The 44,199-nt window shown below is 61.1% G+C and carries 34 protein-coding genes and 1 riboswitch; of the genes, 23 read left to right on the top strand and 11 right to left on the bottom strand.

Annotated elements, in window-relative coordinates; genetic code table 11:
* The first annotated feature begins 909 nt into the window (after positions 1-909).
* Positions 910-2,088 (top strand): mannonate dehydratase, encoded by a 1,179-nt coding sequence (uxuA, locus tag DWW03_RS06035; RefSeq protein WP_118406489.1) that lies wholly within the window; start codon positions 910-912, stop codon positions 2,086-2,088.
* A 72-nt stretch (positions 2,089-2,160) separates the two neighbouring features.
* Here uxuA and DWW03_RS06030 read toward each other — a convergent pair whose 3' ends face one another.
* On the bottom strand, positions 2,161-2,820 hold the full coding sequence (locus tag DWW03_RS06030; protein ID WP_118406488.1) for a hypothetical protein: 660 nt from the start codon (positions 2,818-2,820) through the stop codon (positions 2,161-2,163).
* Between the two features lie 85 nt (positions 2,821-2,905).
* Between DWW03_RS06030 and DWW03_RS06025 the strand changes: the two genes are divergently transcribed.
* On the top strand, positions 2,906-3,289 hold the full coding sequence (locus DWW03_RS06025; protein WP_015546547.1) for an MmcQ/YjbR family DNA-binding protein: 384 nt from the start codon (positions 2,906-2,908) through the stop codon (positions 3,287-3,289).
* Between the two features lie 31 nt (positions 3,290-3,320).
* The gene (locus DWW03_RS06020; RefSeq protein WP_044054731.1) at positions 3,321-3,959 is read left to right on the top strand and encodes a DUF1080 domain-containing protein; all 639 of its coding nucleotides are present in this window, start codon (positions 3,321-3,323) and stop codon (positions 3,957-3,959) included.
* Between the two features lie 996 nt (positions 3,960-4,955).
* Here the strand turns inward: DWW03_RS06020 and pnuC are convergent.
* The 6 genes from pnuC to DWW03_RS05990 form a co-directional block, all read right to left on the bottom strand.
* On the bottom strand, positions 4,956-5,570 hold the full coding sequence (gene pnuC / locus DWW03_RS06015) for a nicotinamide riboside transporter PnuC (protein WP_015546549.1): 615 nt from the start codon (positions 5,568-5,570) through the stop codon (positions 4,956-4,958).
* 189 nt (positions 5,571-5,759) lie between these two features.
* On the bottom strand, positions 5,760-8,048 hold the full coding sequence (locus DWW03_RS06010; protein ID WP_118406487.1) for a TonB-dependent receptor: 2,289 nt from the start codon (positions 8,046-8,048) through the stop codon (positions 5,760-5,762).
* Between the two features lie 41 nt (positions 8,049-8,089).
* A riboswitch (TPP riboswitch) is annotated at positions 8,090-8,184 on the bottom strand.
* A 184-nt stretch (positions 8,185-8,368) separates the two neighbouring features.
* Positions 8,369-9,424, bottom strand: coding sequence for an aldose epimerase family protein (locus DWW03_RS06005; RefSeq protein ID WP_118406486.1), 1,056 nt, complete (start codon positions 9,422-9,424; stop codon positions 8,369-8,371).
* 146 nt (positions 9,425-9,570) lie between these two features.
* Positions 9,571-11,106 (bottom strand): glutamate--tRNA ligase, encoded by a 1,536-nt coding sequence (gene gltX, locus DWW03_RS06000; protein WP_022062594.1) that lies wholly within the window; start codon positions 11,104-11,106, stop codon positions 9,571-9,573.
* Positions 11,107-11,147: 41 nt separating this feature from the next.
* On the bottom strand, positions 11,148-12,248 hold the full coding sequence (ychF, locus tag DWW03_RS05995; RefSeq protein ID WP_022062595.1) for a redox-regulated ATPase YchF: 1,101 nt from the start codon (positions 12,246-12,248) through the stop codon (positions 11,148-11,150).
* A 235-nt stretch (positions 12,249-12,483) separates the two neighbouring features.
* Positions 12,484-13,401, bottom strand: coding sequence for an endonuclease/exonuclease/phosphatase family protein (locus DWW03_RS05990; protein ID WP_118406485.1), 918 nt, complete (start codon positions 13,399-13,401; stop codon positions 12,484-12,486).
* Positions 13,402-13,562: 161 nt separating this feature from the next.
* Between DWW03_RS05990 and DWW03_RS05985 the strand changes: the two genes are divergently transcribed.
* The 14 genes from DWW03_RS05985 (at position 13,563) to DWW03_RS05920 (ending at position 33,498) form a co-directional block, all read left to right on the top strand.
* Positions 13,563-14,147 (top strand): RNA polymerase sigma factor, encoded by a 585-nt coding sequence (locus DWW03_RS05985; protein WP_229028713.1) that lies wholly within the window; start codon positions 13,563-13,565, stop codon positions 14,145-14,147.
* 115 nt (positions 14,148-14,262) lie between these two features.
* Positions 14,263-15,486: a FecR family protein gene (locus DWW03_RS05980; RefSeq protein WP_022062597.1), complete on the top strand. Its 1,224-nt coding sequence runs from the start codon at positions 14,263-14,265 to the stop codon at positions 15,484-15,486.
* 43 nt (positions 15,487-15,529) lie between these two features.
* Positions 15,530-18,991: a TonB-dependent receptor gene (locus tag DWW03_RS05975; protein WP_259301978.1), complete on the top strand. Its 3,462-nt coding sequence runs from the start codon at positions 15,530-15,532 to the stop codon at positions 18,989-18,991.
* A gap of 12 nt (positions 18,992-19,003) precedes the next feature.
* Positions 19,004-20,890, top strand: a complete 1,887-nt coding sequence (locus DWW03_RS05970) for a RagB/SusD family nutrient uptake outer membrane protein (protein ID WP_118406483.1) — start codon at positions 19,004-19,006, stop codon at positions 20,888-20,890.
* Positions 20,891-20,909: 19 nt separating this feature from the next.
* The gene (locus DWW03_RS05965; RefSeq protein ID WP_118406482.1) at positions 20,910-21,392 is read left to right on the top strand and encodes a DUF1735 domain-containing protein; all 483 of its coding nucleotides are present in this window, start codon (positions 20,910-20,912) and stop codon (positions 21,390-21,392) included.
* Between the two features lie 51 nt (positions 21,393-21,443).
* On the top strand, positions 21,444-22,925 hold the full coding sequence (locus tag DWW03_RS05960; protein ID WP_181989607.1) for a calcineurin-like phosphoesterase C-terminal domain-containing protein: 1,482 nt from the start codon (positions 21,444-21,446) through the stop codon (positions 22,923-22,925).
* 39 nt (positions 22,926-22,964) lie between these two features.
* Positions 22,965-24,572, top strand: coding sequence for a BACON domain-containing protein (locus DWW03_RS05955; protein WP_022061879.1), 1,608 nt, complete (start codon positions 22,965-22,967; stop codon positions 24,570-24,572).
* Between the two features lie 108 nt (positions 24,573-24,680).
* Positions 24,681-26,897 (top strand): glycoside hydrolase family 3 N-terminal domain-containing protein, encoded by a 2,217-nt coding sequence (locus DWW03_RS05950; RefSeq protein WP_118406480.1) that lies wholly within the window; start codon positions 24,681-24,683, stop codon positions 26,895-26,897.
* Positions 26,898-27,106: 209 nt separating this feature from the next.
* The gene (locus tag DWW03_RS05945; RefSeq protein ID WP_229095989.1) at positions 27,107-28,525 is read left to right on the top strand and encodes a hypothetical protein; all 1,419 of its coding nucleotides are present in this window, start codon (positions 27,107-27,109) and stop codon (positions 28,523-28,525) included.
* Positions 28,526-28,529: 4 nt separating this feature from the next.
* A complete protein-coding gene (rsmI, locus tag DWW03_RS05940; RefSeq protein ID WP_015546560.1) occupies positions 28,530-29,234 on the top strand; it encodes a 16S rRNA (cytidine(1402)-2'-O)-methyltransferase in 705 nt (234 codons plus the stop codon).
* A gap of 20 nt (positions 29,235-29,254) precedes the next feature.
* Positions 29,255-30,640 carry a TIGR00341 family protein gene (locus DWW03_RS05935; protein WP_015546561.1) on the top strand — a complete coding sequence of 462 codons (1,386 nt, stop codon included), beginning with the start codon at positions 29,255-29,257 and terminating at the stop codon, positions 30,638-30,640.
* Positions 30,641-30,654: 14 nt separating this feature from the next.
* On the top strand, positions 30,655-31,575 hold the full coding sequence (locus DWW03_RS05930; protein WP_022061511.1) for a lysophospholipid acyltransferase family protein: 921 nt from the start codon (positions 30,655-30,657) through the stop codon (positions 31,573-31,575).
* Positions 31,562-32,578 (top strand): glycosyltransferase family 2 protein, encoded by a 1,017-nt coding sequence (locus tag DWW03_RS05925; protein WP_118406479.1) that lies wholly within the window; start codon positions 31,562-31,564, stop codon positions 32,576-32,578. Before DWW03_RS05930 ends, DWW03_RS05925 begins: the two co-directional genes overlap by 14 nt.
* 83 nt (positions 32,579-32,661) lie before the next feature.
* On the top strand, positions 32,662-33,498 hold the full coding sequence (locus DWW03_RS05920; RefSeq protein WP_022061509.1) for a hypothetical protein: 837 nt from the start codon (positions 32,662-32,664) through the stop codon (positions 33,496-33,498).
* 6 nt (positions 33,499-33,504) lie between these two features.
* On the opposite strand, the gene DWW03_RS05915 is transcribed toward DWW03_RS05920, so the two are convergent.
* From DWW03_RS05915 to DWW03_RS05905, 3 genes are all read right to left on the bottom strand, one after another.
* Positions 33,505-34,719, bottom strand: a complete 1,215-nt coding sequence (locus tag DWW03_RS05915) for a sensor histidine kinase (RefSeq protein WP_181989606.1) — start codon at positions 34,717-34,719, stop codon at positions 33,505-33,507.
* Between the two features lie 129 nt (positions 34,720-34,848).
* Positions 34,849-36,525 carry a glutamine--tRNA ligase/YqeY domain fusion protein gene (locus DWW03_RS05910; RefSeq protein ID WP_022061507.1) on the bottom strand — a complete coding sequence of 559 codons (1,677 nt, stop codon included), beginning with the start codon at positions 36,523-36,525 and terminating at the stop codon, positions 34,849-34,851.
* 1 nt (position 36,526) lies between these two features.
* Positions 36,527-37,630 (bottom strand): hypothetical protein, encoded by a 1,104-nt coding sequence (locus DWW03_RS05905; RefSeq protein ID WP_022061506.1) that lies wholly within the window; start codon positions 37,628-37,630, stop codon positions 36,527-36,529.
* Positions 37,631-37,720: 90 nt separating this feature from the next.
* Between DWW03_RS05905 and DWW03_RS05900 the strand changes: the two genes are divergently transcribed.
* Positions 37,721-38,257 carry a TrmH family RNA methyltransferase gene (locus DWW03_RS05900; RefSeq protein ID WP_022061505.1) on the top strand — a complete coding sequence of 179 codons (537 nt, stop codon included), beginning with the start codon at positions 37,721-37,723 and terminating at the stop codon, positions 38,255-38,257.
* Positions 38,258-38,291: 34 nt separating this feature from the next.
* Entirely contained in the window at positions 38,292-39,107 is an 816-nt protein-coding gene (gene panB, locus DWW03_RS05895; RefSeq protein WP_022061504.1) for a 3-methyl-2-oxobutanoate hydroxymethyltransferase, read from the top strand.
* A gap of 76 nt (positions 39,108-39,183) precedes the next feature.
* Here panB and DWW03_RS05890 read toward each other — a convergent pair whose 3' ends face one another.
* Positions 39,184-40,350 (bottom strand): TlpA disulfide reductase family protein, encoded by a 1,167-nt coding sequence (locus tag DWW03_RS05890; RefSeq protein ID WP_229095990.1) that lies wholly within the window; start codon positions 40,348-40,350, stop codon positions 39,184-39,186.
* Between the two features lie 161 nt (positions 40,351-40,511).
* On the opposite strand from DWW03_RS05890, the gene guaB reads away from it, so the two are divergent.
* From guaB to DWW03_RS16840, 4 genes are all read left to right on the top strand, one after another.
* Positions 40,512-41,990, top strand: a complete 1,479-nt coding sequence (guaB, locus tag DWW03_RS05885; protein WP_118406478.1) for an IMP dehydrogenase — start codon at positions 40,512-40,514, stop codon at positions 41,988-41,990.
* On the top strand, positions 41,991-42,161 hold the full coding sequence (locus DWW03_RS16560; RefSeq protein ID WP_015546571.1) for a hypothetical protein: 171 nt from the start codon (positions 41,991-41,993) through the stop codon (positions 42,159-42,161).
* 13 nt (positions 42,162-42,174) lie between these two features.
* Positions 42,175-43,701, top strand: coding sequence for a glutamine-hydrolyzing GMP synthase (gene guaA / locus DWW03_RS05880; protein ID WP_015546572.1), 1,527 nt, complete (start codon positions 42,175-42,177; stop codon positions 43,699-43,701).
* Positions 43,702-43,800: 99 nt separating this feature from the next.
* Positions 43,801-43,932 carry a hypothetical protein gene (locus tag DWW03_RS16840; protein ID WP_256168911.1) on the top strand — a complete coding sequence of 44 codons (132 nt, stop codon included), beginning with the start codon at positions 43,801-43,803 and terminating at the stop codon, positions 43,930-43,932.
* Positions 43,933-44,199 lie beyond the last annotated feature (267 nt).

The following is a 44,199-nucleotide window of genomic DNA, read 5'->3' as shown; positions in this document are numbered from 1 at the left end:
GGCTCCGGCATCGGGCCGGGATCGTTCGCGGCAATTCCGTCTTTTCGGCCGGGTAAAGAAGCGAACACGCGAACATGCGAACATGCGAACAGGGGCGAACATCTCTTGTTCGCGTGTTCGCGGAGAATCCCGGCATCACCCCGGGAAGCGGTTTTAAACCGCCGCATTCTCGCTTGCAGCGGAGAAAGAACAACCGACAGCCCGCGTGCCCGGAGCGGGAGGCTGCATATTCTTGTTCTTGCTGCGCCCGCTCAACGCGGGCCGGAGGTTGTTCCCGCGAAAGCGGCATGCGGATGGGTTTGGTACTTTTAACTTCGCTACGCTCGTTTTCCTCCTTCTGGCACGGCATAGCCCGCAAGCGGTCTCCGCTCGTGCTGCGTGCGTCGGTTGCCATCAAAAGTACAGAGAAAGCCGCGACGATGTCGCGGGGGGTTTGTACCTTTTTTCCGCAAAAAGTACCGATCGCAGTCTGCGACTGGAGTTGTTTGCCGCTTTTTGGTCGGCTGTTAACCGCGGTCTTCGCCCGCGGGGTACTTTGTACTTTTTGGCCGCAAAAAGTACCAAAAACTCCCCGGCAGATGCCTGCGCCTACTTCGTCCCGTCTAACGCTGGCTCCGGGCGACTATTCGCGGGGGCGCACGTGCCCCGTCCCCTTCGCTCGCGCTTTTAGCCGGGCCTTCGTTTCACGGCTCCGGCATCGGGCCGGGATCGTTCGCGGCAATTCCGTCTTTTCGGCCGGGAAAAGAAGCGAACACGCGAACATGCGAACAGGGGCGAACATCTCTTGTTCGCTTGTTCGCGGAGAATCCCGGCATCGCCCCTGGAAGCGGTTTTAAACCGCCGCATTCTCGCTTGCAGCGGAGAAAGCACCGTATGTGAAAAATTTGAAAACCTAAAAACAATACATCCATGTATCTTTGCAAACAATCCTGGCGCTGGTACGGTCCGAACGACCCCGTAAGCCTTCAGGACATCCGTCAGGCCGGGGCCACCGACATCGTGACCGCCCTCCATCACATTCCCAACGGCGAGGTGTGGACCGTCGGGGAGATCGAAAAACGCCGAAAGACGGTCGCCGACGCGGGCCTTCGCTGGTCGGTCGTGGAGAGCGTCCCCGTCCACGAGCATATCAAGACCCGCACGGGCGATTTCGAGCGCTATATCGAGAATTACAAACAGTCGGTCCGCAATCTGGCCGAATGCGGCGTTAAAGTAATTACCTACAACTTTATGCCCGTGCTGGACTGGACGCGCACGAACCTCGCCTACGAGTTGCCCGACGGGTCGCGCGCCCTGCGCTTCGAGCGTGCGGCGTTCGTGGCCTTCGATCTCTTCATCCTGAAGCGTCCCGGCGCGGAGAAGGACTATTCCGAGGCCGAGCGCGCCGCTGCCGAGGCCCGCTTCGGGCGGATGGACGCCGCGGAAAAAGAGCTGATCACCCGCAACGTGATCGCGGGCCTGCCCGGCTCGGAGGAGAGTTTCACGCTGGAGCAGTTCCAGCGGGAGCTGGACCGTTACAAGGATGTCACGGCCGAGACGCTGCGCGCGAACCTCGTGGCGTTCCTGCGCGAGGTGGCTCCCGTGGCCGACGAGGCGGGTGCGGTGCTGGCGATCCATCCCGACGATCCTCCGTTCCCGATCCTCGGTCTGCCCCGCATTCTCTCCACCGAATCCGACTTTCAGAAATTGGTCGAGGCGGTCCCCAACCCTTCGAACGGGCTGTGCCTCTGCACGGGTTCGTTCGGAGTGTCGGCCGCGAACGACCTGCCGGGAATGATGCTGCGGCAGGGCGACCGGGTGAATTTCGTCCACCTGCGCTCGACGCAGCGCGATGCCGAGGGCAACTTCTACGAGGCCAACCATTTGGAGGGCGACGTGCCGATGTACGACGTGATGAAAGCCCTGCTGGAGATTCAGCAGCGCCGACGCATCTCGATCCCGATGCGTCCGGACCACGGCCACCAGATGATCGACGACCTGAAGAAGAAGACCAATCCGGGATATTCGTGTCTGGGCCGCCTGCGCGGGCTGGCCGAACTGCGGGGACTGGAGCTGGGCATCGCCCGGTCGCTGTTTGCCGATAAATAGGGCAGTCTTGCGCATGACGAATCGGTGCGCCTCGTGAGGGGCGCACCGATTGTGTCAGAACGGGTTCCGAAGCTATTTTTTGGCCGGGGCCGCCGGGGTCTGCTGTCCGGCAGTGGTTTTCGGAGCCGCCGGGGTCTGCGCCGTGGCCGCCGGGGTCGCCGGAACGGTCTCGATCACGTCCACCTCGGTCACTACCCAGCTGAAAAGGTCGTTCGCACACTGGCTCTCCAGCCGGCGGATCTGCGACATGTCGCTCGTGTCGGCCAGAATGGCGTTGAAGAACTGGTCCATCGTGGCGTACGTCGCATTGACCTTCGCCGCGAAGCAGTTGTAAAAGGCTTTCTGCTGCTCGTGGTCAAGCCCTGCGGGCAGCACGCCCTGCGCTACGAGGTAGTTGTAGGGGTAGATGTGCCGCATGTTGCGGGCGTCGGCGTTCAGTTCGTCGACGATCGTCGAGACGACCACCATGTCCACCGTGTCGTCGACGCCCTGCATCTGGACGAACTCCATGTAGACGGGATAACTGTTTTCGAGCTGCCCGGCCACTTCGTCGGAGAAGAGCACGAACTCGGCGTCGTTCAGGTCGTCGAGGTACACCATCTGGCGGTAGCTGCGCAGCGCTTCGCGCATCGCCTTGCGCTGTTCGTGGTTCCATTGCCGCTGCTGCGAGCAGCCGAAAAATCCTGCCGCGAAGATTGCCAGCAGAGGTACACAGAGGAGAATTTTTTTCATTTTTTACCCTGATTTTGGTTTTACTTCATTTCGGAACGCAATAGATGTGCCAAAAAAATCATATCTTTGAGGAAAAGAACCCGTTATGGATGTTTTGAGTTTCCGCGACTACTGCCTGTCGCTGCCCCTCACGGAGGAATCGACGCCGTTCGACGAGACGACGCTGGTCTACAAGATCGGCGGGAAGATGTACGCCTGCGCGGATATGAACGATTTCGGGCAGGTGGCCGTGAAGTGCGACCCCGACGAGGCGGTCCGGCTGCGCGAGCGGTACGAGGAGATCGGCCCGGCCTACCATTTCAACAAGACGCACTGGAACGGCATCCGCACCGCGGGCGACCTGCCCGACGCCTTCATCCGCGAGCAGATACGCAACTCCTACCTGCTGGTCGTGCGGCGCAGCGTCACGCCCAGGAGCCTGCGCGAGGAGATTCTGCGTCATGTCGAAGAGCACGGGCTGCCGGAATGAACCTTCAACCTCCGAAAACGATACGATGACGATGAGAATGCGATTTCTTTTTGCGGCGCTGACCCTTGCGCTGGCAGCGGGTTCGTGCAGCCGCGAACCGCGGACCGAACTTTTCAACGGCCGGGACCTCGCCGGATGGGTGTGCGTCACCGACCCGGAGGGCGTCGGCGACGCCCGGGATGCCTTCTCCGTGCAGAACGGGAATATCCGCATAGCGGGCAGTCCGTTCGGGTACATGCGCACGGAGGAGACCTACGACGATTACCGGCTTCACGTCGAGTGGCGTTGGATCGGCGAGGCGACGAACAGCGGCATTTTCCAGCGCGTGCAGGCCGGCGACCGGCTTTGGCCCGAGGCTGTCGAGTGTCAGTTGCAGGCGGGGCGCGCGGGCGACCTGCTGGGGCTGGGCGGCGCGAAGATCGCCGGGGCGGAGAGCAACGGAAGGGTCTTCATCAAGCCGCGCAGCGGCGGGGAGTGCGAGCGGCCCGCAGGCGAATGGAACTGTGCCGAGATCGTCTGCGTGGGCGATCATATCGCGGTCTGTGTCAACGGCGTTTTGCAGAACGAGTGCACCGGATCGGTCCGCAGCGGGTATATCGCGCTTCAGAGCGAGGGCGGTCCCGTGGAGTTCCGCAACATCTGGCTGACCCGCTTGAGACGCGGGATTTAGGTTGCGGCTGGCGGCTTCGGCTTGCTCTCGTCACGAACACGCGAACATGCGAACAAGGGGTGTTCGCCCTTGTTCGCATGTTCGTATGTTCGCGTGTTCGTGCAGAATCCCGGCATCGCCCCTGGAAGCGGTTTTAAACCGCCGCATTATCGCTTGCAGCGGAACGAGGACAACCGCGGTCTTCGCCCGCAAGACTTCTTTGTACCTTTTTTCCGCAAAAAGTACTGATCGCAGTCTTCGACTGGCGAGTCGTTCGCCGCGAAACGCGGCGAGAAAAGTCCGCATTCTCGCTTGCAGCGGAGAAAGAACAACCGACAGCCCGCGTGCCCGGAGCGGGAGGCTGCATAGTCTTGTTCTTGCTGCGCCCGCTCAACGCGGGCCGGAGGTTGTTCCCGCGAAAGCGACATGCGGATGGTTTTGGTACTTTTAACTTCGCTACGCTCGTTTTCCTCCTTCTGGCATGGCATAGCCCGCAAGCGGTCTCTGCTCGTGCTGCGTGCGTCGGTTGCCATCAAAAGTACAGAGAAAGCCGCGACATCGTCGCGGGTGTTTTGTACCTTTTTTCCGCAAAAAGGTACCCAAAAACTCCCCGGCAGATGCCTTCGCCTACTTCGTCCCGTCTAACGTTGGCTCCGGGCGCCCGCCTAAAAGGCGGGTTTAAGGGGCGATGGGCCGCAGAAAGGATCATATCCGATACGACGCTCTCACTCTTAAAACCGGCGTCTTACGCCGGCGCTCGCGCTTTTAGCCGGGCCTTCGTTTCACGGCTCCGGCATCGGGCCGGAATCGTTCGCCGCGGAACGCGGCGGGAGGAGGTGCAAAATGGCCCCTTTCGCAACCTGAAACCCCGGTTCTTAACCGGGCGCAGAACCGGGCGGAGAGCGGGCCGAAGCTGCCAGTCGCAATGCAAATCCCGGTTCTTAACCGGGCGAACGCGCGAACATGCGAACAAGGGGTGTTCGCCCCTGTTCGCGCGTTCGCAGGTAAAACGGATTTTTAAGCCCGGGCCTGCCGCCGCCATCGGAGGTAACCCGCCACGGCCAGCGCCGAGTAGAGGGCGTAAAGCCCCGCGGTGTAGGGCAGGTCCTTATAGAGGTAAAGCCCGACGGTCACCAGATCCACGACCAGCCACACGAGCCATTGCTCCACCAGCTTGCGCGACAGCATCCACATCGCCACGACCGACAGCGCCGTGGTCCCCGCGTCCCAGAAGGGTACGGTGCTGTCCGTGAAGCGGGTCAGCAGCAGGTACAGCCCGATGTGCGCCGCGGCGTAGACCCCTGCGAGCGCCGGGACCGTCCGCAGGGGCGTGTGGCCGATGCGCAGCGCGGCGGCCCGCTTTGCGCCCTCCGCATCTTCAGGGCCGGTCAGCCCGGCGTCCGTTTTTCGGCCCCTCCTGCGCCACACGAGCCACCCGTACAGCCCCGCCAGCACGTAGTAAGCCTGCATCGAGCAGTCGGCATACAGCCCCGATTTGTAGTAGAGCGCCCCGTGGATCAGAGGCATGACAAGCCCCACGATCCACAGCCGGATGTCGGCGCGGTATTCGAGCCAGAGGTAGAGCAATCCCAACAGGACGCCGGCGATTTGCAGGAGGAGTTTTATGTCCATTGTTTCAACATTCGTATTGTCATTCCGAAGAGGACCGAAGGTCCGACGTGGGAATCTGCTGGAAGCGTTGTAAGGTCACGACTTTCGCCCGGATTGCCACGGCATCTGCGACGCCTCGCAATGCACGAAGTACAATTATTTAGTTTTCAGAGCTGAAATTCGGTTTCAGCGACGTTGAAATCGCGCGTTTTAAAATTTCACCGTGACGTTCGCCAGCACGTTCAGCGGCGCCTGCGGGAAGTAGTAGGCCTCGTCGATGCGTACGGGCGCGGGGCCGCTCCACGTGTCCATGTACGAATACCCGTAGCCGTTGCTCTCGTATTCCGCATTGAACAGGTTGTTGATCAGCAGGCCCAGCCGAACGCTGCGCGCCGAACGGGTGCGGAACGTATAGGCGAGGTTGAGGTTGGTCACGCAGTAGGCGTCCAGCGACAGGGCGTCGTTCTCGTTGTTGGTGAAATACTGCTTGCCGACGTGCTGGGTGTGGAACACGGCTTCGAATCCGCGGTGGTGGAAATTCAGGAAGGCGTTGGCGATGACGTCGGGCGAATAGGCGATGGTCATGTCGCCCAGCTCCTTGCCGTAGGTGGGGCTATCCTTCAGTGCGTCGACGTAGTTCTCGATGCGGTTCTGCGAGAAGGTGGCGTTGGCCCCCACGGTGAACCACCCGGTTGCGCGCCACGAGGCCGACAGCTCCACGCCCCGGCGGTAGCTGTCCGGGACGTTGGTGTTGAGGGCGTTGCTGTCGTCGTTCACCATGCCCGTCGGCACGAGCTGGTCCTTGTACTTCATGTAGTAGAGATTCACCCCCAGCGAGAGGCGCGGCGCCGTGTACTGGTAGCCCAGCTCCCAGTCGTAGAGCTTTTCCGACGAGGGGTAGGTGTCGTCGGCCGCGAATTTGTAGCGGTCGGTGAAGTCGCTGCGCGTGGGTTCCTTCTGGGCCACGGCGAACGAGAGGTAGAAGTTGTTGCGCTCGGCGAGCGTGTAGCTCACGCCGGCGCGGGGATTGAAGAAGTGGTACTGTTTGTCCACGTCGATGGGCTGCATCCCGACCTCCTCCGAAACGTAGTTGTCGTTGACGCCCCAGGCCTGATAGCTGACATAGCGGTACTGGAGGTCCGCAAAGAGCCTCAACCCTTTGGCCACGGACCAGTTGGCGCGAGCGAAGAGGTTGGCGTCGTGCTTGTCCACGTCGTTGTCGTACCAGCGGCCGCCGATCTGGCTGCCTTCCAGTCCGTCCACCCAGTCGAGCACGCCCCAGTGGGGGCAGGAGTAGTAGCTGTACGAACCGCCGAAGGCGAGGTCGAGCTTCCGCACCGAGTAGGCCGCCGAGGCGTTCAGACCTCCGAGGTGGTTGCGCATGATCTTCTCGCGGACGAGGTCGGCCTCCTTTCCGGCAGCGACGTCGGTCGGGATATTGAGGTATTCGGAGAGCGTGCGTGCGTCCTTGTACTGCTTGTAGAAGCCGTAGCCATAGGTGTAGAATCCCGTGGCGTTGAGGGTCCACTTCTCGTTGAAACGGTGGGAGAGCACCAGCTGGTTGTTGATTTGCAGGTAGTTGTCCGTCTGATCGTCGTAATAGTCTACCGTGGCGCGCTGCCGCTCGCCGTCCTTCATATAATAATAGGAGTGCGGTCCGTTCGAGGTGTAGTACATGCCCTCGGTGTGGAACCTCCGGCCGTTGAGACGCATCTCCTCTTTCGTCGCGCCCGTGTAGGTGAGTCCCGTTTTGGCCTTGCCGCCGAACGAAATCAGCTTGAGCATCGTGCTGCCGTTGTAGTAGCCGGCCTGGAACATGTAGGATTTGAGGTCCGTGGCTCCGCGGTCGATGTAGCCTTCCGAGCCGATGTGCGTCAGCCGCGCGTCGAGGGTCCAGTGGCCGCCCATCAGGCCCGAGGAGATGTGCACGGCCTGCTTGTTGGTGTTGTACGAGCCGTAGGAGAGCGACGCGTCGCCGCCGAACTCGGTTTGCAGGGCGTCGGTCGACATGTTGACCGCTCCGCCGAAGGCTCCCGTGCCGTTGGTCGAGATGCCGGCGCCGCGCTGCACCTGAATGCTTCCCACGGCCGAGACGAGGTCGGGGGTGTCGTACCAGTACATCGAGTGCGAGTCGGGGTTGTTCATCGCCACGCCGTTGATCGTGACGTTGAGACGCGTCGGGTCCGTGCCGCGCAGGCGCACGGCCGTGCCGCCGATGCCGATGCCCGTTTCGTTGGTGGCGATCATCGAGGGGGTCAGGGCCAGCAGCGTGGGGATGTCGGTTCCGTAGCTGTTGCGGGCGATCTCTTCGCGCCGGATGTCGGAGTAGGCCACGGGGGTGGTCGGGGTTGCGCGCGTGGCGGTCACCTCGACCTCCTGCAAGCGGTACATTCTGACCGAATCGCCGGCGTTTTGGTTGGCGGGCTGCTTCTCTTCAGCCCGCAACTGTGCGGCCGAGCAGAGCGCGGCGGCCGCAAGTGAAAGAAAAATCCTTTTCATCGTTAAACTTTTTGAGTTAATGGACTGAAAAGGGGTATGTGTTGTTGATTACGCTTCGTCCCGGTCTCGGCATTACCCGTCTCCGGTTCAATGGGTATAATCTCAGCCTGACAGTAAGGCACCCCTTTGAAATATCGGGTGCAAAGGTAAGTAATAAAAATTAAAAATTAAAAATTAAGAATTAAAAATTGTCGGAAAGGATACCCGTAAATTTCGATGTATCTGGTGCCGAAAATAAGTTCGGTCCTCCAATTTGTCGAAACGCACAGTGCGATTTTCCGCAGGTAATTTTTAATTCTTAATTTTTCATTTTTAATTCCTTAGAACGTTCCGAAGCGGAAAACGATCTTCTGGCAGTAGGTTTCGCCGGGGCGGAGCAGCGGCGAGGGGAATTCGGGATGGTTCACGGCGTCGGGGTAGTTCTGGCACTCCATCGCCACGCCGTCGTAGTCGGCATAGCGGCCGCCCGACTTGGTTTCGGGGCATCCGCTCGCGAGCCAGTTGCCCGTGTAGATCATCACGCTGGGCTGCGACGAGAGCACCGTCACCGAACGGCCCGACCGGGGTTCGCGCAGAGTGCCGACCTCGCCCAGGATGTTGGGCTTCCAGCCGTCGACGACGAAGGGATGGTCATAGCCCTTGAAGTCGCGGATGTGGTTGAACTCCGACGAGATGCCGGGGCGGAAAGAGCGGAATTCCCGAAAATCCTGCGGGGTTCCGGCTGCGTCCAGAAGCTTGCCCGTGGGGATCTGGCGTTCGTTCATTTCCAGAATCTTCGAGCTGTTCAGGCGCAGTTCGTGGTCGAGCACGGACCCGCTGCCTTCGCCCGCGAGGTTGAAATAGACATGGTTGGTGAGGTTCACCACGGTCGTCTTATCGGTCCGTGCGAGGTAGGTGATCTCCAGCGCATTGTCGTCGTCGAAATCGAATACGGCCTCGACGCACAGCTCGCCGGGATAGCCCTGGTCGCCGTCCTCCGAGACGAGCGACATCACCACGCGGTTGGTCTCCACGCGGCTCTCCCAGATGCGGTTGGCGAAGTTCTTCGTTCCGCCGTGCAGGTGGTTCACGCCGTTGTTGACCTCCAGCCGGTACTCCTTGCCCTCGACGGTCATCTGCCCGAAGGCGATGCGGTTGGCGCAGCGTCCCACGCTCTTTCCCGAGGCGGCTCCGTCGAAGAAGTAGCCTTCGGGGTGTTTGTATCCCAGCACCACGTCGGCCATGCGGCCCTCGCGGTCGGGCATCTTCACCGAGACGATCGCCGCGCCGTAGTTCGTGAGCTGCACTTCGGCTCCCGAGTCGTTGCGCAGCGTGTAGCGAATGATTGCCTCGCCCTCCGGGGTCATGCCCCAGACGTGTTGTTCGATTTGTACCATAGTTTAATATAAGTTCGACGGGGTTAGGTTGTTTTTAGATCGGAGCGATTTTGTCTATGAACCCCCATCGAACTTATATTACGGCGTTTTTAACGCCGGGGCTCATGTTGAAAATCCCTCTGAATCGCCCTTTTCAAAGGGCGACTTTACTCTATTGCGGGTTTTAGATTGGTCAGCAGATTGTCGATACGCTTCAGACACTCCTCTTTACCGATGAACGACGTTACGTCGTACATGCCCGGGCCTTTTCCGGCGCCCACGAGGGCCAGCCGCAGGGTGTTCATCACCTGGCCCATGCCGTAGCCCTTCTCCTCGATCCAGGCGTGGACGATGCGTTCGGTGTTCTCCAGCGAGAAGTCGTCGATTCCCGCCAGCACGTCGCGCAACTCCCGCAGAATGGCGGGATTCTGCCCCTTCCAGTACTTGCGCACCTGCTTTTCCTCATACTCCCGGGGAGCCTCGAAGAAGAACGACGTGAGGTCCCACAGATCGGTCGTGAACGTCGCGCGCTCCTTCATAATGCCCGCGGCTTTGCCGGCCACGGCGTCCGAAACCTCGATGCCGTGGCTGCGCAGGACGGGCTGGTAGAGGGCCGCCAGTTCGGCGTCGGTCTTGTGGTGCATGTACTGGGCGTTGAACCACCGGGCCTTGTCGGGCTGGAATCGGGCGCCCGATTTCGAGACGCGGTCGAGCGAGAAGCTGTCGATCAGCTCCTGCATCGAGAAGATCTCCTGCTCCGTGCCGGGGTTCCAGCCCAGCAGCGCCAGCATGTTGATGAACGCCTCGGGGAAATAGCCGTCCTCGCGGTAGCCGTGGGCGGTCTCACCCGTCGGAGAGGTCCAGAAGAGCGGAAATACCGGGAATCCCATCTTGTCGCCGTCGCGCTTCGAGAGCTTGCCGCCGCCCGTGGGTTTGAGCAGCAGGGGCAGGTGGGCGAACCGGGGCTGCACGTCCGTCCACCCGAAGGCTTTGTACAGGAGGTAGTGCAGCGGCAGCGACGGCAGCCACTCTTCGCCGCGGATGACGTGCGACACCTCCATCAGCCGGTCGTCGACGATATTCGCCAGGTGGTAGGTGGGCAGCGCGTCGGCCGATTTGTAGAGCACCTTGTCGTCCAGCGTCGAGGTGTTGACCTCCACGTGTCCGCGGATCAGGTCGTCCATCGCGACCGTTTCGTTTTCGGGCATCCGGAAGCGGATCACCCACTGGTCGCCGCGGTCGAGGCGCGCCTTCACCTCCTCGGCGGGCAGCGCCAGCGACGTGGCCAGCTTTTCGCGCACCGCATAATTATAGGCGAACGCCTCGCCGCGCGCCTCGGCCTCCCTGCGCAGGGCGTCCAATTCCTCGGCCGTGTCGAAGGCGTAGTAGGCCCAGCCCGCCTCGACGAGTTGCAGGGCGTATTTGAGGTAGATTTCGCGCCGCTCGCTCTGGCGGTAGGGGGCGTGAGGCCCTCCGACGCCCACGCCTTCGTCGATCTCGATGCCGCACCATTTGAGTGATTCCAGAATGTAATCCTCCGCTCCGGGGACGAACCGCTGCGAATCGGTGTCCTCGATGCGCAGGATCATCGTTCCCTTGTGCCGGCGGGCGAACAGGTAGTTGTACAGTGCCGTACGGACGCCGCCGATGTGCAGCGGCCCGGTGGGGCTGGGCGCGAAGCGCACCCGAACTGGTCTTTCCATAGCTGTATTCTTTAATTTTTTTACGATCCCGGGTTGCGGCGTCAGACGTTGAACAGGAAGTGCATGATGTCGCCGTCCTCGACGACATACTCCTTGCCTTCGATCGACAGTTTGCCCGCATCGCGGCACGCCTTCTCCGAACCCAAGGCGGTGTAGTCGTCGTACTTGATGACCTCGGCGCGGATGAACCCCTTTTCGAAATCGGTGTGGATGATGCCGGCCGTCTGCGGGGCTTTCATGCCGCGCAGGTAGGTCCAGGCGCGGGTCTCGTCGGCCCCGGTGGTGAAAAACGTTTCGAGGTTGAGCAATTTGTAGGCCGATTTGATCAGGCGCGCCACGCCCGACTCCTCCAGTCCCAGGTCTTCGAGGAACATCTGCCGCTCGTCGAAGTCTTCCAGTTCGGCGATGTCGGCCTCCGTGGCGGCGGCGATGACGAGCATTTCGGCCCGCTCGCCGGCGATGGCCTCCCGGACGGCCTCGGTGTAGGCGTTGCCCGTCGCGGCGCTCTTTTCGTCGACGTTGCAGACGTACAACACGGGCTTGTCGGTCAGCAGGTTGAGGTCGGCGACCAGTTTGCGGTCCTCCTTGTCGAGTTCCACGGTGCGGGCCGAAAGCCCCTGTTCCAGCACCGCCTTGTACTGCAAGAGCAACTCCACGGCGCGCTTGGCCTGCTTGTCGCCGCCCGAGGTGGCCTGCTTCTGGGTCTTGGAGAGCCGGTTCTCGACGGTTTCGAGATCCTTCAGCTGCAATTCGGTGTCGATGATGCCCTTGTCGCGCACGGGGTCTATCGAGCCGTCGACGTGGGTGATGTTGCCGTTGTCGAAGCACCGCAGGACGTGGATGATCGCATTCGTGTTGCGGATGTTGCCCAGAAATTTGTTGCCCAGACCTTCGCCCTTCGAGGCGCCCTTCACGAGGCCCGCGATGTCGACGATTTCGATCGTCGTCGGGACCACGCGCTTGGGGTTGTCGATCTCCGCGAGGCGGATCAGCCGCCGGTCGGGGACCGTGATCACGCCCACATTGGGCTCGATGGTGCAGAAAGGAAAGTTTGCCGCCTGTGCCTTTGCATTGGACAGACAGTTGAAAAGGGTCGATTTACCCACGTTCGGCAAGCCGACGATGCCGCATTGTAACGCCATTTATTCGTTTCGTTTATGTTGCTGTCAGACAAATTGCGCTTATCGTGAAACAAGCCCACAAAGATACGAATTTCTTTTCAATAATCGGAGACGCTCGCGGGTAAAAGCGGAAAGGGGGATGGTTTCCGGCTCTGGGCGCGGAAAAAAGCGCTTCTGTCCGTTCCGTTTATCCCTTGGCAAATAAAACCTCTTCGCCAGTTGGCGAAGAGGTTTTATTTGCCGGCAGCAAGGCTGGCTATTCGGCCAGCGACCATTCGATCACGACCGGGAAGTGGTCCGAGGGGTATTTCCGGTTGTAACTGTTGTTGACGATGCGCCACGAAACGACCTTCGTGTCCTTCGGCGTGACGAAGACGTGGTCGATGCGCGACGCAGCGGCGGGAGGCGTCGAGATGTATTTGTAGCCGTTGTAGGTGGGCCAGTCTCCGTTGGTCTTGGACGGACAGCGGACGTAGCTGTCGGCAAGGATGCCTGATCCGGCGATCGTTTTGTAGGCTTCGGTGTTTTGGTTCGAATTGAAGTCACCCGTGCAAAAGGCCGGTTTGCCGCCTGCGATCTCCCGGACCTTGGCCACCAGCAGTTTGGCGCTCTCGGCGCGGGCCGTGGTCCCTATGTGGTCGAAGTGCGAATTGAAATGGTAGAATTCCCGTCCGTTCGCGCGGATGCGGAAATGCACCCAGTTGCACATGCGGGGCGAATAGGAGTCCCAGCCTTTGGACCCGGGGGCGGAAGGCGTTTCGGAGTACCAGAACGATCCCATATCCAATACTTCGAATTTGTCCTTGCGGTAGAAAACGGGGTTGTAGTGGCGTCGTTGGGCCGTTTTGTCACCGATGACGTTTTCTCCGACCCAGGTGTATCCGTCGAGGAACGGCTCGATGTCCTTGATCTGGGTCAGATAAGGCTCCTGCGCTCCGAAGATGTCGAACTTCTCGCTCTGGAGTAGTTGGCGAAGCAAATCCCGGCGGGTCGTCCATTTGTTGTCTTGATCGGAAGAGTTGTCGTACTGGATGTTGTAGGTGGCGACGCGAATCGGATCGAGCCACTCTTTTCCAGGTGCAGGGGCGGGTGCGGGATCGTCGTTTCCCGAACTGCACAGCGAGAAGAGCGGCAGGCAGAGCAGGAACAGACTGAAATACGGTTTTCGTATCATTTTTCCGAAAGAGATTGGTTTCGAATTTAAGACGAACTGTTTCCGGTTTTGTCCCCGGGGGGGGCGAAAATTTGCTATTTCGCATTTTTTATTCGATTTTTACCGCTTGCAGGGGGACAAACCGGACGGTTTTCCGTTATATCGAATGACCGACCAAACCAATGAACCGAATGTTTCGGCAACGCAAGTACGACACCCGACGAATCGACCGGCAGTATGCCGAAGAGACCGACGTATATGTTATGTTGTATAACAGTTACGCCGATGCGCTCTATGCCTACGGCATGGGGTTCGGTTTCGACAACGAAACGGTCAAGGATGTCATCCACGACATATTCCTCGACATTATGACCCGCCAGGTCGACCTGGGCCGCATCGTCAACATCAAGGCCTACCTTTTCCGGATCGTTCACAACCGCCTGGTCGATCTGCACCGTTCGCGGGTGGACAAATGCGACCTTTCGGACCGGGAGCCGGGATTGCGGGTGTCGCTGACCTCGCTCGACGCGATGATCGAATCGGAGCACGTGCTGCGCATCCGCCAAACGATCGAGTCGCTGCTCAACCAGCTCTCGCCCAAGCAGCGCGAGGCGCTGCTGCTGCGCTTCGTCTACGAGATGGAGTATGACGACATCGCCGTCATACTCGACGCCACGCCCCACGCCGTCCGCAAGTTCGTGTCGAAGGGGCTGGGCAAACTTCGGAAGGGCAGGGAGTGCGGCAAAACGATGAAAATAGCCACTTGACACGGCGGACGCTGTTTTTTGCGGTTCGAGGGGGACAAAACGGCGGATTCGCCGTCATAGGGGAGAGCGCGGCGCCGCAGCCGCAGCATGCAGTTTGAAGATTACGTTGGAATCAATGATAAAACCGGACGATATTAAGAAGCACACGGCGGAGTTCTTCACCTCCGACCCGGACTTCGTTTTGTGGTGTCTCGATCCCGAGCGGGCGCAGGACGGCTATTGGTGCGGTTACACCGAACGCCATCCGCAGGACCTGGTCGAATTCGAGCGCGCCGTGAGCCTGGTGCGCCGTGTGGGCAAGACCCATCCCGCGCTGCCGTCCGTGGAGAAACAGTTGCTGCTCGACCGCATCCTGACCGACCATTACGCCCGGCGCCGTTTTGCAGCCCCTCCCCGCCGCCGCAACCGGACGGCGCTCTTCGCCGCCGCTTCCCTGCTGGTCGCCGGCGTCGTGGCGGCCCTGTTCTGGAGTGCGGATTTCACGGGTTCCGGGCTGCCTTCGGCCGAGGCCTATGAAAACATCACGCTCGTGACCCGCGAAGGCAGCCGCGAGGTGTACGACGACATCGCCCGTATCAGCCTTACGCCCAAGGGCGAAATCCTGATCGACGGCAAGGAGAACGAAGGGGCGGAGACCGATCGCAGGACGCCCCGGCAGGAGGTGCGCGTGCATACGAGTGAGTTGGTGGTCCCCAAGGGCAAGCGCGCACATCTGCAACTCTCCGACGGGACGCGGGTGTGGATCAATTCGGCGTCGGTGCTCCGTTTCCCGTCGGCGTTCGGGGACACGCGCGACGTCTTCGTCGAGGGCGAAGCCTATTTCGAGGTGGCGAAGGATGCGAACCGTCCCTTCATCGTGCACACCGACCATTTTGCGACCCGCGTGCTGGGCACGTCGTTCGACGTGACGACCGCGCCCCGGGCCGACGGTTCGTCGGCCGTGGTGCTGGTCGAAGGCTCCGTGGCCATCGACGTGGCCAACGGCGAATCGGTGACGCTGAATCCTTCGGAACGCTTCTCGATGAAGGACGGCAGCTATTCGGTCTACGAGGTCGATCCCTATAAATACATCAGTTGGAAGGACGGACTGTTGTTCTTCACCTCGAACACGCTGTTCGAAGTCCTGCAAAAGGTGGCTGCGTTCTACAAGATCGAAATAACCTGCTCCGGGGAGATCGGGAGCCGGAAGTGTACCGGCAAGCTGATCCTGTTCGACGACCTGGACGGCACGCTCGACGTGCTCTCCGACATTTTCCGGATCGCCTACGTCCGGGGGCCCGACGGCTCGGTGGCGGTGAGGCCTGCCCCCGACGATTGCGCCGACGCCGTATATCGCTGACAACCAATTCCAGTCTTAAATACTAACCTTAATACTGTTACTTATGAAGAAACTTTTCTTTGTGAGGAGTGGCTCGACATGCCGTATGCTGCGGATTCTTGCGGCGGTGATGCTGTTGCTTCCGGTGAATCTCCAGCCCGTCCGGGCCTCCCGGCAGGACGCCGGGGCCAAATCGTCGCTGACCGTGAAGATGAAGGACGCAACGCTGTCGAGCGTCTTTGCCGAGGTCGAGCGGACCAGCCGCTACGCCTTCATTTACACCGACGACGTGCGGCCGCTGCTCGACCGCCGGGTTTCGGTTTCGGTCAGGTCTGCGACCATCGACGAACTGCTGTCCGCGGTCCTCAAGGGAACGGAGCTGACCGGACGGGTGCGCGAAAGCCAGGTGATCATCTCGAAAGCGCCCGCTCGGAAAAACGCCGCCGTCACCCCCCCCCTCCCGGCTGCGAATTCCGGTAGGGAAATCGTCTTGCAGGGGACGGTGATCTCTTCGGCCGACAACAAGCCCATCGTCGGTGTTTCGGTCTATGTCGAGGGGACGACCGTCGGCGCCACCTCGGACATCAACGGCAACTACACCCTCAAGGTGCCGGCGGGAACGAAACACGTCACCTTCGCTTTTCTGGGCTACGACACCAAGAAGATCGCCGTCGCCGATGTCGAACTGTTCAAGCTCGTGACGCTGATCGAGGCGTCGAACGTCATGGACGACGTGGTGGTCGTGGCCTTCGGCACGCAGAAGAAGGAGAGTTTGGTGGGAGCCGTGCAGGTCGTGCGTCCCAGTACGCTCAAGGTGACGTCGAGCAACCTCTCGACCTCGTTCGCGGGCAAGATCGCCGGCGTCATCTCGACCCAGTCGTCGGGCGAACCCGGCGCCGACGGTGCGAATTTCTGGATTCGCGGCATCTCGACCTTCGGGGCTAACAAATCGCCGCTGCTGATTCTCGACGGCGTGGAGATCGTCTCGGAGATGCTCAACAACATTCCGCCCGAGGCGATCGAGTCGTTTTCGATCCTGCGCGACGCCACGGCCACGGCGCTCTACGGTTCGCGCGGCGCCAACGGCGTAATGATCATTACCACCAAAAACGGCCGCCAGTCGGAGAAGATGGCGATCAACGTTCGTCTCGAGTCGGGCATTTCGATGCCGACGCGCGTGCAGGACATCGCCGACGGCGTGACTTACATGGAGAACTACAACGAGGCGCTGCGCACCCGCACCCCGGCGGGCGAAACTTATGTGCAGCACTTTTCGGACGAGAAGATCACGGGCACGCGCAACCGGCTCAATCCCTACGTCTATCCCGACAATGACTGGTATTCGATGCTTTTCAAGGATTTTACGGTCAACGAGAACATGAATCTCAATGTGCGGGGCGGCGGCAAGGTGGTCGACTATTTCCTCAATGCTTCGATCTTCAACGAAAACGGTATCCTGAAGAAGCCCGCGGAGTCGAAATTCAACACCAACATCAATTCGCAGAAATACCTTTTCCAGGCCAACGTCGGCGCGCAGCTCACCCGAACGACCCGCGTGAGTCTGAAGATGAACACGCAACTGCTTTTCTGGCACCGTCCCGTCGAAGAGGTGAAAGACCTGTTCTACTATACGATGCGCGCCAATCCGGTCGCTTTTCCGGCCATCTATCCCAAAGGCTCCGTGGAGGATCTCGACGACCCGATTTTCGGAAATGCCCCTTCGTGGGACGGTGGTTCTACGGACATCAATCCTTATGCCCTGTTGAGCCGCGGATACGGACAGCGCCATACGCAGTACATCACCACGACCTTCTCGGTGGACCAGGACCTCGATTTCGTCACCAAGGGACTGAAAGTCCGGGGCATGGTCTCGTTCTACAACAAGACCTATGCGGCGACTTACCGTTCTTTTTCTCCCTATTATTACGAAATGACCGACTATACCGACAACGGCGACGGGACTTTCGACTACAACCTGCAAAGCATCGGCACGCCCGGATCGTCCTATCTGGGAACCTCCACGGGGCGGAACGGTTACCGTGAGATCTCGTTGCAGGGGCAGATCGAATATTCGCGCACGTTCGGCAAACACGACGTCAACGCCCTGTTCGTCTACCACCAGAAGGAGAAGGTCGACAATCAGCCCGCCAATGATGAGTACAAGGTGCTCCCTTACCGCGAGCAGGGTCTCGCCGGACGTTTTACCTATGGGTACGACAGTCGCTACCTGATGGAGTTCAACTTCGGCTACAACGGCTCGGAGAACTTCATATCGGGTCGTCGTTTCGGGTTTTTTCCCTCGATCGCCGGAGCGTGGGTCGTGTCGGGCGAACCGTTCTGGGACGGTATCCGCAGCAAGGTGAACCTGCTGAAAATCCGTGCTTCGTACGGCCTTTCGGGCAACGACTATCTGGCCGACAGCAGCAACAACATCGTCCGTTTCCCCTATCTCACGACGGTCAACATGAACAAGGCGCTCTACGTGTGGTTTTCGCCCAACTTCGTCAAGCAGACCGGACACGAGATCAAGACCGTGGGCAATCCCCTGGCCACGTGGGAGGAGAGCACCAAACTTAACGTAGGACTTGAACTGGGACTGTTCGACGCCCTGACGCTGAACGTCGACGTTTACAAGGAAAATCGTACCGGCATCTTCATGCAGCGGCGTTCGCTGCCCTCGACGATGGGCCTTTCGGGCGTCACGCCCTACGGCAATCTGGGTGAGGTGGAGAACCGCGGCGTCGATGTTTCGCTCGAATACAACAAGGCGTTCAACAAGGACCTGCTGGTCTCCGTGCGCGGAACGTTCACCTATGCGCACAACGAGGTGAAGGCCCGCGACGAGGCGAAATACCTGCCCAACAAATACAACTCCGTGCTGGGCAAACCCGTCAATTCGGTTTACGGACTGGTCGCCGACGGCCTTTTCGCCTCGCAGGAGGAGATCGACAACTCGCCCCGGCAGACCTTCATGCCCGATTATCTGCCGGGCGACATCAAATACCGCGACATGAACGGCGACGGCGTGATCGACGCCAACGACCGCACGTCGCTGGGTTATCCCACCGTGCCCGAGATCTTGTACGGCTTCGGCGCCTCGGTCAACTACAAACGCTGGGACTTCTCGTTCTTCTTCCAGGGCACGGCGCGCGTCTCGCTGCGCATGTACGACATGCACCCGTTCCGCGACAATCAGTATTCGGGCTTCAACATGACGCAGTACGTTGCCGACGACCACTGGTCGGAAGCCGATCCCAATCCCAATGCCGCCTATCCGCGCCTGGATTACCGCTACAACGCCAACAACACGCAGACCTCGTCGTTCTGGATCAAGAACGGCAGCTACCTGCGCCTGAAGAGCGTCGAACTGGGTTTCACGTACAAAAGCCTGCGCGCCTATCTGGCCGGCACGAATCTGTTCATCATTTCGCCCTTCAAATACTGGGACCCCGAAATGGGAAGCGGCAACGGCTTGAAATACCCGTTGCAGCGCGTGGTGAAACTCGGCCTTCAGTATAACTTCTAAAATTCGAGCGACATGAAAAAAATCATATCCATTTTGCTGTTTGCGTGCGCCGGAGCGCTTGCCGCGTGCGATTTCCTCGACGTGGTTCCCGAGGGGCAGGCGACGCAGGAGGACATCTTCAAAACCTCCAAGGAGGCCCGCAAGTACCTCAATACGCTCTACACCTACGCCCCCAACATCGCGGCCTACCGCTACATGCCCGACTTCTGCGCCGGCGACGACATTATCACCGCCACCAACGGCCAGACCCGTTATTTTCCCTACAAGAGCATGCTCTACAACGAGGAGAACGCCAGCCAGACCTACTACGGTCTGTGGGACGCGACGACCTCTTCCCCGTCCGGGCGCACGAACTACGACATGTACAAGGGCATCCGCTACTGTTACATTATGATCGACAATATCGACGCAGTCCCGGGCATCTCGCCGTCCGTGGCCGACGAGTTCAAGGGCGAAGCCTATTTTCTGATCGCCTATTACCACTGGGTGCTGCTGACTCACTACGGCCCGGTCATCCTCGTCAGGGGGCAGCTGGACATGGGGCTTCCCGAGGAGCAGGTCTATGTGGCCCGCAGTCCGTTCGACGAATGCGTGACGTTCATCGCCGAGACCTACGACCGCGCGGCCGATTTGCTGCACGGGTATCCGACGCGTCCCGATGCCGACCTGGGGCGCGCCACCTCGGTGGCGGCCAAGGCGATGAAGGCCCGGCTGCTGCTCTATGCCGCCAGTCCGCTCTGCAACGGCAACACGGAGTTCTACGCGCGTTTCCGCAACAACGACGGCACGCCGCTGATGAGCCAGACCTACAATCCCGAAAAGTGGAAGTGGGCGCTCGACGCCTGCCAGGAAGCGATCACGCTGGCCGAGGACAACGGGCACAGGCTCTACGAAAGCCCGAACGCGACTGCGGCTGCAACCGCTGCCGAGCGCGGCGAGATCAACTACCACGACTGCTTCGTCGAACCGCTCTGGAACACGGCCGAGTACCTTTGGGCGATGGGCGACCAGACCGGCATCGAGCACTTGCAGCGTTACGGAGGCGCGCGCCTGAAGCTGCCGTACAGTACCGACGGCTTCTGCATCAACATCGTTCCGACGTTCGAGTGCGTGGAGATGTACTACACGCACAACGGTCTGCCGTGGGACCGAGACCCCGAGACCATGCATATCGACCCCTATGCCTATAATGCCGAAAAGGAGACTGCCAACCTCCATGTCTACAAGGAGCCGCGCTTCTATGCGTCGGTGGGCTACGACCGCGGCAAGTACGCCATCAACGGCGAGGAGTTCATTCTCAAATGCCGCGCCGGCGAGATGCAGGGCAGCGTGCTCGACGCCTCGAAGGAGTACCAGAGCTGTACGGGCTACATTCTCAAGAAGTGGATTCACCGCCAGTCGGCCTTCAACTACGACACCAAGTCGTGGACCTACCGCAAGTACGCCTATCCTTACATCCGCCTTGCGGAACTCTATTTGAGCTATGCCGAGGCCGATTTCGAATACAACGGGTCGTTGAGCGACGCGAGCCTCAATTACCTGAATCTGGTCCGCCGCCGCTCGGGGCTGCCCGATTTCAAGGATTCGTGGGCCTTGGCCGGGGGCATTCCCACCGGCGACGAACTGCGCAAGGTGCTGCACCGGGAGCGTTCGATCGAACTGCTGATGGAGGGCATGCGCTACCACGACCTGCGCCGTTGGAAAGAGGCGGGCGAAGCGATGTCCCGGCGTCCCAAGGCGTGGAACCTCGACGGCAGGACGGCGGCCGATTTCTACCGGGTCTCCACGATGAAGGAGAGCGGCGTCCGCACGTTCGAATCCCCCAAGACCTACTGGATGGCCATTCCGTTGAGCGAAATCAATATCAACTACAACCTCGTGCAGAATCCCGGTTACTAACCTTAATAATCCGATTGCGATGAAGAATCTTGCGATATGCCTCCTGCTTCTGCTGGGAGCCGTAGGGTGCGGCGACGATTACGTCGTCTACGAGACGGTGGACACTATGGTCTGCATCCCGAAGAACGATTTCCAGGTCCTCGAATACGATGCCGCTTCGGGCCAAGCGTGCGTTTACGATCTCTATCTTTACAAGGGCGGTTACAATGACGACGGAATCACCGTGAAACTGGTGGTCGACCCCTCCGTGCTCGATGTCTATAACGTGGAAAGCGGACTCGAACTGAAGGTGATGCCCGACAGGTATTTCGCCTTCGACCCCGAAGTGCGCTTGTCGGGGGACAGGGTCATGGACCGCGCCGAAATCCGCTTCGATGCCGCTTCGATGCTTGCCGACGGCATTGATTCCTCCTATGTGCTGCCGCTTTCCGTCAGGGCCGATGATCAGGGCAAGGTGCGTCCCGAAAAGAACAGCGTAATCATCCGGGTCGTGATGAAATAACCGTGATGCGGAGGAGGTCCGGCCTCCTCCGCATCCTCAATGCAAAAAAATATGTCAAAATTCTACATGCGGCTTCTGTCGGTGTGCCTCGCCGCCCTTGTCCTGGCGGCCTGCTCCTCCTCGGAGGGCGGCGGTGACGACGGCCCGACCGCCGGACAGATCCCCGATAAGGCCGGAATGACGGTGAAGGGAATCGTGAAGGACAGCGCCGGCAATGGCATTGCCGGGGTGGTGGTGAGCGACGGCCTGGAGGTGACGGCGACCGACGAACGGGGGATTTACTATCTGGCCTCCGACCTCGCGCGGCGCAATTTCGTCTTTGTCTCCGTGCCTGCCGACTGCGAGATTCCCGCCACGCAGGGCTGTCCGCGGTTCTACCGCAAAATCGACCGCAAACAGGCCGTCAACCGGGCCGATTTTACGCTGACACGACGCAAGACTCCGTCCGACCGCCATTCGCTGATCGTTATGGCCGACATTCAGCTGGCTGCCGATAACACGTCGGTGGATTCCTATCTCGGTCATGTCGTTCCCGATGTGCTGAAAACCGTGCAGGGGCTTCCGACGGAGGTTTACGGAGTCAGCCTGGGCGACCTGGTCTGGAACGATATGTCGCTTTTCCCGAAGTACCGTCAGGGGCTGGAGACGCTTGGCTTCACGACCTTCAGCCTGCCGGGCAACCACGATCACGATCCGGCCGAGTTGACCGATTCGCTCGCCTTGCAGAGCTACGAACGCTATTTCGGTCCGGCGAACTACTCGGTGAACATCGGGAAAATCCATTATCTGTTCCTCGACAACATCCTTTTCGACCATGCGCCGACCGCCGAAGAGGAGTATACGATCGGTCTTACGGACGAAATTTGCCGTTGGATCGAAGCCGATTTGCGCTACGTTCCGGCGGGCAGCACGCTCGTCGTCTCGTCCCATTGCCCGATTCTCTATCACACGAAGAACACCGCAGCGCGCAACCACCGCAATTTCCAGCGTTTCCTCGATGCGATAAGCCCCTATAAGGTCCATGCCTTCGGGGGGCACAAGCACTACCATGACATTTACCGTTACGACGACGGACGCAAGGTCATGCACTGCATCGCCCGCACGCCGGGCGACCTGTTCATCAACGGCGACGTCAACTGCGACGGCACGCCGCGCGGCTATGCCGTGGTCGAGGTCGATGGCGAACGGCTCTCGTGGTATTACAAGCCGGCGGGCGGGAAGCGCGATATGCAGATGCGCCTCTATGCACCCGGACGCACCAATTCGGCCTGTGTCTATGCCAATGTCTGGGGTTATGACACGGCCTGGAGCGCCGTGGAGTGGATTCCCGCTTCGGGCGGGCAGGCGGTGGCGATGGAGCGGACGCAGCGCACCGATCCCTATTACGAGGAGGTGCTGGCGACGGGTGTGCGCGGAGGGACGCCGACCAATACGTGGCATATGTTCCGGGTCGATCCGGGCAGCGAGCGGGGCGGCATGGTGCGGGTCACCGACAGTTTCGGGCATACCTACGAATCGTCCGTGTCCTGGTAAATACGACATTCGAACAAAACCTTAAATACAACTTCAACGATGAAGAGACTTTTTCTTTTTCTGACCGTCGCGGCAGCCGTTTGCTGTGCGGCGTGCAGCGACGATCCCGAGGTCGCCGAATCCAACCTTTCACTGCTCGAGGATAACGTGACGTTCGATATGTTCGGAGGGCGCAGCGTCCTTGAAATCACGGCCGATTCGCCGTGGACGGTCTCCTGCGACGACGATTGGTGCCGCACCAACGTCGCCGAAGGTTCGCACACGAAGAAGATCGTTCTGACGGTCGACCAGAGTTTCCTGCCCGAGGAGCGCACGACCGCGGTGCGTTTTTACGCCGCGGGCGAAGAGAAGCACACCGTGACCGTGACGCAGGAGAAGTTCGAGCCGATCCTCGTGCTGGCGGAGAACGGCGCCGATATAACCGTCTACGGCGCCGGGAGCGAACCGGCCCTGAACCTGCGTGCATCCGTGGCATGGAAAATCGAGGGCGCGACCGACTGGTGCGCCGTGTCGCAGTCCGAAGGGACGAAAAGTTCGGTCGTGAAACTGTTGCTGACCGACGACGGCGAGGGCGTGCGTCCGCGCAGCGCGACGCTGACCGTCTCCTCCGAGATGGAGGGCGTCGAACCGCAGCAGGTGACCGTCGTGCAGCGGTCGACCGGAGCGAATACGGTCGTGGTCCGGGCGGGTGAAACCCGTGCGTTTCCGGCGCGGCGCACCGACGGCGCGTATGTGAAGGGCGTTGCGGCGGACTGGGTCTGGACCACCGACGCAGAGTTGCTTTCGGGGCTTGACTACGACGCTTCCCGGAATGAAATCACCTGCACTGCGGCCAAGTCGAAGCAGGGCAGCGGGCTGGTCGCGCTGTTCGACGCCGGAGGCGCGGTTGTCTGGTCGTGGCTGGTCTGGGTCGTGGACAAGATGCCTTCGGACGTGACCGTCGGCGGTATCGCCTGGCAGGACCGCAATGTCGGGGCCGAATACCATTCGGCCGACCCGAAGGCCTGTGTGCAGGATTTCCGCTCCTACGGACTGTTCTATCAGTGGGGCCGCAAGGAGCCGTTCATCGGCGCGAAGATCCTCTCGAAGAACAAATATTACGAGGGGCATGCGGAGTATCCCGATGCTTTCGGCGCGATGACGCGCGAGGTGGTTTTCAACGCCTCCCGCACCGCCGGCTGGCAGGTCAGCGGCGAGGAGATGACAGCCGCAACGGCAAACGGCAATCCGACGACGTTCTATACCCGGTCGTCCGCAGCGATGTCCGAAGGCTGGACCGAGGGCGGCAAGGGGCTGAACGATCCCTGCCCGGTGGGATACCGGGTGCCGACGGCGGCCGAATGGCAGTCGCTGCTTGCCTACGTGGACGGCAACGCCGCCAAGAACCAGGACTCGGGCGACACGTACAGCCGCTGGTATGCGCTCAATTCGGGCGGAACCCTCATCGGCCCGTCGACGATGTTCCGCAAGGGCGATAACGGCCGCATCCACTATCCGGGGCGTTCGGCAGCCTATTGTTCGTCGACGCTCGCCGGCGGCAAGCCGCTCCCGATGTACGACTGGAAGGCGGGCGACGCCACGGGCGAGGGGACCTATTACGAACGGAAGATGACCACAGCCTACGGCATGCGCTGCGTGAAGGAGTGACGCCGCTGCGATCGCGGGGGCTTCGGGCGGGAGTGAGTTTATTCCGTTCCGAAGCCCTTTTTTTGCGGTATTTTCATTACCTTCGCATGTCTTTTCAAACTTTTACCGATGAAAAATAGCATCTTTACCGTATTGGCGGCCCTCGTGCTGTATCCCGCCGGGGCGCAGCCCGTCACCCCGCAGGACCGGCGGCGCGCCGCGGAACTGGTCGAACGCATGACGCTCGACGAAAAGATCGGCCAGCTGGTCCAGCAGCGCGGAGGCGGCGCCGTCACGGGACCCGACAAGACGGAACTTTCCGTCGAACGGCTGGTCCGCGAAGGGCGCTGCGGCAGCGTATTCAACATCAAGTCCTTCGAGGAGACCGAGCGGTTGCAGCGGATCGCCGTCGAGGAGAGCCGGCTGGGCATCCCGCTGTTGATCGGCGCCGATGTGATCCACGGTTTCCGGACGATCTTCCCGATCAACCTCGCCGTCGCCGCCTCGTGGGACCCTGCCGCCGCGGAGTCGCTGGCCCGCGTTTCGGCTCGCGAAGCCTCGGCCATGGGCATCCATTGGACCTTTTCGCCGATGTGCGACGTTTCGCGCGACCCCCGGTGGGGCCGTGTCTCCGAGGGCGCGGGCGAAGACCCCTATCTGGGCGCGCGTGTCGCCGAAGCGATGGTGCGGGGCTATCAGGGCGACTTGTCCGACCCCTCGTCGGTCCTTGCCTGCGTGAAGCATTTCGCCGCCTACGGCGCTCCGCAGGCCGGGCGCGAATACCATGCGGTCGATATGTCCGAGCGGGTTTTCCGCGACAGCTACCTGCCGCCTTACCGGGCGGCGCTCGATGCCGGGGCCGCGACGGTGATGACCTCGTTCAATGACCTCGACGGCGTTCCGGCCACGGCCAACCGCTGGCTGATGCGCGACCTGCTGCGCGACGAACTGGGCTTCGGCGGATTCGTGGTGACCGACTACGGCACGATCGGCGAACTGAAAGCTCACGGCGTGGCGGGCGACGATGCGCAGGCTGCCGAACTGGCCCTGCGCGCCGGGGTCAACATGGACATGATGAGCGCCGCCTACCTGTTTCATGCCGCCGAACTGGTGCGGGAGGGGCGTATCCCGGAGTCGCTGATCGACAGCCTTTGCTGCGAGGTGCTGGCCGTGAAGTTCCGCCTGGGGCTGTTCGACGATCCTTTCCGCTACCAGGCGAAGGAGCGCGAGAAGTGCTATTACGCCCTGGAACATCTCGATGCCGCGCGCCGCGTGGCCCGCAGTTCGATGGTGCTGCTGGAGAACCGCGGCGGCGTGCTGCCCCTGAAAAAGGGGAGCCGGATCGCGCTGGTGGGACCTTTCGCCGATTCCCGGTGGGACCTGATCGGCTCGTGGGTTCATTTCGCCGAGGCCGGCCGGACCTCGACCTTTCTCGACGGACTGCGGGCGCGTTTCGGAGCCGACCGTGTGACCTATGCCCGCGGATGCGACCCGCACAAGGCCCTCGAAGGCGGTATTTCGGAGGCGGTGGCCGCAGCCGCGAAGTCGGACGTGGTGCTGGTCGCGCTCGGATTGAAGGCGGGGGAGAGCGGCGAGGCGGCAAGCCTTGCGTCGCTTGCGCTGCCCGACGCGCAGCGTGACCTGCTGGAGAGCTTGAAGCAAACCGGGAAACCGATTGTCGTCCTGCTGGTTACGGGCCGTCCTATGGAGCTGGCCCGTGAAGCGGAACTTGCCGACGCCCTGCTGCTGACCTGGTATCCGGGCACGATGGCGGGCGAGGCGCTGGCCGATGTCGTGTCGGGCGATTACAACCCTTCGGGGCGTTTGCCGATGACCTTTCCCCGCACGGTGGGGCAGATTCCGATCCATTACGACATGAAGAGCACGGGACGTCCGGCCGACGAGTCGGGCAAGCCCAACAAATACACTTCGCGCTATCTCGACGTACCCAATTCGCCGCAGTATTGTTTCGGCTACGGGTTGAGCTACACGACGTTCGGTTATTCGGACCTGCGGGTGCTGACGCCCGAAACCGCCGTCGGCGGCGAGGTTCGCGTGTCGGTCCGCGTGACCAACACGGGCGGCCGCGACGGCGAGGAGGTCGTGCAGCTCTACGTGCGCGATCTGCTGTCCGGTGTGACGCGTCCGGTTCGTGAACTGAAAGGTTTCCGGAAGGTCATGCTTCGCGCCGGGGAGAGCCGCGAGGTGACCTTCACACTGACGCCCGACGACCTTTCGTTCTGGCGTCTCGACAAAAAGTGGGGCCAGGAGCCGGGCGACTACCATGTCTGGGTAGGGCACGACTCCGACTGCACGCTCGGCGGCAGTTTCCGGATCACCGAATGATTCGTCTCTCCGGCACGGCGGCCGACGCCGCGGGTGCGGGACAGCTGCAAGGGAGCAGCGGCTTCGGCCGCCGCTCCCTTTTCCGTGCCCGGCGGGACGGTCCGGATGTCCCGGAAAAACCCGTTCGGAGATGTTTCGGACAAAAGGTTCCGGGGAATGGCTGGGCTTTCGCAAATTTTTTCTACCTTTGGAGGTCAAAACAGTACGCAATGATGGATTTGAAGACGATACGTGCCGAACTGCGCAAGCTGACCGCGATTGTCGACGGCTGGGAGCCTTCCGGGGAGATTCCGGCCCTCGAACGCGACCTGGCGCTGGAAAAACTGCGGACGCTCTACGATGCGGTGCGCTTTACGGAGGTGGAATCCCTTCCGGAATTCCCGGTTGCGGAGACGGAGCCTGCGGCGGCTCCGGTGCCCATCGACCTCGGGGCGGTGCTTTCGCTCGACCCGACGGACGAAGCCGTGTTCGAACCCGGTCCCGATGCCGTTTCAGGACCCGCGTTCGATGCGGAGGCGGAACCCGCAGAGCCGTTTTCCGAACCCGATACGACGGTCGCGGCCGATTCTGCCGGGGCGTTTGCCGGGGGGAATCCCGATACGGAGACGCCCGGAATGGCGGAGCCTGCGGTGTCGGATTCCGAGCCGGAACTTGAGGGGGAATCCGGATTTGAGCCTGATCCCGAAGCGGCGTCCGAAGCCGCATTCGTCGCCGGAGAATCCGAACCGGCCGCCGAATCCGGGCCGGTCGCTGCGCCTGAATCCGAGGCTGCGGCTGAACCGTCTGCGAAGCCGGTCGCTGCGCCCGGACCTGCCGCTGCGGCTGAATCGGCCGTCGTTCCGGAACCCGCTCCTGCGCCAGCTCCGGAACCCGCTCCTGCGGAGAAACCCCAATACATCGCGCCCACGCTGTTCGGGCTGGAGGAGGAGACCGTCCGCCACCGTCACAAACAGCGCGTCATCATGTCGCTCTACGATACGCCCGCGCCCGCCGAAAAGCCCGCAAGGCCCGAAACGGCGGAAAGACCGGCGGAGCGTCCCGAACCCGCTGCCCGCCCCGAACCCGCTGTGACGCTCGAACCCGCTGCCCGTCCCGAACCCGCTGCGACGCCCGGACCGACTGTCCGTCCCGGGTTTGCCGCGACTCCCGAACCGGCGGCTGCGCCTGCGTCCGCAGGTCCCGGGCCGCAGTCCGGAACGTCCGTGCCGCAGTCCGCGGCGGAACCCGTCACCGTTTCGGAAGCGCCTGCCGCCGCCGAGCCGGAGGAGGCCGAATCCGGAGCGAAGGAGGTTGCGGTCCCTGTCGGGGCCGTGCTGGGCGAGGTGATCAACCACGACGTGCAGACGCTGGCCGATACGATCGCTCCGCGGCGCGACATGGCTTCGGAACTGCGCCGCGGCGAACCGGTCGCCGACCTTCGCAACGCCATCGGCATCAACGACAAGTTCCTGCTGATCCGCGATCTGTTCGGCGGCGACGGCGAAGCCTATGAAGAGGCGATCGCGACGCTCAACGCCTTCGACGATTTCGACGAGTGCATGATCCACATTGCCGAGAACTACGCCTGGAATCCCAATTCGGACGGCGCGAAGTTTATGATGGAACTGCTCGAACGCAAATTCGCCTGACACGATGGCCAAACTCTATATCGTACCTACGCCGATCGGGAATCTGGACGACATCACGCTGCGCGCGGTGAACGTCCTGCGCGAGGTGGATTTCATCCTCGCCGAGGACACGCGCACGACGTCGTTCCTGCTGAAGCACCTCGGCATCGAGCAGAAACTCCGTTCGCACCACAAGTTCAACGAGCACGCCACGGTCGAAATGGTCGCCGGGGCGATCGCCGCGGGACGCAATGCCGCCCTGGTGTCGGACGCCGGGACGCCCGGCATTTCGGACCCCGGGTTCCTGTTGGTGCGCACGTGCGTCGAGGCGGGGATCGAGGTCGAGACGCTGCCCGGCGCCACGGCGCTGATTCCGGCGCTGGTGCAGAGCGGGTTTCCGTGCGACCGTTTCTGCTTCGAGGGCTTCCTGCCCCAGAAGAAGGGGCGGATGAAGCAGTTGCAGGCGCTTGCCGGCGAGGAGCGCACGATGATTTTCTACGAATCACCCTACCGCGTGGTCCGGTGTCTCGAGCAGTTCGCCGAGGTTTTCGGTGAAGACCGCCGGGTTTCGGTGTCGCGCGAGATCACCAAGAAGTTCGAGCAGACCGTGCGCGGAACCGTCGCCGAGGTGCTCGGGCATTTCCGCACGACCGAACCCAAGGGCGAGTTCGTGATCGTCGTGGCCGGAAAACCCAAAGTCCGCCGCGTCCGGGAGGACGGGGAGGAGTAACTCAAATCGAAACGCAATTGATGGAAGAGAACCGTACAGACGATACACAAAAGGTAAAACGTTCGTTTTCGGCGTGGCTCGGGGAGTTGCGCGAATTTATGAAGGGCCGTTTCAGCCTCGACGAGGACAAGGCGCAGCGCGACGAGGTCGTGGCCTCCGTCTCGAAGGGCGTGGAGTTCCGCGGCGTCAACCTCTGGGTGCTGATCTTCGCCACGATGATCGCCTCGCTGGGCCTGAACGTCAATTCGGCCGCGGTGATCATCGGCGCGATGCTCATTTCGCCGATCATGGGCCCGATCATGGGTGTCGGCCTCGCGCTGGGCATCAACGATTTCGAACTGCTCAAGAAGTCGCTGCGCAACCTGGCGCTGATGTTCATCGTCGCCATCATCACCTCGACGGTCTATTTCTTCATCTCGCCGCTCTCGTCGAACAGCAGCGAGCTGCTGGCGCGCACCGTGCCTACGACCTACGACGTGCTGATCGCCCTGTTCGGCGGCCTGGCGGGCATCGTGGCGCAGACGCGGCAGGACCGCACGTCGACCGTCATTCCCGGCGTGGCCATCGCCACGGCCCTCATCCCGCCCCTCTGTACGGCGGGCTTCGGACTGGCCACGGGGCAGTTCCGCTTTTTCATCGGCGCCTTCTACCTCTTCTTCATCAATTCGGTGTTCATCGCGCTGGCGACCTATGCCATGGTGCGTTTTCTGCAATACGAGAAGAAGGTCTTCATCGACAAGGTCCGCGAGCGCACGGTCAAGCGGCTGATGATGGTCATCACGCTGGTGACCTTCATCCCGAGCGTCGTCATCGGGTTCCACATGGTCCGCGTCTCGTTGTTCGAGGCCGTGGCCGACAAATACGTGTCGCAGGTCTTCAACTTTCCGCATACCCGCGTGATCGAGTGCAACAAACACTACGCGCAGGGCAAGAACCCCTCGCAGATCGAGCTGCTGCTCGTGGGCGAGCCGCTGGGCGAGGAGGTGATCGAGAATGCCCGTACGCAGATGCGCAATTTCGGGCTGGAGGAGGCCGAACTGGTCGTCCGGCAGGCCAATACGGAGGACAAGGTCGACGTGGTTTCGCTTCAGAAGAGCTATCAGGAGCTGCTGGAGGAGAAGAACCGCCGGATCGGCGAGATGTCTTCGCAGCTGAAACGCTACCGGGTGACCAACGTCGAGGTGAACGACATCTCGCGCGAAGTGGGGGCCATGATGGACAACATCGGGGCCATTTCGCTGACCAAGGGCATCACCTTCGACGTCGAGGGCACGCCCGGCGATACGACGCTCGTGTGCGTGGTGACGCCCCGGGATTCCGCGCTTCCGGTCGACCGTGAAACGCTGATCCGCTGGTTGAGAATCCGCACCAAGGTCGAGAACGTCAAACTTTTCGTGGAACCCTAATCCGGGCGGCAGGCATGAAACGAACCGATCTGACCATTTTGCAGCGCTTCTGGCTGGAGACCCTTTGGCTGGGCGCACGCGTGTTCGCCGTGATGCCTTACTGGTTCAAGTACTACGTCGTCGAAAACCTGCTTTTCGTCCTGCTCTACTACTGCCTGCGCTACCGCATGAAGGTCGTCAAGACCAACCTGCGGAACTCGTTCCCCGAGAAGAGCGAACGCGAACTGGCCGTCATCCGGCGGCGGTTCTACCGCACGCTGTCCGAAATCTTCGTCGACACGATCAACATGGCCTACATGAACGAGGAGAAGGGGCGGACGGTGCTTACGGTCAAAGACGTGGAGAAACACGTGGAAGCGGTGCACGGCCGCGACTGGATCGCCATGACGGCCCATTTCGGCTGCTGGGAGTACTGCTCCTACTGGGGGCTTTACGAGCGGTCGCAGATGCTGGTCGCCGTCTACCATCCGCTGCGCAGCAAGGTGATGGAGGAACTCTACCGGCGGCTGCGCAATTACGAAAATTCGATGACCGTCTCGATGAAGGAGAGCCTGCGTTTCTACCTGCGCAACCGGACCGGAGGCATCGCCGGCAAGAACCTCGTGATGGGGCTTATCGCCGACCAGAATCCCCCGCGGCGGCCCGACAGCCGTTGGTTCCGCTTCCTCAATCAGGATACGATCTTCTTCGACGGTGGCGAGAAACTGGCCCTGCGCTGCAACCTCCCGGTCTACTTCGTGAAGATGAGCCGCCTGCGGCGGGGACGCTACGAAATGTCCTTCGAACTGATTTATGACGGCAAAGAGGAGGTCGCCGAATACGAAATCACGCAGCGTTACGTTCGTAAGTTGGAGCGGATGATCTGCGAGTGTCCCGAACTGTGGATGTGGTCGCATCGCCGCTGGAAGCACAAACGAACTCATGCCGGTCGCTAAAATTATCATACTCAACTGGAACGGTGCGGACCACCTGCGTCGTTTCCTGCCGTCGGTCGTGGCCGCGGCTCCCGCCGGCGTCGAGGTCATCGTCGCCGACAACGGTTCGACGGACGACTCTCTTGCGGCGCTCGCCGCCGGGTTTCCGTCGGTCACGGTCCTGCGCATGGACCGCAACTACGGCTTTGCCGGAGGCTACAACCGCGCATTGGAGTATATCGAGGCCGATTATTACCTGCTGCTGAACTCCGATGTCGAGACCCCCGAGGGGTGGCTTGCGCCGATTCTCGACTGTCTGGACCGGAATCCCGACGTGGCGGTCGCCGCGCCGAAGCTGATCTCCTGCGCCGACCGCACGGAGTTCGAGTATGCGGGGGCTGCGGGCGGTTTCATCGACTACCTGGGCTATCCCTTCTGCCGGGGGCGCATCCTGCGCTGCGTGGAGAAGGACCGGGGCCAGTACGACGACGAGCGCGACGTGTTCTGGGTGAGCGGCGCGGCTTTCTGCTGCCGGGCCGACGTGTTCCGTGCGCTGGGCGGCTTCGACGGCGATTTCTTCGCCCACATGGAGGAGATCGACCTCTGCTGGCGGATGCAGCTGGCGGGTTACCGGGTGCGGATCGTGCCCCGGAGCAGGGTCTACCACCTGGGCGGCGGCACGCTCCAGACCGATTCTCCGGCCAAGGTCTTCTACAATCACCGGAACAATCTCGCCATGCTTTACAAGTGCGCCTCGCCCGCACAGCGGCTTTGCGTGGCCGTTGCGCGCCCGGCGCTCGACCTGCTCGCCGCGCTGTCCTACCTCATGCAGGGCCGCCGGGACAACTTCCGCGCCGTGTTCCGCGCCTGGGGCGACTTCATCCGCTGGCACGGGGCGCTGGCCCGCAAACGGCGTGAGATCCGCGCGAACCGCAAGGGCTCCGCCGCGGAAAACATCTACCGCGGCTCGGTGGTGCTGCGCTATCTTTTCGGCCGGCGGACCTTCGGCGGCATGATGCGCTGACGCGGAGCCGATGTCGTCGTTTTCGCAACGGGACTTGTGCGATCTTCGTTTTTTGCGTATCTTTCTGAAAAATACCCTCGCTTATGATACGTGCGGCTCTTCTGTTGTCGGCAGTCGTGTGTTTTTTGCAGCCTTTTCGCGCGTCGGCGACAGGGCAGGCTGCCGAACGGCTTGTCGTCGGGCGCGATACGATGCAGTTGTTCGCACTGCCGCTGGCGACGGCGGATTCCGCCGTGCTCGCCCGGCTCGAAAAACGGCTGGACGAACTCGATGCCTCCGGCTCTACGGCTTGCAGGCGTCGCTGTATCGGTGTCTGGCGGCTGGACGACGAGGGCATCTTGTGGCTTGAGTGCGTGAACACCGAGGACGGCGACGTCGTATTTTCCGGAGCGGAGCTGGTTCCCGAATTTGCAGCGGGATCACGCGCCCGGGCCGGCTGGTTCAGCGGAGAGATCCGCTATGGCACGGGGAATCTGGTGTATTACCAACACGATGGATTTATGCGGAATCTCGAACGCGAATGGGTGGCTGCGGTGTCCGAGGGGCGCGTGAGTGAGACGAAAGCCTACCGGAACCGGCTGTATGAAAGAGGTGCGGATGCGACGGACAATGCACAGCGTGTGGCCGCGGCGTTCGACAGCCTTCATGTCGGAAAGTCGCCCGATCTGCTGTCGCTGTATGTGGTCTTTGCAGCCGATTCCACAGGGCGGGTGGTTCGGATCGACCGGGCGCGACTGTTGTCGGAAAAGGGAAGTCCTGTTGTCAGCGATCCGGCTGACCCGCTGTTGCAGGCAGCTCTGCGGGCGTTTCGCTCGGTGTCGCGCTGGGATGCCTGGTGGGTCGGAGAGACCTGGAAGGAACAGGCGTATTTTATTCCGCTGCGCAGGGCCGGGAGGGTTTGGAAACCGCGAAGAGGATAACGATGCTTATTGCTCCGGCTTGCAGGGGAGCGTGAACCAGAAGGTCGAGCCTTTGCCCGGTCGGGATTCGACGCCGATGCGGCCGCCCATCGTTTCGACGATCGACTTCGAGATCGCCAGTCCGATGCCGATGCCCTGCCTGAACGATCCCGCCTTGACGAAACGTTGGAAAAGCTGTCCCCGGTGTTCTTCGGGGATGCCGGCTCCCGTGTCGGCGACGTAGACGTAGAGTTCCCCGCCGCGGATTTCGAACCCGAAATCGACGGAACCTTCGGAGGTGAATTTCACGGCGTTGCTCAAAAGGTTGGCGATCACCTGAATCAGCCGTTTGCGGTCCGTGCGGATGTAGCGGACGGGATATTTTCTGTGGAAGGTGATCCGCACCGGGCTGTTCTCCGGCTGCCGCATGCGGAAACCGCCTTCCAGCTCTTCCATGACGGCATTGAGTTCCACGTCGCTATATTCGTAGCCGAGGGTTCCGGCTTCGATCTTCGAGAGATCGAGGATGTCGCTGAGTTGCTGCATCAGTACCTCGCCGTTGGAGCGGATGATGCGCATGTACTCCTGTTTCTCGGTCGGGGCGGGGTCGTCCATGAGCAGTTCCGAGAATCCGATGATGGCGTTCAGCGGCGTGCGCAGTTCGTGGCTCATGTTGGCCAGGAAGCGTGATTTCATGCGGTCGGACTCTTCGGCGCGAACGCGGGCTTTCTCCAGTTCGCGCTGGGTGCGTTTCTGGGCCGAGATGTCGCTTACGGTCAGCACCACCCGGGGTTGTCCTGCGACGGTGAGGAAATTGCCCGCCACGCTTACGTCGCAGTCGACGGTCTCCGTGTGGTCGTCGGAGGTGTAGAGCACCATCGGGACCTCCAGTCCCGAGAAGCCTTTCTTCGTCCGGAACACCCCGGTGATGGCCGCGCGGACGGGACAGTCGGCGCACAATTCGTGCGTGCCGCAGACGCCGGCGTCCTCGCCGTTCCTGCAGCGCAGCAGGTTGCCCACCTTGGGCGGCACGGCTTGCGGTGCGGTTCCCGTCGCGGAGCGATAGTTGGTTTGCAGAACGTTGAAATCGGGGTCGATCAGCAGCAGGTAGGCGGCTACGTTGCGGAATATGCAGTCGTTGATCCGGTCGCTTGTTCGGATGTACCGGCGCTGGTAGCAGATACGGACGGCCAGGAGGACGCAAAACGCCGCCAGCACCCCTGTTCCTATTACGTATAACAACTGCATCCGATTATTCGGTTTTCGTTTCCGATCCCAAAGGTAGGTAAAATCCGGTGAAATAGGAGGGTAAATGATAAAAAAGACATCCGGAATCGTCCGGATGTCTTTTTTTGTCGGTGGGGGATCTTTCTATTTGTTGATCTTGGCCCACGAGTCCTTGAGCGTTACCGTGCGGTTGAACACCAGATGACCGGGGGTCGAGTCGGTGTCGGGGCAGAAGTAGCCCACGCGCTCGAACTGTACGGCCTGGCCTACGGGGATGTCGCGCAGCGACGGCTCGAGGTAGCCTGTGATTTTGACCATTGATTCGGGATTGAGGTTGTCCTCCCAGGTCTGCCCTTCGTCCACGTCGTCGGGGTCCTCCTTCGTGAAGAGCGGGTTGAACAGCCGGATTTCGGCCTCCACGGCATCCGCGGCCGACACCCAGTGGATGACGCCTTTCACGCGGCGGCCGTCGCTCGACGAACCTCCGCCCGACATCGGGTCGTAGGTGCAGCGCAGTTCGGTGATGTTGCCCCCCTCGTCCTTGACGACCTCCTCGCACTTGATGAGGTACGAATAGCGCAGGCGCACCTCGCCGCCCGGCGAGAGGCGGAAGAACTTCTTGGGCGGATTCTCCATGAAGTCGTCGCGCTCGATCCAGATCACCTTCGAGAAGGGAACCTGCCGCGTGCCGGCGGCTTCGTCCTCGGGGTTGTTGATCGCCGTGAACAGCTCGGTTTTGTCGTCCTCGTAGTTCGTGATGACCACCTTCAGCGGATTCAGCACGGCCATGCGGCGCTGGGCGACCCGGTTCAGGTCTTCGCGCACGCAGTATTCCAGCTTCCCGAGGTCGATCACGTTGTCGCGCTTGGCGACGCCCACCATCTCGGCGAAGTTGCGCACCGAGGCGGGCGTGTAGCCCTTGCGGCGCAGGGCGCAGATCGTCGGCATGCGGGGATCGTCCCAGCCCATCACGGCGCCCTCCTGCACGAGCTTCAACAGCTTGCGCTTCGACATCATCGTATAGGTGAGGTTCAGGCGCGCGAACTCGTACTGGTGCGAGGGGAAAATGTCGAGCGCCTGGATGAACCAGTCGTACAGCGGACGGTGCACGTCGAATTCCAGGGTGCAGATCGAGTGGGTGATCCGCTCGATCGAGTCGCTCTGGCCGTGGGCGTAGTCGTACATCGGGTAGATGCACCATTTGTCGCCCGTGCGGTGATGCTCGGCGTGGATGATGCGGTACATGATCGGGTCGCGGAACAGCATGTTCGGATGGGCCATGTCGATCTTGGCGCGCAGCACCTTGGCTCCGTCGGGGAACTCGCCGTTCTTCATTCTCGTGAACAAATCGAGGTTTTCCTCCACCGAACGGTCGCGCCACGGCGAGGGCGTTCCCGGCACGGACACCGTGCCGCGGTTTTCGCGGATCTCGTCCTGCGTCTGGTCGTCGACGTAGGCCAGCCCCTTCTTGATCAGTTCGACGGCCCATTCGTAGAGCTGGTCGAAATAGTCCGACGCATAACGCTCCAGCTCCCACTGGAAGCCGAGCCACTGGATGTCGCGCTTGATCGAGTCGACATACTCCACGTCCTCCTTGACGGGGTTCGTGTCGTCGAAGCGCAGGTTGCACTTGCCGCCGTATTTCTTCGCCAGTCCGAAGTTGATGCAGATGCTCTTGGCGTGGCCGATATGCAGGTAACCGTTCGGTTCGGGCGGGAAACGGGTCTGTATGCGCGTTTCGCCCCCGGCGATCGACTCTTCGATGATCTCTTCGAGGAAGTTCAGCGACTTCTCCCGTGTTTCGTTTGTTTCGCTTGCCATATTATTTTTTATGATTCTTGCTGTTGTAAACGGTTTTGAGCAGTTTCACCCCCACGACCAGCATTTGCTGGGTTCCCAGGGCCGTGCCGTCGTGGTGGGCGGCGAACTCCGCGCGGACCGAGACCGTGTCGTCGAAGAACGAGCGGCGGTAGGAGAGCGCCGTGCGGCTGTACACCTTCTGGTCGGTGCGGAAGAAACTCTCGGCGGGGTACAACTCGCGGCCGTAAGGGAGCGGTGTGCCGTCTTCGAGTTCATGTCCGTAGAAGAAGGGGTGGATGTTGTCCCCGACATAGAGGCGTTCGTCGAGCGACAGTCCCCAGCGGCTGATCCGGAAGGCGAACTCGCCCATGCAGGGCTTTTCCCACGAGTGGCCGAAACTGCGGTCGCGCTGGGCCGTGAGCAAAGCTCCCAGTTTGATGTCGAAATCGAAGAAGGCGTTGAACCGCACGCCGACGCAGGGGGTGAGCAGTTGCAGGTCGACGACGTTTTCGATCGGCGCGCCCTGCTGTCCCGCATAGTGGAACATCGAGTAGTTGAACCCATAGTAGAACGTGTCGAGGTAGTGGCGTCCGGCGAGCAGGATGCGGAACTTTTCGCGCGAGAGGGTGGAATACATGCCCTCCCAGTCGCAGACGAACTCGACATAGGAGTCCCTTTTGCCGTTGTACTGCGCCAGCACGCCGTTCATGCGGTTGTGGAAGAAGCGTTCCGACTCGGAGAAGAATGCCGTCGAATAGTCGTCGTCGTGCATCATGTCGCGCGTGAAGATACCGGCTGCGGCCGTCACCTTGGGCGTCTGGAACTGGTAGTAGAAGACGGGTTTGATCTCCGAAAGATAGGCCGATTCCTGGGTTCCGAAATTCTTGATCATGTCCGCGGCGATGACCAGCGTGTTTTTCTCGTCCCACCGGATGCCGACACGGGGCGTCAGCCGGGCCGCGAAGTCCGTGCCCGATTCGATGTCCAGTCCCGGCACGGCGAACTCGTTGCTGCCGAATTCCTTGTTGTCGAAATACATTTTGAAATCGGTTCCCAGCAGAATCTCCTGTGCGTGTCCTGCGGCGACGCATCCGGAAAGGGCGAGCAAGAGTAAAAGTTTTTTCATAGGTGTCAACGGAATATAGCTGACAAAAGTAAGGAAAAGATTTTAATTTTATTTACTTTTGCCCCCGAAATCAATCGTTCCGAACCCATTATGCGCAAAATCACCAACGAAGAACTCGGCAGGCCTTCGGCCGAGGAGTTCGCCGCGATGGAAAAGATGCCTGTCACGGTGGTGCTGGACAACGTTCGTTCGGCCCAGAACGTCGGGGCCTTTTTCCGCACGGGCGATGCTTTCGCCGTGGAGCGGATCGTCCTGTGCGGCATCACCGCCACTCCGCCCAGCCGTGACATTCACAAAACGGCTCTAGGGGCCGAGATGACCGTGCCCTGGAGTTATTGCGCTTCGACCGTCGGGTGCATTGCGCAGCTGCGTGCCGAAGGATATGCGGTCTACGCCGTGGAGCAGGTCGAGGGGGCCGTGATGCTCGATGAGTTTCGCGCCGTGCCGGGGGTGAAGTATGCGCTCGTCTTCGGCAACGAGGTCGACGGCGTGGGGGAGGAGGCCGTCGACCGGTGCGACGGGGCCGTCGAAATCCCGCAGGCCGGGACCAAGCATTCGGTCAACGTCTCGGTGTCGGGCGGCGTCGTTTTATGGAGTTTCTTTTGCCAAATCCGTCCGAAGCGTTAACTTTGCCGCGTTGTAAAACTTAAAATCTGAAAAAATGTCAGTAGAAAGCACCGTCCGCGCGGTAACGACTTACCGCCTGACGGAGATGAAACAGCGGGGCGAGAAGATCGCCATGCTCACCTCTTACGACTATTCGATGGCGAAGATCGTCGATGCCGCGGGTATCGACGTGATTCTCGTGGGCGACTCGGCCGCCAACGTGATGGCCGGTTACGAGACCACGGTTCCCATCACCCTCGATATGATGATCTACCACGCCCGTTCGGTCGTGCGTGCCGTGGAGCGGGCGCTGGTCGTCGTCGACCTGCCGTTCGGAACCTATCAGGGCAACTCGAAGGTGGCGCTCGATTCGGCCATCCGCATTATGAAGGAGACCGAGGCCGACGCCGTGAAGATGGAGGGCGGCGAGGAGATCCTCGAATCGGTCCAGCGCATTCTCTCGGCCGGCATTCCCGTCATGGGACACCTCGGCCTGACGCCCCAGTCGATCCACAAGTTCGGAACCTACGCCGTCCGCGCCAAGGAGGAGGCCGAGGCCGAAAAGCTGCTGCGCGACGCGCACCTGTTGAGCGAGGCGGGCTGTTTCGGCATCGTGCTCGAAAAGATTCCCGCGGCGCTGGCCGCGCGCGTGACCGCCGAGATTCCGACCCCGACGATCGGCATCGGCGCCGGCGCGGGCTGCGACGGCCAGGTGCTCGTGATCCACGACATGCTGGGTATCAACAAAGGGTTCTCGCCGCGCTTCCTGCGCCGCTACGCCGACCTGCACACGGTGATGACCGGTGCCGTGGAGCAGTATGTCAGGGATGTGAAGGAGTGCGATTTCCCCAACGAAAAGGAGCAGTATTAGTCCCTGATTCCTTATACACGCAAGCCCCGGCTGGAACATTTCAGCCGGGGCTTGCGTTGCAGAAGGCTAAAGAAGGCTATTTGATCGTCTTGTGCAGGGCCTCGTAGAAATCGGGTCCTTCGCCCGCGTATTTTCCGATGATGAGGCCGTCGGGACCGATGATCACCTTGGTGGGGTATCCGCTGACAGCATATTCGACGGAGATGTCTTCCGCTGCCGGAACGTCTTTCGGATTGTAGACGTTGATCCACGGCAGCCGGTGTTCTTCGACCGCGGCGAGCCATCTCTCCGGAGTGTCGTTGCAGTCGATGCCGACTATTTCCAGTTTGCTTTTATAACGGTCGTAGTATCTCTTCATCTTCGGGATTCCTTTGATGCACCATCCGCACCAGCTGCCCCAAAAGTCGAGCACGACATACTTTCCGCGAAGCGACGAGAGGGTGAAATTCTTATCGTCGGCGGTTTTCAGCGTGAAGTCCGGAGCGGGGCTGCCGGCGACGATCTTCGCTTCGGCCAGCCGGATCAGGCGGTATTTTCCGGCTTTGGCCAGCAGCGGTTCGAGCAATGGCCTAAATATCGAGTTGCGGGCCGCATCGGCGAGTCGTTCGTGGTATGTTAAAACGCTGTCGATGGGTATTTTCGTCAGGCAGTACCCTGCGAGCGGGTTGTCCGGATTGGCGTCGATGTAGTTCATTTCGCAAGCCCGGCGGCGGGCCATCACCTGCCGGAACCGCTCGTAGAGCGCTTCCTGTTCCGCGCGGCTTTTTCCGGCCATGGCATCCTGCAATCGCTGGCCTTCGATCCAGAAGGACCGCAATTCCTGATAATGGCGGCTGTGATCTTCGTTGAGACGTGTGCCCGAAAGCGTGCAGTTGAAAACCGTCGAGTCGATCCGGCCCCGGAGTACGGCGTGTTCGCCCTTGTCGAGGAATAATTTCATGTCCGAAGTGCTGGTCGAATGGCGTCTTCCCTGATCGAATTCCATGAGCTGCATGGGGATGATGATGAATTGTGTCGGCCGCTCGACGGGCGTGTCGTATGCAAATCGCCCGTTGGCGGCGACGATCGTGTCGTAGGAGATCCGTTGGTCGTCATCTCCCTTGAGGCCGGGCATATCTTCGATCGCGCAGTGCACGATGCAGAGTGAATCGTTGGTCAGGCTGTCGATATGCCCCGTGATCGTATGTCGGGGTGCGCAGCCGGCGACGGCGGCCGCAAGCAGGAGGAGCAGGTCTCTTTTCATTTCGGGATGGTGGGTCGATTTTGCATTCAAAGATAACACAAAAAGTCTTACGCCGAACCTATTGATAGAATGTTGATAAAAAAATCGGCGGATAGGTCCGGAAATTAGGCCGTTTCGAAAAAAATCACTACATTTGCGAGCAACAAAAATCCACGTTCATTATGTCTTTTATCAATGAAAGGGTTCAGCCCGAAGGACTTACCTTCGACGATGTGCTGCTTATACCCGCCTATTCGGAAGTGTTGCCGCGAGAGGTCAATGTCCAGACCCGTTTCTCGCGAAATATCTCTCTCAACATCCCCATTGTGTCCGCCGCCATGGACACGGTAACTGAAGCGCCGCTGGCCATCGCCCTGGCGCGGGAAGGAGGAATCGGCGTGATCCACAAGAACATGACCATCGCCGAGCAGGCCGCGCAGGTCCGCAAGGTGAAGCGCGCCGAGAACGGCATGATCTACGATCCGGTGACCATTTCCAAGGACCACACCGTCGGCGACGCGCTGAACCTGATGAAAGAGAACAAGATCGGAGGCATTCCGGTCGTGGATGCGGACAGGATGCTTATCGGCATCGTCACCAACCGCGACCTGCGTTTCCAGCGCGACATGTCGCGCCGCATCGAGGAGGTGATGACGCCCGGCGACCGCCTCGTGACGACGCACAATCCCGAACTCTCCCACGCCCAGGAAATACTGCTCAACAGCAAGATCGAAAAGCTCCCCGTGGTGGACGACGCAGGCCGTCTGGTGGGGCTGATCACTTATAAGGACATCACCAAGGTGCAGGATCACCCCAATGCCTGCAAGGACGCGAAGGGCCGCCTGCGCGTGGCGGCCGGCGTCGGCGTTACGCCCGACGCGATGGACCGCGTGAAGGCGCTGGTCGCCGAGGACGTCGACGCCGTGGTGCTCGACTCGGCGCACGGCCATTCGGCCAACATCGTTTCGATGCTCAAGCGGATCAAGGAGGTTTATCCGTCGCTCGACGTGGTGGTGGGCAACATCGCCACGGGCGGGGCCGCGCGCTACCTGATCGAGAACGGCGCCGACGGCGTGAAGGTCGGCATCGGTCCCGGTTCGATCTGCACGACGCGCATCATCGCGGGTGTGGGCGTTCCCCAGCTGACGGCCATCTACGACGTGGCCTGCGTGGCCCGCGAGAGCGGCGTTCCGGTGATCGCCGACGGCGGACTGCGTTATTCGGGCGATCTGGTCAAGGCGCTGGCTGCGGGCGGCGACTGCGTGATGATCGGTTCGATGTTCGCCGGCACGGAGGAGGCTCCGGGCGAGACGATCATCTTCAACGGCCGCAAGTTCAAGAGCTACCGCGGCATGGGCTCGATCGACGCCATGAAGGCCGGGTCGGCCGACCGCTATTTCCAGAAGGGCTGCGAAGGCAACATCAGCAAGCTCGTTCCCGAAGGCATCGCCGCGCGCGTGCCGTTCAAGGGCTCCCTTTCCGAGACGGTTTACCAGCTCATCGGCGGCGTCCGTTCGGGCATGGGCTACTGCGGCGCGAAGGACATCGAGACGCTCAAGCAGGCCCGGTTCATCCGCATCACGGCTTCGGGCATGCAGGAGAGCCATCCGCACGACGTAGCCATCACGAGCGAGGCGCCCAACTATTCGAGCGAACGGTAGATGGGACTCCCGGTTTCGAAATACGACTGGTGGATTCTGGCGGCGGCGTTCGCACTGTTCGCCGCATGGCTGATCACCCGCCTTCCGGTGCTGCGTACGCTGGTCCTTGCGGCGGCGTTGGGTTATCTTCTCCGGCGCGTGTGGGTGGGCTATCGAAATTTTGGAAAGTAATTGAACGACTGATATGGAAAAAATCCTGATTCTCGACTTCGGATCGCAGTACACGCAGCTGATCGCACGCCGTGTCCGCGAACTGAACGTCTATTGCGAAATCCACCCCTTCAACAAAATTCCGGCGATAGACGCGTCGGTGCGGGGCGTGATTCTTTCGGGCAGTCCCTTCTCCGTGCGGGACGCACAGGCCCCGACTCCCGACCTTTCGGCCATCAAGGGCAAACTGCCGCTGCTGGGCGTCTGCTACGGCGCGCAGTTCCTCGCCTCGGCTTTCGGCGGCGAGGTGCAGCCCGCGCCCAGCCGCGAATACGGCCGTGCGATGCTCACCGTGGGCGACGCCTCGGATGCGCTGATGCGCGGCCTTCCGGCCCGCACGCAGGTGTGGATGTCGCACGGCGACACCATTACGCGCGTGCCCGACAACTATGAACTGATCGCCAGCACCGAGGACGTGCGCGTCGCCGCCTTCCACGTCGGGGGCGAGCAGACGTGGGGCATCCAGTTCCACCCCGAAGTGTACCATTCGACCGACGGCACGCAGCTGCTCAAAAACTTCGTCGTGGACATCTGCGGCTGCGGGCAGTCGTGGACCTCGGAGGGTTTTGTGGAGGCTACCGTGCGCGAACTGCGCGAGAAGCTGGGCGACGACAAGGTCGTGCTGGCGCTTTCGGGCGGCGTGGATTCGTCGGTGGCGGCCGTGCTGCTGCACAAGGCCATCGGCAAGAACCTCTACTGCGTCTTCGTCGACTCGGGCCTGCTGCGCAAGAACGAGTTCGGGGAGGTGCTGGAGTCCTATAAGCACATGGGGCTGAACGTCAAGGGCGTGAATGCCTCGGCCAAGTTCCTGGGCGATCTGGCGGGCGTTACGGACCCCGAGCGGAAGCGCAAGATCATCGGCCGCGACTTCGTGGAGGTTTTCAACGAGGAGGCCATTCAGATCAAGGACGTCAAGTGGCTGGCGCAGGGTACGATCTATCCGGATGTGATCGAGTCGTGTTCGGTCAACGGCCCTTCGGCCACGATCAAGTCGCACCACAACGTCGGCGGGCTTCCCGAGAAGATGAACCTGAAGATCGTCGAGCCGCTGCGCCTGCTGTTCAAGGACGAGGTGCGCCGCGTGGGCCGTTCGATGGGCATTTCCGAACAGCTGATCGGCCGCCATCCCTTCCCGGGACCGGGCCTTGCGATCCGCATTCTGGGCGACATCACGCCCGAGAAGGTCGAAATCCTCCAGAACGTCGACAAAATCTATATCGACTCGCTGCGCGCCGCCGGGCTGTACGACCAGGTGTGGCAGGCGGGGGCTGTCCTGCTTCCGGTGAAGAGCGTCGGCGTGATGGGCGACGAGCGCACCTACGAGAGCTGCGTGGCCCTGCGCGCCGTGACCTCCACGGACGGCATGACGGCCGACTGGGTGCACCTGCCCTACGAGTTCCTGGCCAACGTGTCGAACGACATCATCAACAAGGTCAAGGGGGTCAACCGCGTAGTCTACGACATCTCCTCCAAACCGCCCGCAACCATCGAGTGGGAGTAGGGGGATTCCCGTTATGAAAAAGGACCGCATCCGCGGGAAATTCACTGTTGTAAACGAGGTTTCGGTTTCCAGACCGTCGCCTCGTTTGCTTTTGTTTATATGCATCGTTCTGAACTGCAATCCGCAGCGGGCGTTTCGCCTATTCCGACCGTCGTCATGGAAATTCCGAAAGAGGTCTGCAACCTCAAGGACCGCCGCAGCGACCTGTACGAGGTGCGGGTGAAAAAATGAAGGACACGGTGACGGGCTTGAAAACGGGGAGCGCATGCGGGCCTTGATTGTCGGGGCCTGATGCGGCCGGGCATTATGCCGCAGTGTACGCGCATTTTTTGTTTAGGACGGGCTATGGAAAAGCCCTGGGGGCGATGCCCGATATGATTGTTTCGCTGTAAACAGCGTGCATGGCTTTTTGTGAATCTTCTTGCCGCATGGCTAAATAATGAGCCGGCGCAGACGGTAGACGTAATGGTCTACGGCATGCAGTCCGGCAGCGAAACC

It is taken from the genome of Alistipes sp. AF14-19 (assembly GCF_003461645.1).
In the GTDB taxonomy this organism is placed as follows: Bacteria; Bacteroidota; Bacteroidia; order Bacteroidales; family Rikenellaceae; genus Alistipes; species Alistipes shahii.
The sequence above is the reverse complement of the archived record's forward strand: the minus strand, read 5'-3'. Positions and strand labels throughout refer to the sequence as shown.

Excerpts from the sequence above, each read along its gene's own strand:
- uxuA (WP_118406489.1), top strand. The coding sequence starts at position 910 with ATGTATCTTTGCAAACAATCCTGGCGCTGGTACGGTCCGAACGACCCC.
- DWW03_RS06030 (WP_118406488.1), bottom strand. The coding sequence starts at position 2,820 with ATGAAAAAAATTCTCCTCTGTGTACCTCTGCTGGCAATCTTCGCGGCA.
- DWW03_RS06025 (WP_015546547.1), top strand. The coding sequence starts at position 2,906 with ATGGATGTTTTGAGTTTCCGCGACTACTGCCTGTCGCTGCCCCTCACG.
- DWW03_RS06020 (WP_044054731.1), top strand. The coding sequence starts at position 3,321 with ATGAGAATGCGATTTCTTTTTGCGGCGCTGACCCTTGCGCTGGCAGCG.
- pnuC (WP_015546549.1), bottom strand. The coding sequence starts at position 5,570 with ATGGACATAAAACTCCTCCTGCAAATCGCCGGCGTCCTGTTGGGATTG.
- DWW03_RS06010 (WP_118406487.1), bottom strand. The coding sequence starts at position 8,048 with ATGAAAAGGATTTTTCTTTCACTTGCGGCCGCCGCGCTCTGCTCGGCC.
- DWW03_RS06005 (WP_118406486.1), bottom strand. The coding sequence starts at position 9,424 with ATGGTACAAATCGAACAACACGTCTGGGGCATGACCCCGGAGGGCGAG.
- gltX (WP_022062594.1), bottom strand. The coding sequence starts at position 11,106 with ATGGAAAGACCAGTTCGGGTGCGCTTCGCGCCCAGCCCCACCGGGCCG.
- ychF (WP_022062595.1), bottom strand. The coding sequence starts at position 12,248 with ATGGCGTTACAATGCGGCATCGTCGGCTTGCCGAACGTGGGTAAATCG.
- DWW03_RS05990 (WP_118406485.1), bottom strand. The coding sequence starts at position 13,401 with ATGATACGAAAACCGTATTTCAGTCTGTTCCTGCTCTGCCTGCCGCTC.
- DWW03_RS05985 (WP_229028713.1), top strand. The coding sequence starts at position 13,563 with ATGAACCGAATGTTTCGGCAACGCAAGTACGACACCCGACGAATCGAC.
- DWW03_RS05980 (WP_022062597.1), top strand. The coding sequence starts at position 14,263 with ATGATAAAACCGGACGATATTAAGAAGCACACGGCGGAGTTCTTCACC.
- DWW03_RS05975 (WP_259301978.1), top strand. The coding sequence starts at position 15,530 with ATGAAGAAACTTTTCTTTGTGAGGAGTGGCTCGACATGCCGTATGCTG.
- DWW03_RS05970 (WP_118406483.1), top strand. The coding sequence starts at position 19,004 with ATGAAAAAAATCATATCCATTTTGCTGTTTGCGTGCGCCGGAGCGCTT.
- DWW03_RS05965 (WP_118406482.1), top strand. The coding sequence starts at position 20,910 with ATGAAGAATCTTGCGATATGCCTCCTGCTTCTGCTGGGAGCCGTAGGG.
- DWW03_RS05960 (WP_181989607.1), top strand. The coding sequence starts at position 21,444 with ATGTCAAAATTCTACATGCGGCTTCTGTCGGTGTGCCTCGCCGCCCTT.
- DWW03_RS05955 (WP_022061879.1), top strand. The coding sequence starts at position 22,965 with ATGAAGAGACTTTTTCTTTTTCTGACCGTCGCGGCAGCCGTTTGCTGT.
- DWW03_RS05950 (WP_118406480.1), top strand. The coding sequence starts at position 24,681 with ATGAAAAATAGCATCTTTACCGTATTGGCGGCCCTCGTGCTGTATCCC.
- DWW03_RS05945 (WP_229095989.1), top strand. The coding sequence starts at position 27,107 with ATGATGGATTTGAAGACGATACGTGCCGAACTGCGCAAGCTGACCGCG.
- rsmI (WP_015546560.1), top strand. The coding sequence starts at position 28,530 with ATGGCCAAACTCTATATCGTACCTACGCCGATCGGGAATCTGGACGAC.
- DWW03_RS05935 (WP_015546561.1), top strand. The coding sequence starts at position 29,255 with ATGGAAGAGAACCGTACAGACGATACACAAAAGGTAAAACGTTCGTTT.
- DWW03_RS05930 (WP_022061511.1), top strand. The coding sequence starts at position 30,655 with ATGAAACGAACCGATCTGACCATTTTGCAGCGCTTCTGGCTGGAGACC.
- DWW03_RS05925 (WP_118406479.1), top strand. The coding sequence starts at position 31,562 with ATGCCGGTCGCTAAAATTATCATACTCAACTGGAACGGTGCGGACCAC.
- DWW03_RS05920 (WP_022061509.1), top strand. The coding sequence starts at position 32,662 with ATGATACGTGCGGCTCTTCTGTTGTCGGCAGTCGTGTGTTTTTTGCAG.
- DWW03_RS05910 (WP_022061507.1), bottom strand. The coding sequence starts at position 36,525 with ATGGCAAGCGAAACAAACGAAACACGGGAGAAGTCGCTGAACTTCCTC.
- DWW03_RS05905 (WP_022061506.1), bottom strand. The coding sequence starts at position 37,630 with ATGAAAAAACTTTTACTCTTGCTCGCCCTTTCCGGATGCGTCGCCGCA.
- DWW03_RS05900 (WP_022061505.1), top strand. The coding sequence starts at position 37,721 with ATGCGCAAAATCACCAACGAAGAACTCGGCAGGCCTTCGGCCGAGGAG.
- panB (WP_022061504.1), top strand. The coding sequence starts at position 38,292 with ATGTCAGTAGAAAGCACCGTCCGCGCGGTAACGACTTACCGCCTGACG.
- DWW03_RS05890 (WP_229095990.1), bottom strand. The coding sequence starts at position 40,350 with ATGAAAAGAGACCTGCTCCTCCTGCTTGCGGCCGCCGTCGCCGGCTGC.
- guaB (WP_118406478.1), top strand. The coding sequence starts at position 40,512 with ATGTCTTTTATCAATGAAAGGGTTCAGCCCGAAGGACTTACCTTCGAC.
- DWW03_RS16560 (WP_015546571.1), top strand. The coding sequence starts at position 41,991 with ATGGGACTCCCGGTTTCGAAATACGACTGGTGGATTCTGGCGGCGGCG.
- guaA (WP_015546572.1), top strand. The coding sequence starts at position 42,175 with ATGGAAAAAATCCTGATTCTCGACTTCGGATCGCAGTACACGCAGCTG.
- DWW03_RS16840 (WP_256168911.1), top strand. The coding sequence starts at position 43,801 with ATGCATCGTTCTGAACTGCAATCCGCAGCGGGCGTTTCGCCTATTCCG.